The following is a 57,671-nucleotide window of genomic DNA, read 5'->3' as shown; positions in this document are numbered from 1 at the left end:
TTTGCTTACCAGTATAGAACGGGTGGCATGCAGAACATACGTCAAGATAAAGAGTTTCTTTACCAACAGCTGAACGAGTTTCGATTACGTTACCACAAGAGCAAGTAGCAACTAATTTTTCATATTTTGGGTGAATATCGGCGCGCATCGTCGATTACTCCTAAGATTCAAGAAGGCTTATGCTGTCATCGCAATTGGTCACTCTCATAAAAATGAGGAACGTGCTAAAAAGCAGACCAACACCATAACAGACCATTCTTTTGGCCCACCGAGACGGATACCGTCAGAGCTAAGCACAACAAGTTGGGCGTTATTATACGGAATAAAATAGCTGAAAGCTAATTATTCTTTGGAATTTAATGCTGACTGCTCTGCCAAACCTGCCCGCTTCTCAAGCGCATTGGCTATCACACCGCAAACCATAAGCTGAATTTGATGAAAAATCATGATGGGTAAAACAATCATACCCAATGGTTGCCCAATAAATAAAATTTGCGCCATCGGCACGCCACTGGCCAAAGTCTTTTTTGAACTACAAAAAAATGCCGCGATTTGATCTTCACGTGCAAAACCCATCCACTGAGGTACGACCCATGCCAGCCACATCACAATAGTCAATAAAACTGAACACGCCACAATTAACAGCAGCAAGGTCATACCACTCACCTGATGCCATAAACCCGCCACGACTGCCCCACTAAATGCCCCATAAACCACCATCAAAATTGAACCCTGATCAAACACCTTGACCAACTTTGGTAATTTCAACATATAAGGATAAACATAAGGACGCAGCAACTGCCCCAATATAAATGGTACCAACAGCAATAAAGTAATTTGAATAATTGAATGGGTCGGGTCAAAACCATGTTCCGACTGCCCCAGAATAAACACGCCTACTAAAATGGGGGTGATAAACATCCCAATCAAATTGGAAAATGAAGCACTGCATACAGCACTGGCAACATTGCCTTTCGCCACTGAAGTAAATGCAATGGAAGACTGTACTGTAGAAGGCAAAAAGCACATAAACAAAAAGCCCCAATACAACTCTTGTCCGAGCATTGGCACTAAAACAGGTTTGGCAAGTAATCCTAGAATGGGAAATAGCGCAAAGGTAAATGTAAACACCAAAGCATGTAACTGCCAATGCATAAAGCCCTGAATCACAGCTTCACGTGATAATTTTGCTCCGTGCAAAAAGAATAAGATAGCAATAGCGACTGTTGTAATCACAGCAAAAACATCGGCTTCCTGCCCAGAAACAGGCAGCACACTGGCTAAGATAACCATTACAAATAAGAGTATAGTAAAGCGATCCAGTGCCAATAACTTCAACATTGCAGCATCCTAATTTTTGTTTTTAAAGGGTTCATTGATATGAATAAGCCCAGCGACTTATTTACCTTTCGATAAACTTATCTTACTGGGCGATATTCAAAAAGCGAGTATTTATAGAATATGTTCAATATTTTTTAACTGAATGCTGAACAACATTCAGTTTATTGCACAATGAAGGCCAAGTTGTTGCTTTTCGCATATGCACTTAGTTATTACGTGCATTTTGATCTTGCTGAATCAGCTCAACTTTATAACCATCTGGGTCTTCAACAAACGCGATTACAGTCACACCGCCTTTCATTGGCCCTGCTTCACGTACGACATTGCCACCACGTGCTTTAATCTCTTCACAGGCTTTGTAAGCATCTTCTACCGCAATTGCGATATGACCATAAGCATTGCCTAAATCATAGCTTTGAGTATCCCAGTTATGAGTCAGCTCCAAAACTGTGTGATTTTCTTCATCGCCATAACCTACGAAGGCCAAGGTAAAACGCCCTTCTTCATAATCACGCTTACGAAGCAAGGTCATGCCCAAAACTTCTGTATAAAATTTTAACGATTGCTCTAAATTACCTACACGTAACATGGTATGCAGCATGCGCATATTATTCATCCTTCTGTTGAATCGTGTCCGAAGATGTTGCTTGATGATCACGTAATAACTTTGCCACCCACACCACTAAAATCAAAATTGGAATTCCTATTAAGGTGGTCATGAGGAAAAAGTTTGGATAACCAATATTGGTCACTATAGTACCCGAATAACCGCCTAAAATCTTAGGGGTTAGGGTCATGAGTGAGCTAAAAATCGCATATTGCACTGCCGTAAAAGACACACTGGTTAAACTGGATAAAAAGGCAATAAACGCTGCGCCGGCTAAACCTGAAGCTAAGTTATCAACAATAATTGCAAAATATAACCATAATGAGCTATACGGTTTGATCACTTTACCCTGAATTTCCACCATCTCGGTTGATGCTGTATTGACCACAGGCAAAGGCTGAATATCGACATCCAAGGTCGTGTCTGCAGCCTGCGTTGAATCAACTTTATAGCTTTGGCTGTGTTGCTGTAGCACCTGTTGCTGATCCATCAACACCACAGTCAATTGCTTTGCTGCAGAATCTGCCAAAAGCTGCCCTGTAATCGCTGCAGTAAACATACCTTGAGCATCGAGTTTGGCATCAAAGTTTTGTCCATCTAGCTGTAGCACAATTTTTTGCTGCTCGGTTAGAGCAGGCCCCACATATTGCCCACGTACCACAATGCTATTGGCCTTTTCTGCTACGGAAATTGTGTTATCTGAAGTTAGTGGTAAAAGCTGTAATTGCGCAGTTTCGGTAGCTGTCTGCTGTAAATAAGGCATCGACACTAAACGTGATGGTGTATCGCCAGTTTGATAATGTGCACGTACCTGAATTTCATGTTGGGTGGCCAACACCTGACTTGGTACAGCAACTTTCCAATAACCCACTTCATCGGCCTGAGTCTGATATTGTTGCTGCCCCACTGAAACTTGCACATCACTAAGCGCTTGCCCTGACTTCACTAGACCAATAAAAATTAGGTTGGTTGAAGAAGCCAATACTGCACCAACAAACATCAGTTTCATAATGTTCATGCGCTGTGCCAGTAAGCCCCCCAAGAAGCCGCCCAGCAGACTGAAAATCACCCCATACACTTTAACAGCTTCGGCAATTTGCTCTTTGCTAAAGTTCAGGTCTTGATAGAACACATTGGAAATTACCCCAGCGATGATGTCTGAAACCCGATAAAAACCAATCAACAACAATAAAACTAGGGCCAGTTTGACGCCATAGCGCTTAAAGAAGTCCGCAACAGGATGTACCCATGTTTCAAAGGCCATCTGTTTATTCACAGCACCACATTTGACTAAAATAGTGCCCATCAATACTGCCGCAGCGCCTGAAGCAATAAAGCGCAATGCTTCCAAACAGAATAACAAAAATGCGTCTTTCAGCTGAAATTGTTGTTTTAAGGCTTCAGTTAAATTGCCAGAAAAGACATAACACAACACAAAACTGAATACGGCGACAAAAAACACCATCACCAAACGGAAATAGTCACGACGTTGATAATGTTTATTGACCCTATTTACCTGTGGTTCACGAATGATCAAGGTGGTGACAATACCAATCAACATCACCGCAGCCATGGCCAAATAAGTCACTTTCCATGCACTGTAAATATAGTTGCCTTTAGCTGTGCCTAACGATGCAGCCAAAAACAAAGCCCCCGCACCCGCAACAATCATCCCGATGCGGTAACCTGCGTTATAGGTCGAAGCCAACACGGTTTGCATTTGGGTTTCTGCCAACTCAATACGATAGGCATCAATGACAATATCCTGCGTGGCGGCAGAAAATCCGAGTAATACTGCGCCAAATGCCATTTGGTATAAATGTGCCTGCCCCAATGCAGGGTCGGAAAATGCCATGACTGCAATTGCACAGATAATCAAACATTGTGCAATGAGCAACCATGCCCGACGACGCCCTAATTTTTTGGTTAAATACGGAACGGGTAATTCATCAATTAATGGTGCCCAAACAAATTTAAAGGAATAACCCAAGGCGGCCCAACTAAAGAAAGTCACTGCACTTTTATCAATTCCTGCCTCGCCCAACCACAACGACAGACTGGAAAAAATCAGTAAAATTGGAATACCTGCGGAGAAACCTAAAAACAGCATAATCAGCGCACGGCGGTCTAAAAATGCTGTAAATGCAGCTTTCCATCCTGTATTTTGTGCTGAAGTTTGCCCAGTACTTTGTGTGGTCATGCGATTATTATTTTCTGTTAAGTCAAATTGTTGTTATTCAATCGTGGAATAGCTTCTGTTTCAACAGTATTTATGAAATTATCCACAAGTGCCTTGTCATTTTGTAGTAAAAATGGCGGCTTAGCTTGAATTTTCTCATTAAACCTGTATACCTTTAACCCTCTAACTGCAATATTTCGTTTTGGATTTCTACAGTGACCCAAAGACTTGATCAAATCAATACATCGATAACAGCCAATACAACAACAGCAACGCAAGACGCACAACAACCGCTTCTCAGCTCTGCCTTTGAACAAAGCGAAATTCAAACAACCCTAGAGACGACTCAATTAAAAGCATCACAACTGACGCATATCCCCAATTACGACAACATTCCAGCGTCAACCCGACGCATTAAACCACTGAATAATTTTTTAGGACAAGATCGGGCACGTGCTTCAGTCGAGGCAGGTATTTCCCTGCCATATTCTGGCTATAATATTTTTGCTGTAGGCACAGCAGGATTAGGCAAGCGCACGATGGTCAAGCGTTTGTTGCAGCAACATGCCAAAAGTATGCCTACCCCAAATGACTGGGTTTATGTCAATAATTTCAAGCATCCACGTCAGCCACTGGCCTTGCAATTGCCTGCAGGTCAAGCACCTAAATTTCAAAGTTTGTTGCATCAGACTTGGCAAACCATTTTAAAACAGCTCGAGCGCCGCTTTACAGCCGAAACCTACCACAACCGTATTGAAATGATTCGTCAGCAAGCGGGCGATGAGCAGCAACAAGCCTTAATTGAACTGACCAGTGAAGGTGAAGAACTCGATTTAAAACTGATTGCGCAGGAAGATGAACATTGCTTCGTACCTGTACATCTTAAAAATGACAAAATGCAAGAAATGTCTAAGGAAGATATTAATGCTTTAGACAGCAAAACCCGTGCAGAAATTGCCTCTAATATTCGTTATATGAATAAAAAACTAGAGCGTTTGGGCTTGCATTTAGGTGATCTAGAAGATGATGCACGCGACAAAGTACAGGAATTAAACCGCGATATTGCCAAACAAGTGGTGATGCCGCGCATTGATATTATTCAAAACAAATACCCGAATGTAGAAGGCTTGACCGAGTATTTACAGTACTATGCTGAAGACATCGTAAATAATGTCGAGTTTGTTTTAGAACAGGAAGAGGATGATTTTCGTCCGGGTACCTTTAGCCGTATTCCTGCACGCTATCAAGCCAATATTATTGTGACTCACAAACCCAACAGTGGCGTACCTGTTATTTTTGAAGATTTTCCAACCCATTACAATTTATTAGGGCATGTGGAACAACTCACGCAAAATGGCACCATTACCACAGACTTTACTTTAATTCGTGCAGGAAGCTTACACAAAGCTAACGGCGGTTTTCTGATGCTCGAAGCAGAGCAATTACTTGAGCAGCCTTATGCATGGCAAGGACTAAAACGTGCTTTAAAATCAGGGCAATTAAAACTGTCCTCTTTAGAGCACATGCTGACTTTAACCGGCAGCATTTCCATTGAGCCACAAGCCATTCCACTGAATATTAAAGTTATTTTACTGGCAGAACCTGAAATTTATTATGAAATTTTAGAGCTAGAACCTGAACTGGGCAGTGTCTTTAAAATCCGTGCCGACTTTACCGATACATTACAACGTAATGACGAAAACGAGCAGGCCTATATGCAACTGATTGCCGATTATGTGCAATCTGACAAATTGTTGCCATTTGATCGTTCTGCTTTAGCGGCATTGCTGACCGACTCAAGCCGTCAGGCAGAAGACCAAAGCTCTTTATCATTACATGCCCTCACCTTGGGTGATCTAATTCGCGAGTCACATCACCATGCGGCTCAAGCGGGTGATAAAACTGTTTCCGAACAGCATATCAATACGGCGCTCGATCATCGCAAATATCGCTTAGGCTATTTGCGTGAACTCTATTGGCAGGACTTATCGCGTGGTACGCAGTTAATCGAAACACGCGGCCATCGCTTAGGGCAAATCAATGCCTTGTCGGTGATTCACTATGCCGATGTCGAATTTGGATTACCTTCTCGCTTAACTGCTTCGGTCTACCAAGGCGGTGGCGACATTTTAGACATTGAACGCAGTGTAGAGCTTGGCGGGTCATTACATGCCAAAGGCGTGTTGTTAATGGCCAGTTTCTTAAAAGCGCATTTTGGTCGTGAACAAATCTTGCACTTTTCTGCTGCCCTCGCCTTTGAACAAAGCTATGGTCAAGTCGATGGTGACAGTGCGACTGTGGCAGAACTCTCGGCTTTGATTTCAGCGATTAGCCAATTGCCAATTGATCAGTCTTGGGCAATTACAGGTTCCATGAACCAGTTGGGTCAGGTACAACCAATTGGTGGCGTGAATGCAAAAATTGAAGGCTTCTTTGATGCCTGTAAGCTACAAGGTTTAACGGGTAAGCAAGGCGTGATTATCCCACGCCAGAACATGCAGCATTTAATGCTACGTAAAGATGTCATAGAAGCCGTCGAACAAGGTCAATTCCACATTCATGCCATTGATACCATTGACCAAGCCCTAGAAATTTTAATGGCACGTCCTGTTGGCAAACTCAACAAAAAAGGACGTTATAGCAAAGGCTCAATTTATGCTGCAGTCATGGAGCAGCTTGAGTATTGGCAAGCCATTGAAGATGGCGCGGAAATTGAAGAAGAGCCGAAGAAAAAGAAAAAAACCAAAAAAGAAAAGGATAAAAAAGACAAAGAGAAAAAGGACAAGAAAAAGCCGAAAGTGGTAGTACAAGCAGATGAGCAAGCTGAAGAACCAGCTGAAACTACTGAGCTTGCAGCGACAAGTCCTACAGTTGAATAATGTGCTTATCCCTTAAAACTATAGCAATAAAAAAAGCGCTTCGGCGCTTTTTTTATTTCAACTTTTGCGTTTTCAACACTCAGGCATAAATGCCCTCAGTTTAGTCGCTTAAGCTTCAGGTGCTGGGCTGTATTGCTCAACTAAAGGCTTTAACTCACCTTTTTGGAACATGTCCAACATAATATCGCTACCACCAATCAACTCGCCGTTAATCCACAATTGTGGGAAAGTTGGCCAGTTGGCAATTTTTGGTAAAGTCGTACGAATATCCTGATTTTCTAAAATATTCACATAAGCAAAAGGACGACCAATTTGACTGAGTGCTTCTACTGCGCGCGCAGAAAAACCACATTGTGGAAATTGTGGTGTGCCTTTCATATAAAGAAGAACAGCATGTTTAGCAATTTGTTCACGAATTAATGCTTCGGTATCGCGTACTTGTTCAGTCATTGGTAAATCCTCAACTCATCTGTGTGGCATTATACCCAAAACCGAGCAAAACAGTACGTCTAAAGCAATAAATCCAACTTTATTTACAATTAGGCTTTTCATCTGTGGCAGATTTTGCTTATATAAGTTTTTTCCTCCAACCTAACAGATAAGAGTTAGTCATGAATAACATTACCCTTGCTCCTGTGCAAACTGATCAACCATCACACTTGATGCCTGTATTTGGCCGTCAGCCGATCAGCTTTGTTCGCGGTCGAGGTTCTTATCTTTATACTGAAGATGGCACAGAATATTTAGATGCCCTCACTGGTATTGCTGTATGTGGTTTAGGTCACGCGCATCCTGCTATTACAGAAGCTATTGCAGATCAGGCCGCAACTTTAATTCACACCAGTAACTTATTTGAAGTGCCTTGGCAAACTGCTGCTGCACAAAAATTGGCGCAAGTTGCTGGCATGGAAGAAGTGTTCTTTTCAAACAGTGGTGCAGAGTCTAACGAAGGTGCAATTAAAATTGCACGTAAATTCGGTCACATGCAAGGCGTTGCCAATCCTAAAATTATTGTTGCAGATCACTCTTTCCACGGTCGTACTTTGGCTACCCTGTCTGCAACTGGCAATAAAAAAGTTCAGGAAGGTTTTGCACCTTTGGTGGAAGGCTTTATTCGCGTACCTTTTGGTGATGTTGAAGCCATTGAAGAAGCTGCAATTCAGCATCCAGACATTGTGGCAATTTTGGTTGAACCGATTCAAGGCGAAGGTGGTGTTAATACAGCAACACAAGGCTTTAGCTACCTAGAAGACATCCGCCGTATTTGTAATCAGCACAATTGGTTGATGATGCTTGATGAAGTACAAACAGGTAATGGTCGCACAGGTAAATTCTTTGCCTACCAGCACACCAATATTGTGCCTGATGTATTGACTACAGCGAAAGGTTTGGGCAATGGCTTCCCAATTGGTGCAGTCATGACTCAAGGTCGTGGTGTGGGCGTTCTTACTGCTGGTAATCATGGCTCAACCTACAGTGGTACTGCGCTTGGTTCACGCGTGGTTTACACTGTTATTGACACCATTCAGAAAGAAAACTTGGTAGAAAATGCTGCACAAATGGGTGGCTATATTGTGACGCAATTGCGTCAACAACTTGCAGATCAAAATGTAACTGTGCGTGGCTTTGGTTTGATGATTGGTATTGAATTACCAAAACCATGTGCAGAATTGGTAGATATTGCCCGTGATGAGTACAAAATGATTATTAACGTCACTGCAGGTTCTGTGGTGCGTTTATTGCCAACATTAAATATTACTCAAGCTCAGGCAGATCAATTAATTGAGCGCTTGGTCAGCATGATTAAAAAATTCTTGGCATAAATTCTATGCCCTACCGAAAAAGCCGCAGTTGAAACTGCGGCTTTTTATTTATTATTTATAATTGTGTGAAACTCAAAATACTTAACCGTCATTGCCCCATCAAGATGCTTCTTGATACACACGCCCACCAGGTAATTGAGAAAAATACTGTTTTAATGCCTCTAGGCAACGATGTATTTTCATTGGAAGTTGCTCATGTTTAGAAATAATCGCATACAAGGTAAATGCAGGTAATTTCCACTCAGGCAAAACTTCAACCAAACCACCGTTCAATAATTCTTTTTGAATATCTAAATGTAAAATACGGGCTATACCATGCCCCTGCATACATAACGATTTAGACACCAAAACATTATTGGTCGATAAACGCGATCCCATTTCAATACTGACATTTTCATCACGGGTCACGTGCTGAAAACTTAAATGCTGAAAATTCTTCATGATGGTTAATGGAATTAGATCATGATTTTTTAAATCTTCAGGGCGTGAAATTGGTGCGGTCTGATTCAAATAACTTGGAGATGCCACTAAAACCTGATCTACATGTGCAATTGGAATCACATGCAAGTTTTGATCTTCAATTTTTGGGCTCATACGCAAGGCAATATCAATACGGTTATCAATTAAATCGATGTATTGATTGTCTGTTTCTAGATGGATAGATAAACCACGATGGGCTGACATCCAATGTGAAAGTGCAGGAATCACATGATTCGCGCCTAACTCAGGAGTGGTGGCAATTCGTAAATCACCGACCAGATCATCTCTTAATTCATTAATGCGGATTTTTCCGCGCTCAGCAGCAGCTAGCATTTCTTGACAGCTGTGGAAAAAAGCTTGTCCTGCTTCAGTCAAACTCAGTTTTCTAGTAGAACGATGCAGAAGTGTGACTTCCATTTCTTGTTCTAATGAACGGATTTGTTGACTGACGGCACTTGTGGTGATCCCTAGATCACGCGCTGCACCGCTAAACGAGCTTTTTTCAACAACACAAGCAAATACACCCATTGCTCGAAGTTGATCTAACATAAATTCCCTCTGAAATTATACAGGTGCTCTTATCTTTCGATAAAAGCAACCTATTGTATTATACGGTGAAATTTATGTTTTGTATTTGCAAAATTTAATTTATTGGTAAAACATTAGTCGGATTGATTGGCTTACCATCTAGGCGTACCTGAAACTCTAACATGGTACGTGTTGCACCCGAAGAGCCCATTTCTGCAATTTTTTGACCCGCTGTTACGTTTTGGCCACTATTCACGTTCATTTTACTGTTATGTGCATAAGCCGTGATATAACCATCAATGTGCTTGATTAAAATTAAATTACCATATTCTTTCAAGCCATCGGCTGCATACACCACTTGACCATCGGCAGCGGCATAAATTGGATCGCCTACATTGCCACCATAACGTGTACCCTTAACATTACTTGCTAAATTAAAATGCTCAATTACCGCACCTTGCGATGGTTTTACCCAACGCAGGCTACTACTGCGTACAGGAGTTGCTGGTGATGATGAGCTCGTAGTCGTTGTTGTGGACGAAATCACAGGTGCTGGAGTTGGCGTAGTTGGTAAAGTTACAGTCTGACGCTGAATTGGCGCAGCCTGCGTTACAGGGCGTGTGGTTGTGGTACGTGGTGCATTACCGCTTTTCAGGCGAATAGACTGCCCTACATAAATACGATACGGCGGTGCAATATCATTCATTTCTGCAATGCTGAGGTAGCTCAATCCATAACGTGCCGCAATACCACTTAAAGTATCACCCGAACGTACGGTATAAAAATTCGGTGCCGTTGCATAACGTGCAGAATTATTTACTTGAGGTTTAGAAGCACAGCCACTTAACAATACGGTAGAAACAACAGCAGTGGATAACACAAGGGTTTTCAACACGGCGGTTGGTGTGGCAAATAAACGATATTGAAACACCACGGGCATTCTCTTCCTCTCTACAAATTCTATATATGTTCCATTTCGCTAAGAGTAGCAAAAAAGTCCTTGAAATGAGGCTTAACAGCCACTTTTTCACAAAGTTATAACATTACTTTGTCAATTTTTTGGCAATTGACTGTGCAAGCTTTGTAAAACCTCATAATTGGTCGCATCCATTTGAATTGGTGTGACGCTAACATAGCCATTCGCCACAGCAAAAAAATCGGACTCGATCTCGGTTAAACCTTTTTTCGGTGCAGCAACCGCTTCCCCCGACAAACCAATCCAATATACCTGACGTCCACGCGGATCGACCTGACTGGTGATAGGCTTGGACTGGGTGCGTTGCCCTTGATAGGTGATTTTTGTGCCTTGCAGTACAGGTACATCTGGAATATTCACATTAAAAATATGGCGGGCTGGCAAACTTGGTAAACCTTGGGCAATAAAATCATGTACCCATTGTGCAGCTTGCATATAATCTTGCGGATGCTGATAAGAACGCACATTGTGCCCTGCCAGTGATACAGCAATGGCTGGTTGTTTCATCAAGCGACCTTCAAATGCAGCCCCAACAGTACCTGAATACAGCACATCATCACCAAGATTTGCACCACTATTAATACCACTAACCACCAGATCAAATTCAAAATCGAATAATCCATTCATGGACAAATATACACAATCTGCAGGTGTACCATTAACTGCCCAAACGTCTTCAGCAATTTGCACAGGTCTTAAAGGACGATCCAAAGTCAGTGCGCTTGAAAAACCACTACGTTCACTTTCAGGGGCTACAATGACAACACGACCCAGCGGTTTTAAGGCTTGCGCTAACGCTTGAATACCAGGTGCAAATACGCCATCATCATTGGCTATTAGAATATTCACAAAAAAATCTCAGATAAAACAACAATAAAGAATCAAATAAATTTAGGAAGCGCTACATCAAATTAAGTTCAAAATCACATTGCCCATGCTTCAGCAGATTCGGCACACAACATAAACTAAAATGACTGGTCAGCACATTTCATTGAAATATACACAAGATTATATATATTTAGCGACTAACATCCATCCAAAATATATGTGACTCTCATGATTTTAGCTTTGCCATTTCGTCGTTTATTGGGTTTAGGTTTTGCTGCTGTAATGACTCAAGCTGTTGTTGCCAGTGATCTAACTGCTGAAGAAGCCAATACCATTATTAAGGAAGATGTTGCTGCAGCACAAGTCATGACTGAAATGTGCCCTGCGCTGATTGGCAAAAATGCAAAATTAGACAGTAACATTCAAGCGCTGATTCAAACCTATTTACAAGATTATTCTGATAGCAGCATGACACTTGCAAAATTACAGGCCGATGCAGAATATCAATCTGTTTTAACCGAAGCACGTCAAGCCGCTAAAGACACCAGTGCCGATGAACAAAAAGCAGTATGTCTAGAAGCTTTAGAATTAGCAATTTAAATCAGATGATTTAAATTACGATTGAATCTTTTTCTAATAAGGCAAACTTTGAAAGTTTGCCTTATTTTTTATACTGCGCACATATAACTTACAACACATCCAGACTTTCCTGATTTCAAAGCAAAGCTCCACTTTTCTACATGATTGATGTTTGAATCACACAGCTTTAATACATTTTCACTCTTTCAATTACAAAATAAATGTTTAATCTTATAAACACTTAAATGAATCACATGATTCAGCTCAAACCATATTTAAGGTAATTTATATGCAATTTTCTGCTTCATTTTCTGGCTTTAAAAAATCACGTACAGTTCAAGTTTTGGGTGCAATTGCACTGAGTTTAGGTTTGAGCCAAGCAGCAATGGCACAAGAAGAAAATATTGAAGTCACACCATTACAACAGGTGACTCAGCAAGAATTAGCGGCTATTTATGTATTATCTGAAGTTTGCCCTGCATTGGTAACAGATAAAGCCAAGTTTAATCAAGGTTATGCGCAACTTGCACAAGAATATATGCCTAAAGAAAAAGACGCTGTTACAGCATTAAATAAACTCAGCAAGCAAAAAAGCTTTCAACCTATTTTAAAAGAAGCACGTGCCGATGCCAAAGCGGCTGGAACAGCCAAAAACAAAGCAATTTGCCAAGAATTGACAGCATATAGCCGATAATACAATTTGGTTACAATACTTTTATCAATAAGCCGATTTCTCCCATAGAAGTCGGCTGAGCTTTGCCCTAAAATGCTAGCTCTTTGTGCATACATCAAGTATTGGAACCCCTTAGAATGACCCGAAAAAGCGCCCTTGCTGCATTATTACTATTACCAAGCTTTTCTTATGCAGCAACTGTCTTAGCCACACCACCAGAACTCAATAACAAATCATACGTTTTGATGGATTATGAGACGGGACAAATTTTAGCTTCAAAAAATGAAAACGAAAAACTCGCCCCTGCCTCTATGACCAAAATGATGACCAGTTTCATCATTGAACAAAAGTTATTGAAGGGTGAACTCACGGAAGATGAACAAGTCCGCATGAATGAATCTGCATGGTGTCGTGGTAGCAGCACAGAATCATGTATGTACGTTCCTTTAAATGGCACAGCCACTGTACTTGAAATGCTACGCGGTATTATTGTTCAATCAGGCAATGATGCCTCTAAAGCCATGGCCGAGCACATTGCAGGCAACGAAGGTACTTTCGTTCACATGATGAATGAAGAAGCCAAACGCATTGGCATGAGCAACACCCAGTTTATGAACTCTACAGGTATGCCTGCAGAAGGTCACTTATCTACCGCAAAAGATATGGCGACTTTGGCACAGCACATCATCCACGACAGTTCAAAGTATTATCCAATCTATTCTGAAAAAGAATTTTCTTTTAATGGGATTAAACAAGGCAACCGTAATGCCCTGTTATATACAGACCCAAGTGTAGATGGTTTAAAAACAGGCCACACCAATGAAGCAGGTTATTGTTTAACAACATCGTCTAAACGTGGTCCAATGCGTTTAATTTCGGTGATTTTTGGTGCACCAACCATGCAAGCACGTGCAACACAAACACGTGAATTATTGGCTTGGGGTTATGCAAATTACGAAACTGTACGTGTTCAACCTGCCAACCAAGTCTTGGCAAAAGCCAAAGTTTGGTACGGTAAAAGTAAAGAAGCTCAAATTGGTTTACCAGAAAACTTTAACGTGACCATGCCTAAAGGCAAAGCCAACCAAATCAAAACACAATTGGTGGTTCAGCCTAAATTGACTGCTCCTTTGAAAAAAGGTCAAGTCATTGGTAAATATGTGGCGACTTTAGACGGTAAAGTGATTGCAGAAAAACCATTGGTTGCTTTGCAAGATATTGAACAAGCAGGCTTCTTTGCACGTATGCTAGATCATATCAAGCAGTTCTTTAGCAACTTATTCTAAGATTTTCAGCTTAGACTAAAGCGAAGCACACATTGTCCGAATGTGTGCTTTTTTATTTTATACTGTGTTTAATCCTGAATTTATAAGCTATAGATGTGTCAATCATGAAAAAAAATATTCGTGCCTATTTAGACCACACTCCAAAAGTTGACGCAAGTTGTTATGTAGATGAATTATCTATTGTGATAGGTGATGTGCATCTGGCTGCCAATGTATCGGTTTGGCCTTTTGCCGTGATTCGTGGCGATGTTAATCATATTCGGATTGGTCAAAATTCCAACGTACAAGATCATGCCATGCTGCATGTTAGCCATAAAAAAGCCGACAAACCTGAAGGTTCTCCGCTAATTATTGGTGAAGATGTCACCGTTGGACATGGTGTAACCTTACACGGCTGCACCATTGGTAATCGGGTGTTATTGGGCATTAACACGATTGTTTTGGATGATGCCATTATTGAAGATGATGTGATGATTGGTGCAGGCTCTTTAGTACCTCCGCGTAAACGCTTGGAAAGTGGTTATTTGTATGTGGGTAGCCCTGTGCAAAAAGTTCGTCCTTTAACTGACAAGGAAAAGGAGTTTTTACCTTATTCTGCACGGCACTATGTGAAAGTTGCGGGGAATTATCAATAAAATGCCCCTCTACAAACACACTTTCTTGTGGGGGATTTTGCAGGTCTATGCATTGAACTGAAACATCAACCTAGATTTACAGTTTTAAAGAAATCCCCTTTCAACATAGCCACATCCCCCTAAATTTTGTAGAATATGCGTTTTACCCCATGGTGCTTTTCAATGACCGCTTGGACTGCTCACGTTACCGTCGCCACCGTTATCGAAAAAAACGGAAAATTCCTGTTTGTTGAAGAACATACAGAGGGTGTGATGCATAGCGTGTTTAATCAACCTGCAGGGCATGTTGAAGCGGGCGAAAGCTTAATTGAAGCCGCAGTACGTGAAACCATGGAAGAAACTGGGCATCAGGTCAAAATTAATGCCTTATTGGGTATTTATAGTTATACACCGCCCATGTTTCCTGACCGCACCTATTACCGTTTCTGCTTTTTAGCCGAATCGCTGCAACATGATGCGCAAGCTCAGCTCGATCCAGACATTATCGGTACTGTGTGGATGTCTGCAGATGAACTGGCTGAATCTGCACGTGCCCGTAGTCCACTGGTAATGAAAGTGGTTCAAGATGCACTCAGTGGTCAGTCTTATCCTTTATCGCTCATTTACGAGCACCAAAATTCTCCCCTAATTTCAAGTTTGGATGCCTAATCCTATGCAACAACGTGTCATCGTCGGTATGTCAGGTGGTGTAGATTCATCTGTTTCTGCTGCACTTCTACTTCAACAAGGTTATCAGGTTGAAGGTCTTTTCATGAAAAACTGGGAAGAAGATGACGGCACCGAATATTGCACCGCAATGGAAGACCTTGCCGATGCGCAAGCAGTGTGCGATAAACTAGGTATTAAGTTGCATACAGCCAACTTTGCTATGGAATATTGGGATCGTGTCTTTGAGCATTTTCTTGCCGAATATGCTGCAGGACGTACACCAAACCCAGATATTCTATGCAATAAAGAAATTAAATTCCGTGCCTTTTTAGATCACGCCATGAATTTGGGTGCAGATTTTATTGCCACTGGTCACTACGCTCGTCGTGGTGAAACGCAGTACAACTCTAAAGGCGAAGCCTACGCCCCACTATTACGTGGTTTAGATAAAAATAAAGATCAGACTTATTTTTTGCATGCGGTACATGGTCGTGAAATTAACAAAACCTTATTCCCAGTAGGTGAAATTGAAAAACCACAAGTCCGAAAAATTGCCGAAGAACTAGATTTAGTCACCGCCAAGAAAAAAGACTCGACTGGTATTTGTTTTATTGGTGAACGCCGCTTTAATGATTTCTTAAAACAATATTTACCTGCACAAGCTGGAAAAATTATTTTAGACAACGGCAAAGAGGTTGGTGAACATCACGGCTTAATGTACTATACGCTCGGTCAGCGTGGCGGGATTGGCATTGGCGGCTTAAAAGGTGTTGCTGAAGGCGCGTGGTTTGTGCTGCACAAAGATATTGAAAATAATCGCTTGGTGATTGGTCAAGGCCATGAACATCCACTTATGCAAAGCACCATTTTATGGAGCGAAGCTGTGGATTGGGTTGCTGGTGAACAGGAAATTCCTGCAACAGGTTTTCGTTGTACTTGCCGTACCCGTTACCGTCAGGATGATCAAGATTGCGTGATCTTCAATGATGCTGATTTACCTGGTGGCGTACGTGTCGAGTTTGATGAACCACAGCGTGCCGTAACTCCTGGTCAAAGTGTCGTATTCTACTCGGGCGAAGTGTGTTTAGGTGGTGGCGTCATTCATCATACCAACGCACCAAAACCAGATTTTATTTAAGGATTGTTCCGGATGACAGAGTTACCGTTTCAACAGTCTCCAACTCTGAATGTTCGCCAAAATCGTGCTTTGGCGTTAGCGGGTGTGTTCCAAGCCACTCAGCTTACGCACATGACCGCACTAACAGGCAGACAAAGTATTGGCGATAGCGGTAACTTTTATTTTGAGCAATTGATTAAAGCCAGTTTAAACATTCGTCCAAGTCATAACAAAAGCTCACAAACACTGGATTTTTTTAATCATTTGGCCGATATTTCGCTGGGTTTAAAAACACTGGAAAGCAGTATCAACCAACCATTCAATACTGCGCCAAAATCGCGTTTACCCAAGTTATCGAATGCCAAATTGCCCATGTCTTATGCTATGGCATTGCTGCAATTGGAAAAGAAAGTCTATAGCAACCCTAAATACGTTGAAATCATTGAACAATCACAGCAAAAAATTTTAAAACAACTCTCATTTTTTGATAATAACTATTTGCATCCCAGTATTATTGCCAATTTAGCACAAACCTATGTAGACACAGCAGGACAAATTAACCCGCGCATTATGGTACGTGGCAATGCAGAGGCATTTAAAGACTCTGCACATACCAATCGAATTCGTGCTTCGCTTTTTACAGGCTTACAAATGGCACACCTATGGCGTCAACTTGGTGGCAGTTCATGGGGCATGATATTTAGCAAACGTAAATTATTACGTGATATTCAAGATCTGGCGCGTTTACAGTATCAGGTGGTTTAAACCATGCTGAACACGCTTTTGTTTTAGGTTTAATTCCAAAGTTTAAGGAATCGATATGAACGCTTTAACCGCACTTTCTCCATTAGATGGGCGCTATGCAAGCAAATGTGATGCACTCCGCCCTTTCCTCTCTGAGTTTGGTTTAATCCATGCTCGTGTGACTGTTGAAGTGCGTTGGTTACAAGCGCTTGCCAATCGTCCAGAAATTACTGAAGTACCTGCGTTCAGTGCAGCAACCAATGCGGCATTAGATGCAATTGTTGCAAACTTCTCTGAAGATGATGCCAACCGCATTAAAGAAATTGAACGCACCACCAACCACGACGTAAAAGCGGTTGAATACTTCTTAAAAGAAAAAATTGCCAACATTGATGAGTTGAAAAATGCGGGGGAATTTATTCACTTTGCTTGTACTTCAGAAGACATTAACAACTTGTCACATGCTTTAATGCTTAAAAATGGCCGTGAAGTATTGATTGAAGCTATGCAGCAAATCATTGACTCAATTGTTTCATTGGCAGAAAAACATGCTGATCAACCAATGTTGTCACGTACTCACGGTCAAACTGCAAGCCCAACTACTTTGGGTAAAGAAATGGCGAACGTGGCGTATCGTCTTGCTCGTCAAATCAAACAGTTCAAACAAGTTGAGCTTTTGGGCAAAATCAATGGTGCCGTAGGTAACTACAACGCTCACCTTTCTGCTTACCCAGAAATCAACTGGCCTGCACATTCTCAAGCATTTGTAGAGTCTTTAGGCTTAACATTTAACCCATACACCACACAAATCGAGCCACACGACTACATGGCAGAATTGTTTGATGCATTACGTCGTTTCAACACCATTCTGATCGACTTTAACCGTGACGTTTGGGGTTATATCTCACTTGGCTTCTTCAAGCAAAAACTTAAAGAAGGCGAAGTGGGTTCTTCAACCATGCCACATAAAGTTAACCCAATTGACTTTGAAAACTCTGAAGGTAACTTAGGTATTGCTAACGCAGTCTTGGCGCACTTGGGCGAAAAATTACCAATTTCTCGCTGGCAGCGTGACTTAACCGACTCGACTGTTCTACGTAACATGGGTGTTGGTTTTGCACAAAGCTTGATCGCATTTGAAGCTTGCTCAAAAGGTATTGGCAAACTTGAATTGAACGCTCAACGTATTCTTGAAGATTTAGACAATGCACAAGAGGTATTGGCTGAACCAATTCAAACCGTTATGCGTCGCTATAACATCGAAAAACCATACGAAAAACTAAAAGCCCTGACTCGTGGTCAAGCCATGACACGTGACATGATGGTCGATTTTGTAAATGGTAACGAGTTAGAAGGCGTTCCTGCAGCAGACCGTGCACGTTTAGCGGAAATGACTCCTGCAACTTATATAGGTAATGCTGCTGAACAAGCTAAACAAGTTGCTGATCTTATTTCTAAAATCTAGTTTGTATAGCAATAACCCGAATACAAAAATGCGAAGCTTCGGCTTCGCATTTTTATTAGAATAAAATAAATCTCCCAAATCAAAATCCACATGGAAAATCAATTCCACATTAAACATTACTGCGCTTTAGGCTTGGTCGTACTCGCCATGTTTGCTGCCAGTATTCAACCACTGGAATTTGAGTCATATTTACTGCATCAGGCAGGCACAGTTTTTATGATGGCTGGTTTGCTGATTGCCTTTAAAAAAGTAGGACTGAGCTTTTCCAGTTTTGTGCTGTATTTAATATTTTTACTGATTCACATTGTCGGAGCACATTATCTGTATTCTTATGTGCCCTATAATAATTGGATTTTGCACAGCTTTGGCTTTAATTTAGATCAAAGCATGGGCTGGTCACGCAATATGTATGACCGCTTTGTGCATTTGACTTATGGGATTTTGCTCTACCCTGTTTTATTACGTTTGTTTGAAATCTGGTTTCCAAAAAATAAACCGATAGTTTTATATCTTTTGGTCATTCAATTTGTCATGGCAAGCAGTTTGATTTATGAATGGCTGGAATGGCTCATTGCGCTTGGCTTATCACCAGAAGATGCTGAAAATTATAACGGACAGCAAGGGGATATTTGGGATGCACACATGGATATGCTTTTAGCGACAATAGGGGCAATACTCATGGGCTGTTTCTACTTAATCAAGAAACACACCCCATAACAGAATACCCTTGCTGACTAAATCCAAATTTATTGCCAATACCACCACCAAAAACCAGCTAAACTTGCAACTGAAATCATCCAGACCAGCACTGTGAATACTGCGGGTTTACCTGAACCCCAAAACATGGTTTTGGCAAGCCATTTTTTAAACAATACACTGCTTAAAGTTAAACTTGCTAAATGCACCAACACTGCAACTAAGAATAAATTTGCAGCAAATTCATGCACCTCCTTTAAGGTATGACTTTGGGTATAATCGGTGAAAAATCCAGCCAACACAGTTAAAGGCAATGCTAACCAAATCAACAAAATACTAAATTGAAACGCACTGGAACTACCCGACTTTAAAAACTGCAGTGAAAAATACTGCTGTGGCTGTTTCCAATAGCGTTTTATAAATTGTTGGACCATGCCTAAACGTCTTGAAATCCCTGTTGGCTGTCTACTGTTCAACATACTCAACACCTGCCACACTATTCGTAAAGCTAAACTAATTCCCAAAGTGTAACCAAAAGCCATGTGCAACTGATGCCATTCTTCCACATCGCCTGTTAAATATGCTCCTGTAAAGCTCAGTAGCATCACCATATGTAAAAAACGAATCATTAAATCTGTAGATGTTGATTGCTTCGCTGGCACAATATTTGTTTGCATATTCAACCTGGCTAGGTGTTTTTTTCTTATTACCAAGATATCGCATCAAGCTGAATTGAAAATTAAGATGCTTAAATCAAAGACCTAAAAACTTTAATTTTTTATAAAATATGAATAAAAAAATTGCGCTCAATGAGCGCAATTTTTAGATCAAACTTAGAAGTTAGATGATCGCTATTACAGTTTCGGATCACGCATTTGAACTAAGCTTGAATTTGCTTTACTTAAACTTTCTATGACTTTATTCATTACAGCTGGAATCAGACTGTCTGCCATTTGTGCCGCTTGTAAACCCAGTTTTTCACCCAATGTTGGTTTTTTACGAGTTTGAATTACATAAATATCATGCTGTGGCAATAAGCTCAGTAAGTATTCATCTGAAGTTTGTAGTTTATCCACCAAGTTTAAATCTAAAGCATCCTGACCATACCAATGCTCACCTGTTGCGACTTTTTCAATATTCAGTTGTGGGCGGTACTTTTCAACAAAGTGCTTAAACAGAACATGGGTTTGCTGCAACTCTTGTTCAAATTTTGCTTTGCCTTCCGCAGTATTTTCACCAAACATGGTCACGGTGCGCTTATATTCACCTGCAGTGTACATCTCAAAATCTATATTTTTTTCTTTCAGCAAGCGATTAAAGTTCGGTACTTGTGCCACTACACCAATAGAACCCAAAATGGCAAATGGCGCTGACACAATTTCTGAACCAATGCATGCCATCATATAGCCACCACTTGCCGCAACTTTATCGACACAAATGGTTAAATGAAATCCTGCATCACGTAAACGCACCAATTGCGCAGCAGCAAGTCCATAGCCATGTACCATGCCACCAGGGCTTTCTAGGCGCACCACCACACGGTCACGACCTGCTTTTGCTGTTGCCAAAACCAAAGTGATTTCTTCACGTAATTGCTCTACTGCAGATGCAGCAGTATCGCCTTTAAAGTCAAGTACATAAATTTTTTGATTGTTCTTTTTACGGGCTCGTGCTTCACGTGCCATTTGTTGGCTAAGTTGCAATAACTCAAGTTTAGATGCCGTAGTTTGCGCAATTTTTTTTCGTTGTTCGTTAATTCGCGCATTTAAATGGCTAATACGAATTTCGGCAGGTAATTTAGGTAAATGAAATAACATAGATCCGCAATTCTCAATTTTATTTGTGCTTAGCTTAAGATGAGGGCTGAACTTAAAAATTCAATATCACCTTGTTGATTTGCTTAATTTAATCGATTTTAAATCTCATTACCGTTTAATTTGTGCAAAATCAAAATCATGCTAGGTACTAAACATTCGTCATAAAAAAACCGCAAATCGGTTTGATTTGCGGTCCTTTTATACAGATTTTAAAAATTAACCAAAACGACCTGTAATATACGCTTCTGTTAATTGATGGTCTGGCTGAGTAAATACTTTTTCAGTTGCATTCACTTCAATCAAATCACCCAAATGGAAGTATGCAGTACGGTCAGATACACGTGCTGCCTGTTGCATAGAGTGCGTTACAATTGCAATTGTATATTGAGTAGAAAGTTCAGAAATTAATTCTTCTACTTTTGCCGTTGCAATTGGGTCAAGTGCCGAACATGGTTCATCCATTAAAATTACTTCTGGACTTACCGCAATGGTACGTGCGATACAAAGACGTTGTTGCTGACCACCCGACAAACCAGTACCTGGTTGGTTCAAACGGTCTTTCACTTCATCCCACAAACCAGCTTTACGCAAACTGTTTTCTACAATTTCTTCCAAATCGTATTTATCGCGCGCTAAACCATGCAGTTTAGGGCCATAGGCTACGTTTTCAAAAATTGATTTTGGAAATGGGTTTGGCTTTTGGAACACCATACCAACTTGCGCACGTAATAATACGACGTCAAGGTTAGGATCATAAATGTCTTGGTTATCCAACATCACTTTACCCGTTACACGACAGCTATCAATGGTGTCGTTCATACGGTTTAAAGTACGCAAGAAAGTAGATTTACCGCAACCAGATGGACCAATAAATGCAATCACTTCATTTTCATAGATATTTAAATCAATACCTTTGATTGCTTCAGATTCACCATAGTACACATGCACATCATTGGTACTTAATTTCACATTTGAAGACTTAGCTTCTTTTTTGCTAGACGCTTGTGTATCAAACTGTGAAACAAACGAAGTTGATGATTGCTTCTGTTCTACATCTGGAGATGTAAATTGGCTTTGCTGTGGATTCACTTGTTTATCCTGTTCTAAGGAATTTGGTTTTTCTGTGCTTGCTACAGTATTCATATTCTGCCCTCAATTACCAGCGTACTTCAAACTTCTTACGTAACCAGATTGCAAGGCTGTTCAAGCCAATCATTAACGCAAGCAATACGATAATGGCTGCAGCGGTACGTCCTTCAAAGAAGTTACGCATTTCATTACCCTGCCATAAGAAAATTTGCACAGGTAACGCAGTAGATTGATCAAATGGAGTTGCTGGTACACTGGCAACAAAGGCACTCATACCAATTAATAACAATGGTGCAGTTTCACCTAAAGCTTGTGCGACACCAATAATTGCACCCGTTAAAATACCCGGCAATGCAAGTGGGAGTACATGGTGGAACACAGTTTGTAAACGCGATGCGCCCAAACCTAAAGCTGCCTGACGAATAGACGGTGGCACTGCTTTTAACGATGCACGTGTGGTAATAATTACGGTTGGTAAAGTCATTAAACTTAACACTAAACCACCCACCAACGGTGCAGACAATGGTAAGTGCATCCAACCAATAAAGATGGCAGCACCTAACAAACCGAACACAATAGAAGGTACAGCAGCCAAGTTGTTAATGTTCACTTCAATAATATCAGTAATGGCATTTTTTGGCGCAAATTCTTCTAAGTAAATTGCCGATGCCACACCAATTGGAATCGAAATAAAGATCACAATTAGCATCATGAATAAAGAACCCATGAATGCACCCGCCAAACCAGATGTTGCAGGAGAACTACGTGAGTCTGGGCTAACAAAAATGTTGGTATTGAATGTACTTTCAATAATGCCTTGTGACTCTAACTTGTCTGCCAATTGACGTACTTCAGGGCTTAACTGTTGCTGCTCATCTGGCAGGCTACGGTCAATATTACCTTCTAACCATACATCTACGTTAGCATCTGCAAGTACTTTAACATCTTTGGTTTGACCAATCAGTGATGGATCAGCCAACACCATGTCACGTACACGGTACGCTTCAGAACTGGTATATAAATAGCCAAGATCATCACGCTGTGCTTCTAGCGCTTTATCTTTAGCAATAATGCCGTTCACAATGAGGGCATCCCAATCTACCATGCCCATTTCAGTTTGCCACGCAATCATACGTTCTTCGTATTGGGCTGGTGACTCACCTGCAATTGCTTTCGGTTTTGGACCTACATTCACAACTGCTGGATCGAAATAAATTGGAAGGCTCATGCTGCTTTGCCAAAATGCTGGCAAGCCTTTGGCCAAAATACTGCCAAAAAGCAACACGACAAAGAATAAACCTGCGATAACTGCCGACAGCCCCATAATACGGAAAGTTTTTTCCTTACGATGGCGCTTACCCAATGAACTGGCGATAGTCTTTTTACGTTGTTCACGTAATTCGGCAGCAGCTTGTGGATCTAACTGATCCAAAGACGATGTATTTGAAGTACTCATTAGTCGTATTGCTCACGATATTTACGCACGATGTATAGTGCAACAATGTTCAAACCTAAGGTAATCACGAACAGGGTCAAGCCAAGTGCGAAAGCAACCAATGCTTGCGGACTTGCGAAATCTGTATCACCTGTTAATTGGTTGACAATCGTAATCGTAACCGTAGATACCGCCTCTAATGGGTTTGCGTGTAGTAAAGGACTATTACCTGCAGCTAACACCACAATCATGGTTTCACCAATCGCACGTGACGCAGCAAGTAAGAACGCACCAATCACCCCTGGTAATGCAGCTGGCATAACTACACGGCGAATGGTTTCAGATTTGGTTGCACCCAAGCCTAAAGAACCATCACGTAGCGCACGCGGCACTTGCGTAATAATGTCATCAGACAATGAAGATACAAATGGAATGATCATAATACCCATGACCAGACCTGCAGTTAATGCACTAGTGGCATTAATATCGAGTCCAATTAAGGCACCTGCAGTTTTTAAGAACGGACCAATGATCATCATGGCAAATACACCATATACAATCGTTGGAATACCCGCTAAAACTTCAATGGTTGGTTTTGCCCAAGCACGGAATTTAGGAGATGCATATTCTGCTAGATAAATTGCAATCATTAAGCCAATTGGTACTGCAACAAGTAAGGCAATACCACTGACCATTAAGGTACCCCACAGCAATGGCAATAAACCATAACTGCCGTCTGCACTACCCGATGTACTAAAACCTGGGTTCCAGACAGTACCAAAGAAGAAATCCAGTGGGCTAACGAAACTAAAGAATCGCATTGCTTCACTGAACATAGACATCACAATACCGACTGTAGTCAGAATCGCGACACCAGAACATAATGCCAAAGAAATGTTGATGATTTTTTCAACTTGGTTACGTGCGCGGAATTGTTGTGAAACACGTTTCTTTGCCCACACCAGACCAAATAAAGCCGCACAAATAACAACCGCAAGTTTAGCGTATGAACCAATCGTTGCTACTTTAGACAATTGCTCTGCTGCTGCAATTTCATAAGCAGCTGGTGTATCACTTACACCAAAACCAGAAGCAATCGCTTGTACACGATCAACCAAAACACTGGTACTTGCAGGATCTAGACCAGCAGCAATGTGCACAGGCACATTATTTAACACCACTTGCTCTAGAATACTTGGTTCAACCAAGTTCCAAACAATCAAAATTAAAAAAGCAGGGATACCACACCATAATGCTACCAACGCACCATAATATCCTGGGCGTGAATGTAACATTGCAGAGTTATTTCCCTTACCTGCTAGGTTACGGCTCTTGCTTAACCCGATTTGATAGGCTATGGCGATAATGGCCAATAACACACCTATGAGTAGCAGATTCATGTATTCTCCACTGTTTTTTCAATTTCGTTTTTGAAAAAACATTTCTTAGCAAAAAGCCGATGGCAGGTCATCCCTGCCATCAGCTGTTTTAACTCAAATTACTTAACCGCTTTACCAGCTTTGAAGTTAGCAAGAACTTGTGCACGCTCTTTGTCAGACATAGAAATTAAGCCTGCTTTGTCTAACTTAGAACCTTTACCAGATACTTTTTTGCTCAAGAAGTATTCAGTAAACTCTGGTAAGCCTTTGATTGATTTAAGGTGCTCACCTTTCACGTAGAAGAACAATGGACGTGATACAGGGTAAGAACCATTTAAGATTGTGTTTTCAGACGGTGCTACGTTGTTTACAGTTGCAACACGTAAACGGTCACGGTTTTGGTCATAGAAGCCTAAACCAAATACACCTACTGCGCTTGGAGAAGTTTTCAAGCGAGCCAATGTTTCTGTGTAGTCACCCGCAATTTCAATTACACGACCATCTTTACGGAAAGATGTACATGCTTTTTTCTTCGCATCTTTGTCTAAAGCTTTAATTGCTGAGTAAGCTTCACAGCCTGCATCAACCATTTTTTCTTGGAACACTTCACGTGTACCGTGGTTAGATGCTGGAATAACTAAAGTGATAGGCTCATTTGGAAGTGTTTTGTCAATTTGGTTCCAACGAGTATATGGGTTAGCAACCATTTTACCTTTAGATGGTAATTCAGCTGCAATTGCTGCAAACACGTGGTAAGGTTTTAATTTATAAGCTGCTTTGTTTGCATTTGATGCAAATACGATACCGTCGTAACCAATTTTAATTTCTAAAACTTGGTTAACACCAGCTTTTTTACAAGCTGCTAATTCTGAATCTTTAATTTTACGAGAAGAGTTCGCGATGTCGATTGTGTTATCACCTACACCGTTACAGAACTGCTTCAAACCACCTGAAGAACCGCCTGAACCAACAACTGGAGTTTTGAATTGTGGGAAAGTATTACCAAATTCTTCTGCTACAATACTTGCGTATGGTAGAACGGTTGAAGAACCCGCGATTTGGATGGTGTCACGAGCTGCGTTTGCAGTTGTTGTTACAGCTGCTGCAGATACGGCTAAAGCAATGGCGATGTTTGTAAAGCGCATTCTGTTCTCTCTCAATGTATGCAAGTTCGGAGTACGTCACTTGTTATTAAGTTTTGTACTTATTTCGATAACTGCATTGTGGTTTTATAATATGACAGCCATGTTACAACTTTGTTACGCTTTGGTTATATTTGCCTTTTCTGCATTGATTTATTTTAATTTCCTTAAAAATCAATATGTAATAAAATATTATTGTGCTCATTTTTTTCTTAAATTTATTTTTAAAATGTAATAATTCATGCCAATATCATCTTTTTTCATGAATTTTTCTGAAATATTTGCTGTTTTATTCATCAATTCTAATTATTTTCTATGACAAATACGCCTAAAACCATTGAAGAATCTACGATGAACTCTTTTATTACACTCAAATTAACAAAACATTTTTAGCCCCGTTCTACGCTCGCTAAACAATAGGCACAAAAAAAGCCACCGTAGTGACTTCTTTTGCTGTATTTGATCAAAATTGCTGTAATTCAGCCATTAGTCAATTGCTGGTGTATATGTACCTGCAGCAATTGCATCTTTAATACGTTCTGCTTCAGTTAAGACCAAACCAAGTAAGTTCTTCACGTTGTCTAATGTTGCAACAGGGCTTAACGTCGTCATTTTCAATGATTGGACATTGCCTACTTTGGTTACACCAATATTAGCTTCACCACGCGCAAATAATTCATCTGCCACGTTTTGGTTCAGGCTATCTAAGAACTCTGCAGGATAACCTTCAGGCACAACACGGAACAATACAGAAGCAAACTGAGGCTCAACCAATAACTCTAAACCTGCCGTTGCTTTAATATAGTCAGCAACATCACGAGTTAAGGTCACACCATGGTCAATCATTGAACCGTAGAGCTCTTCACCTAAGGCTTCAATAGTCATCCAAAGTTTCAATGCATCAAAACGACGTGTCGTTTGTAGTGACTTAGACACAAGGTTTGGTACACCGTGTTCTTCATCATACGCAGAGTTCAAATATTCTGCTTCATAGTGCATGAAACGATAGTTCGCTTCATCTTTCAGCAAGAACGCACCGCACGAAATTGTTTGGAAATAATGCTTATGGAAATCAAGTGTTACAGAATCTGACAACTCAATACCATCAAGCATGTCACGATGACTGTTAGAAAGAATTAATGCCCCACCCCAAGCCGCGTCAATATGCATCCACGCGCCATATTGATTGGTGATGTCACGAATTTTTCTGAGTGGATCAATCGCACCTGCATCGGTTGTACCCGCAGTTGCAACCACACAGGCAACAATCTTACCTTCTGCTTTTAAATGTGCCATGGTTTGCTCAAGCGCAACCACGTCCATTTGTGCATTTTCATTCACAGGTACAGTAACAACCGACTGGAAGCCCATGCCCATCATCGCCATGTTCTTTTGCACAGAGAAGTGTGCATTTTCAGAACAAATGACTTTTACGTTGCGCATTGCATCGCTTGGTACACCATCACGCTGAACAGACCACGGATTACCGTTTTCATCTTTCCAGTTTTTCGCAATACAAGCATCACGCGCTAACAACACACCCATCAAGTTAGACTGTGTACCACCTGATGTGAACACACCTGCCTGACCTGCGCCATAGCCAACTTTTTGACGTAACCAGTCAATTAGCTGTACTTCCATCAATGAACCAGCAGGGCTTTGATCCCATGAGTCCATAGATTGGTTGGTTGCGTTAATTAACACTTCTGCAATTTGGCTTGCCACCATGGTTGGGCAATGCAAATGCGCCAAAGAATGTGGATGATGAACTTTTAAACTTTTATTTAAGAAAAGCTCTACCATGCGTTCCAATGACTTTTGTACACCTAAACCCTGTTTAGACGGCTGGAAAGCAATCGCTTCACGCAATTCTTTAATGCTACCGCCCGTGTACATTTTGTCATTTTGCAACCATGCTGCGACTGCTTGAGTCGCTTGCTCCATTGCTGCACTGTAGTCAGCAATGGATTGAGCATCATTGCAGAGTAACGCTTTACGATGTTCTGCAAAATCTACCATAAACTTATGCGCCTCGTACTGCGACTAACGCTTCAGCAATTGCTTTCTTGAAGCGAGCGATAACTTCTACACATTCTTCTTGTGTAATGATCAATGGGCAAAGTAAACGAATTACCGTACCGCCACGACCGCCTTTTTCAAGCAATAATTTGTTGTCAAAACATGCAGCTTGAACAGCAGCAGCCAATTGAGAATCTGCTGGGTAAGCACCTAAACGGTCTTTTTCTTGGCGTTCATCTACAATTTCAATACCAATCATTAAACCGCGACCACGCACATTACCAATACATGGGAATTCAACCGCTAATTTTTTCAATTCAGCTTGAAGGAACTCACCACGCTCTTGTGCGTTTTGTGCCAAGTTTTGTTCTTTAATAGTTTTAAGGACAACAAGACCTGTACCCATCGCCAATTGGTTACCACGGAAAGTACCCGTGTGCCCTGCTGGCTGCCATGCGTCAAACTTACGTTTAATAGCAAGTACAGCTAATGGCAAGCCACCACCAACAGCTTTAGACATAACAATCACGTCTGGCTCAATACCTGCATGTTCAAATGCAAACATTTTGCCTGAACGTGCAAAGCCCGCTTGTACTTCGTCTAGAATTAAAACGATGTTGTGCTTTTCAGTCACTTCACGGATTTTCTTCAACCATTTTACTGGTGCAGTCACAACACCGCCTTCACCCTGAATTGCTTCAAGAATTACAGCTGCAGGCTTAGTGACACCGCTTTCTACATCTTCAATAAAGTTTTCAAAATAATACGTTAACGCATCTACACCCGCTTCGCCACCAATGCCAAGTGGGCAACGGTATTCATGCGGATACGGCATAAATTGAACACCAGGCATTAAACCATTTACTGCATTTTTTGCAGACAGGTTACCTGTCATGGCCAATGAGCCATGTGTCATACCATGATAGCCACCTGAGAAACTAATAACTGAGCTACGACCTGTGTAGGTTTTTGCCAGTTTAATTGCAGCCTCAGTGCCATCTGCACCTGTAGGACCACAGAATTGTAAGCAATACTCTTCTTGGCCGCCAGGCATGTGTGAAAGCAACGCTTCAGTAAAAGCATCTTTCAAAGGTGTCGTTAAATCTAGGGTGTGTAATGGCAAACCACTCGCTAAAGTGTCTTGGATGCTTTGAACCACCGCAGGATGGTTATGACCCAATGCCAAGGTCCCTGCCCCAGCCAAACAATCTAGGTACTCAGTACCTTCAACATCGGTAACCCAACAACCCAGTGCTTTCGCTATCGCTAACGGTAATTTACGAGGATAACTACGCACATTCGATTCCATCTGACTTTGGCGAGTCAAGTAGTATTCGTTTGTGGAATGGTTGGCAGGGTTTACAGAAGTAACGCTCATATCGAATTACCATCTCTGATATGGGTTGAAAGAAATAAGTCTGGTGACTTGCGGTCCTTTGACTCGGTGCTTTTTTGATCTAGCGAGATAGAGTTTTGTTCTTCAAGACTAGGAAGCGGGATAATACCTAATTTTTCTAGAAAATAAACAGGTTTAACCCAAATATTGCCTAATTTCATCGAAAAAACATATCTTGCAGATGATTCGATTGAATTATCATCTTACATTGTGACAAAGGAAAGAAAATTTAACTCTTTCCTATTCCTTTATACTTTCTTTTGAGCAATCTCTCAAGCTGTGCAGCATTTATTTTCAAAATAGTATAGATCATTATTTTTATTGAATTTTATAAATCTGAATTTACTGCAATTTTATAGTGAAATTTTACAAAGCCACCACAATTTCGACTAAAAATCCTCACAAAGCAAAGTTACTATTTAAAGCAGACAAATCATCTCCAAAATTTCCGATAATTTGAACAATAGGTCAGAATATGCGTTTACTTTCTCTCGCTGCTACGCTCTTGGCTGCTGGTGCTGCCAGTACGGTATTTGCTCAGCAAAATGAATCACTGAATTACAATATCGTCAATGTACAAGCTGAAGCTTCACGCGAAGTTTCAAATGATCAAATGCATGCAGTACTGTACATTGAAAAAAGTCACAAACAACCTGCAGAGTTGGCTTCGCAAATCAATCAGTTAATGAGCCAAGCTATTGCAACTGCACGTAAATATCCACAAGTGAAGGTAGAAACAGGTTCACAAACCACTTATCCAATTTACGACAATGACAGCCGTAAGTTAAAAGAATGGCGTGGTCGTGCCGAAGTGCGCGTGCAAAGCACCGACTTTAAAGCCGCAAGCCAATTGGTGAGTGAGCTACAACAAAACTTCCAAACCCAATCAATTAATTTTAGCGTGTCGGATGCGCAGCGTAAAAAAGTTGAAAATGAGTTGATGGTCGAAGCTTCTAAAAACTTCCAGCAACGTGCGCAAATGCTCAGTCAGGCTTGGAATAAATCGGGCTATAACTTAGTAAATTTAAACCTGAATACCAATTCTTATTTCCCGCAGCCTGTTATGCGCGCGAGTATGGCTAAATTTGCAGTCGCGGAATCGGCAGTAGCTGATCAAGATATGGCGGCGGGTGAATCTAAAATTACCGTTAATGCAAATGGAACGATTCAGTTTAAATAAAAATCTGAATTTACCTAAAACTGCTCTTCAAGATTCATTCACTTGAATCATCTGAGCATATAAAAAATCCCGCACGGCGAACCAAGCGGGATTTTTTATAATTTAAACTTAATTCAAAGCTTAAAACGTGAGCAAAATTTAGTAGATTGCCATGTGATTGCGGTGAATCATCTCCAGTGAACGTGCTTCACCTAAGACTTGATGCACTTTGTCGGATGCCAAACCTTTGACTAAGTCTGCAGAGCGTGAACTGAAGTTTACACGTCCAACTGCCACACGATGGCCTTGCGTATCTACACATTCCACCACATCACCACGGTCAAAATGCCCTTCTACGGCTTTTACACCCACAGGCAATAAACTGCGATGATTTTCTTTAATGGCTTTGACTGCACCATCATCAATGACCAAACGTCCTGCTGTTTGTAAATGTGCTGCCAACCATTGTTGATGTGCGGCAATACGGTCATTATCGGTAATAAATAAAGTACCCAACAATTCGCCCGCCATTAAACGCGCAAGTACGTTGTCACTTTCACCACTGGCAATCAACGTCGGACAGCCCGATTTAGCCGCTAAACGTGCCGCACGAACTTTAGTCAGCATACCGCCACGCCCAAACTTACCGCCACCACCTGCCATATCGAACAAGCTTTCATCCAAAGCACGTACGGTATGGAATAGTTTTGCATTTGGGTTAGAACGTGGGTCAGAGTCAAACATGCCTTGCTGATCAGTCAAAATGATCAGTAAGTCTGCATGCACTTGCCCTGCTACCATTGCAGCTAAGGTGTCGTTATCACCAAAACGAATTTCATCGGTAGAGACTGTGTCATTTTCATTAATGACAGGAATCACACGCCATTCAATCAGGTTCTGCAAAGCATCACATGAGTTTAAATAACGACGACGATCTGCCAGATCATCATGCGTTAAAAGTACTTGTGCCGTTTGAATTTGGTGTTTTTCCAACACACTTGACCAAGTCTGAATTAACCCCATTTGACCAATGGCAGCACATGCCTGAAGACTGGGTAGATCAGTGGGTCGATGTTCTAGTTTCATTCGCACCATACCTTCAGCCACAGCTCCCGATGACACCAAAATAATTTCGTGTCCTGCATTGTGTAGATCTGCAATTTGTCCCGCCCAATGCGAGATTGCATCTAAATCTAAACCTTGCCCATTGGCTGTGAGTAAAGATGATCCGATTTTAACAACGATTCGTTTACAACCCTTGAGCTGACGTTGCCCATCTACCACTTCTATCATCTTGTCCTCAGTCACTTTTTGTAGCGCTTAGCGTACGTAGTACACTTCTACATCGCCATCTTCACCATCATCGTCTTCATCATCATCGCCCAACATACCTGCAAGACGTTGCTGACGGCGCATCTCACGATACGCTTCTTTCGCGGCAATGGTTTGTTCTCGTGTTTCAGCTTCTAGCTGATCACGGAATGCTTTCATTTCTGCAGCATAGTCAGGATCTTCAACTTCACGTTCGCGTTGTTGCTCAATTTGATCCATCAGGTAATAAACCACTTGCTGAGTACCTTCAGACATTAAGCCTGAAGTTTTAAATACAGGGCCGTCCCACTGCAATTCTTCCAGAATGTGTTTACACCACTCTTCGCGTGAATCTTCAGGAATTTGATCCAGTTTATTTAACACCAACACCATTGGCAATTTAGCCAAAGTTGGAGAGAATTTTTTCAATTCTTCCATAATGGCTTTGGCATTATACGCTGGGTCAGAGCCATCAATAGGCTGAACATCTACAATGTGTAGCAAAATACGGGTACGTGCCAAGTGTTTCAAAAAACGAATACCAAGGCCTGCACCTTCAGCCGCACCTTCAATTAGCCCTGGAATATCGGCCATCACAAAAGAACGATGACGGTCTGCATCTACCACACCCAAGTTTGGCACCATGGTGGTAAATGGATAGTCGGCTACTTTTGGTTTTGCCGCAGAAACAGCACGAATGAACGTTGACTTACCCGCATTTGGCATACCCAATAAGCCAACATCCGCAAGTACTTTTAACTCCAGACGAATTTCACGGAACTCACCTTTGGTACCATGCGTAAATTTACGCGGGGTACGGTTGGTCGATGATTTAAAGTGCGTATTCCCTAAACCACCATCTCCACCTTGTGCAACCAATACTTTCTGACCGCTTTCGACTAAATCTGCAATGATGTCGCCAGAGTCGGTATCTACAATGGTCGTTCCCACTGGTACTGTCAATACAACAGATTCACCGCCACGACCAGCACAGTTTGCGCCAGAACCATTTTTACCACGTTCAGCGCGAAATTTACGGGTATAACGATAATCTACAAGGGTGCTTGCGTTGTCGTCGGCTTGCACATAAATACTGCCGCCACGTCCACCATCACCACCATCTGGTCCACCAAATGGTACGAATTTTTCTCGGCGAAAACTGGCTACGCCATTGCCACCGTCGCCAGCCTCTACGGTAATGACTGCTTCATCAACAAAGCGCATCTTGCCAATCCTCTAAAACTTTAAAAGCCGTATATTCTGCCATATTTTAGAAAATTTCTCGAATTATATTTATGCAATCGTATCAACTCAGGCTTTTTATATCAGGAACGTCAAAATCACTGATTTATTTTAACAATCATGTGATCGTTTTTTCTTATTTCTCCTTCTTAGGTTAAATTCTTATAGTGCATCCGCCCTTTTTGTTTTACTTGCATTTATGTCTGACTCTGCAACCACAACAACTGCTTTATCTCCTCAATTTATTTTACTGATGGCAACAGCATGTGGTTTATGTGCAGGCTCTGCTTATTTTAACCAACCGCTGATTTATTCAATTGAAAAAAGTTTAGGCATCAGCACCAGCCAAGCAGGTTTTGCAGTAGTACTTGCACAAATCGGCTATGGTTTAGGATTAATGTTACTTGTGCCTTTGGGCGATTTACTCAATAAAAGAAAATTGATTGTGAGTTTGATGGTCTTTGCAGCACTCTCACAAATTTTACTGTCCTTTAGCAGCAATTTAACCATGCTGTATTTCTTTACGGTATGTGCCACATTTGGTGCGATTTCCGCACAGGTTTTAATTCCTTTTGCATCAAGCATTAGTCCACCCGAATCGAGTGCTGCCATTGTAGGCAAACTGATGAGTGGTTTGGTGATGGGTATTATTTTATCGCGCACCTTTGCTGGTTTTGTTTCGACCTTTTGGTCTTGGGAAGGTGTTTATTTAAGTAGCGGCATAATCACCCTACTGTTTGCAGGGCTGATGTGGAAAAAGCTACCTTCTACAACTGCCAATAAAAATTTGACCGTGGTAGCTATTTATCGTTCTCTAATACAATTGGCCACCACCCAGCCACATTTAATTCGCAGAGCCTGCGCAGGTGCTTTGGGTTTCGCTATTTTGTCCTTGGTTTTTACTTCCATGACTTTTGTTTTAGCCAATCCGCCTTATCATTTTAGTGATTTTCAAATTGGGCTTTTTGGCTTATTGGGTGTGATTGGTATTTTTTCTTCGAGCTGGTCAGGTAAAACGGTAGGCAAAGGACATGAAAATTTTGTCGCTATGCTCTGTATCAGTTTGATGTTGTTTTCTTGCATTCCACTCTTTTTTGCACAGCAGAATATTATGGCTTATGCAGTGGGCGTATTGATGAGTTATTTTGGCCTCACTGCATTTCACGTACTGAATCAGAACTTGGTGTATCGAATTGATGCTACCGCACGCTCACGTATTAATGCCGTATATATGACCATTTATTTTTCTGGTGCAGCACTTGGTTCTCTGACGGCGGTCTACGCATGGCAGCACTGGGGTTGGATGGGCTGTGTCGCGAGTATTTTAATATTTGCCGTAGGTATTTTATTGATTGATCGTTATGATTTTAGACAGCAAGAAAGATAATTATTCTGACAGAGTCTGATTGATATTTTTTTCTAAATAATCAATCAACTGATTAACTTTTTCTGCAATTTGTGAACCTTCAAACGTAAGTTGATACTCCACTTTAGGTGGTACGGTTGGATAGACAGTGCGTAAAATCAAACCATCTTGTTCTAAAATTTTCAGGGTTTGTGCCAACATTTTTTCACTCACCCCTTCAATGCGCTGTCTTAACTCACTAAAGCGATGTAAACCCTCACTCAAACAATGCAGCACCAACATCGACCATTTATTGGCAAGGTGTTCTAACAAAATACGAGATGGACAATCTTTGGCAAGGACTTGTCCGAGTACATGACTGCTGGCATATTGCATAACGTGATCCTTGTGTAGATTGACCTTAAAAGTTGAATTAAAAATCAAGCTTACTTTTAAACATAGACTTTATTTTTGTAAGTTTAGAATAACTTATTTTGCTAAAACTTCAAATATCTATCATACGCTTTAAGCATAGAAAAAATGTATAAAAAAAGAGCCTTAAAAAGGCTCTTTTTCAAATTCTGATGTTACAAATTATGCATTTGTTTCAGCAGGAATTTTTGGATAACTTACGCCGCCCATTTGCTCAGCGATACGTAATACTTGACAGCTATAACCCACTTCGTTGTCATACCAAACGTAAGCAGTTAAACGGTTGCCAGAAGTAATGGTTGCTTGCGCGTCAAATACACCCGCAGTACGTGAACCAATGAAGTCGCTTGAAACCACTTCAGTCGAGTTGGTATAACCAATCTGACCTTGAAGGTTAGAGTGAATTGAAATTTGACGAATATATTCGTTCACTTCTTCACGATCTACTTCTTTCTCAAGCGTTAAGTTCAAGATAGCAAGTGATACGTTTGGCGTTGGAACACGTACAGAGTTACCTGTTAATTTACCTTGCAATGCAGGCAATGCTTTCGCAACTGCTTTTGCTGCACCAGTTTCAGTAATAACCATGTTCAAAGTTGCCGCACGACCACGACGATCTGCCTTGTGGTAGTTATCAATCAAGTTTTGGTCATTGGTAAATGAGTGCACAGTTTCAACGTGACCATTCACAACAGTGTATTTGTCATGCAACACTTTTAAAGTTGGTGTGATTGCATTCGTTGTACAGCTTGCTGCAGAAATAATGGTATCTTCATCAAGAATGTCAGCTTGGTTTACGCCGTAAACCACGTTCTTCATGTCGCCTTTACCTGGTGCAGTTAAAATTACGCGTGCAGCACCTGGGCATTGAAGGTGTTGAGCAAGACCTTCTGCATCACGCCATTTACCTGTGTTGTCAATGACTAAAGCATTGTTGATGCCGTAAGCTGTGTAATCTACTTCAGATGGGTTAGATGCATAGATCACTTTGATGAAGTTACCATTTGCGATAATGGCTTCATTTTCTTCATCTACAGAAATAGTGCCTGCAAACGGACCGTGAATAGAGTCACGACGTAGCAAAGATGCACGTTTTTCTAAATCACCGTCAGATGATTTACGTACCACAATAGCTTTAAGGTTTAAGCCACGACCAAGACCTGATTGACCAATGATTAAACGTGCAAGAATACGACCGATACGACCAAAACCGTAAAGAACAACATCTTTGCTTTCTACTGTTGTTGGGTTACCTGCTAAAGATTTCACAGCGTCTGCAACAAATGCATCTACATCGCCGCCTTTTTCTTTATATTCAACAGCAAGTTTACCCAAGTCAACTTCTGCTGAACCAATGTTCTCTACTTTGGTTAAAGCTTCAAGAATTGGGAATGTGTGAACAACTGAAAGTTCTACATCCATCATACGAGTACGACGGTGTGCTTTCAAAATTTGGATCACAGAACGGTTAACTAAAGAACGACCAAATACTGAAACCATGATATTTTTTTCACGGTACAACTGACCGAGTAAAGCAATCATACGTTCCGCGATTTCTTCACGGTTTTTCCAGCGACCTTGGTGCTCTGCGTGTAGGGCGATGATAGTCTCTTTGCTCACAGATACGTCCTCTAATTAATTGTATATCTAGGCATGAATTTCAAAACCCGATAATTGTAATGGAATTGTCGTCAAGATTGAATCAAAAGCTGGCATTGACCCGACTATTTTCTTATATATTCACTATAAATTCATAAAATAGTTGTAATTATTTTTGTGATTTTACTTTTTTCATTCAATGTTCAATTTTTCAGGCCAAAAACTTGGCAGGTATATTTAAGCTTCATCTGCTTTTTCTATACCTTAAATTCAAAAAAGATCATTTTTTCAAACTAAGATGTATCGGCAAACCTTTAAACCATCTTCTTTGTATTTCTACAGAAGTATGCCAATAGATTTTTAAGATATTTATCGCTCTGATTGCTGCTCTATCTTCTGCTGTAAATCTTGCTGATTCTGTTTTTGCTTTCTTAAATGCAAACAACCTTCCATTACCAGCAACGCCACCGCCAACCAAATTGGAATATAGGTCAGCCATTCCCCTGCTTCTATTCGCTCACCCAATAACATTGAGGCAAAAGCCAACAGCACAGGTTCTAAATAACTCAATAAGCCAAAAATCACAAAAGGCAAATAACGACTGGCCAAAATATAACTACCCAGCCCTAATGCACTTAAAAAACCCAGTCCCAATACCGCCCAAATTAAATGGGGAAAATTTGCAATGACTTGCAAACTGTCACTATAGACAAAGGCCAAATACAGCGAAATAGGAATCACGAGCAGCAAATCCCACCAAAAACCACCCAAGTGATCGGTTTGAAAGACACGACGTAAAAAGAAATATAAAGGATAGGCAAAAGCGACATATAAGGTTTCCCACGCCACACTGCCAATCCGCCAAATTTCGTGACTGACACCCAACACCGCCAAGGCAACTGCTGCCATTTGCCAAGTTGATAATTTTTCTTTATAGAGCACGCAACCGACCAAGACCATCACCAAGGGTAATAAGAAATACCCGAGAGATACTTGTAGACCTCGCCCGTTAATAGGTCCCCATAGAAATAGCCATAATTGCGTGGTGCATAAAAAAGAACTGGCAAGCAACCACAACAGTAAAAGCGGTTGTTGTTTAATGCGTGAAAAAATAGCGAAAATATGCTTAAAATCTCCCGACCACCACATAAATACGGTCAGGAATGGCAAGGTTGCCAACATACGCCACGCAAACGTTTCTTCGCTGTCTAAAGGCTTTAAGAGTTGGGTATAAAAGTACAACAGTCCAAAAGTGACCGATGCCAAAACCGATAATGCTACGCCTTTATACATCTACCCACTCCTGCCCAAGTGTGCATTATACCGATATTGTAATGACAGCATATTGACTGCTTAAAATTTTGCAAAGAAGTGCATCATTTTTCTACATTTTTAATAGAATTATTTTACTACATGTTCAAATCTAAGATTTTTTTCACACATAAAAAACCACGCAGTCTGTGCGTGGTCCATCCATCTTTAAATTATTAAGCTCGCTATTTAACTGAGCAGGTTATCATGCTTTTAGCTATGGCTTAGCTCTTCTATTTCACTTTATTCTTCAGCTGACTTTTTCTTTGGTGTATGTTGGGTATAAATCACATCCCCCAAATCATAGCCTAATGATTTAGCATAATTCAGATATTCCGTAACCACAGCCTGATCGGGCTGCGCGGTGCGCGACAGTACCCATAAATATTTACGGCGTGGCTCACCTACCAATACCGTTTGGTAATCTTCATCAAGTTTTAATACCCAATAATCACCGCGTCCTACAGGTAACCAGCGTACAACTTCAGGTAAAAAGCTGACTTTAAGTTTGCTGTTAAAAGGCGCATTTTGCACAAAAGCTTCACCCAATGCGCGCATTTGTTTGCCATCTTTTCCAGTACAACGGTTATCGACCTGCACATTGCCATTTTCATTTAAGGTATAGGCTGCGGTTACATTGGAAGCACATTTATTCTGAAAATAGAGAGGTTTTCTCGCCACTTCATACCAAACGCCCAAATACTTATCTAACTCAACTTTTTCAACCGTTTTCATCGGCTCATTGGTTTTGGAATAGGCCAAAGTGGCTGCACCTAAACCTATTAGTACCGCTCCACCTAGGGCAATTTTGGCGAGTCGTGCACCTGCAAACGGGAGTTTTTTAGCAGTCATACAATACCTCTAAGCTCTAATTTTAAAGTCAATTTCATTTATCTTCTTCAAAATAACCGCAAGCTTTTCAATTTACTGTATGGATATGTAAATATTGAAACTCAAATTCACATGCACGTAGTTGGACGCATAAAGCATTTACAATAATAAGGTAAAGCTGAAGATTTAGCCCGATTGCAGCATTTGTGCTTTTAAACGCAGAATTTCATCTCTTAAACGTGCCGCCTGTTCAAATTGCAATTCTTTAGAGGCTTTTAGCATCTCTTTTTCAAGCTTAGCAATGTGTTTTGCATACAGTTTAGGATCGGCCAAAATATGCTGTTCATCGGCACTCAAAGCACGGGTTTGTGCATTGATTTTTTCATCGACCTGTTCATCATTCAGCACTTCGCCCGTATCAATTTCTTTAATGACCTGACGCACGGCACTGCGAGGTGTAATACCGTGTAAGGTATTAAATTCAATCTGTTTAGCACGACGACGGTCTGTTTCATCTATGGCTTTTTGCATAGAGTCCGTAATGCGGTCTGCATATAAAATTGCTTTGCCTTTTAAGTTACGTGCTGCACGTCCAATAGTTTGAATCAATGAACGTTCCGAGCGTAAAAAACCTTCTTTATCGGCATCTAAAATAGCCACTAAAGAGACTTCTGGCATATCCAGACCTTCACGCAACAAGTTAATGCCAACCAGTACATCATGCACACCTGTACGCAATTCGTGAATAATTTTAACCCGCTCCACGGTATCAATATCTGAGTGTAAATAAGCCACTTGAATACCGTATTCTTTTAAATATGAGGTTAAATCTTCAGCCATGCGTTTGGTTAAAGTCGTGACCAACACCCGCTCATTCAGTTCTTTGCGTATATTAATTTCTGAAAGCACATCATCCACTTGCGTCAGCACAGGACGAATTTCTATTTCAGGGTCAATCAACCCTGTTGGACGCACCACTTGCTCTACAATTTGCTGTGATTTTTCCAATTCATATTGTGCAGGTGTGGCACTCACATAAATTGTGGATGGCACGATGCGCTCCCATTCTTCAAATTTCATGGGACGGTTGTCCAACGCACTTGGCAAACGGAAACCATAATTCACCAAGTTTTCTTTACGGGAGCGGTCACCTTTATACATTGCGCCTATTTGTGGCACAGTCACGTGTGACTCATCAATAATTAGCAAAGCATCATCAGGTACATAATCAAACAAAGTTGGTGGAGCTTCGCCTGCGGGACGGCCAGACAAATGTCGTGAATAGTTTTCAATGCCATTGGTATAACCCAATTGTTGCATCATCTCTAAATCATAACGGGTACGCTGTTCTATACGCTGCGCTTCCAGCAATTTGTCGTGTTCACGGAAAAACACCAAACGCTCTTTCAACTCTTCTTTAATGGTACCAATCGCGCGTTCCAAATTATCTTTAGGCGTTACATAGTGACTTTTAGGATATATCGTCACCCGTGGTACTTTGCGTACCAATTTGCCTGTGAGTGGATCAAACCAGCGAATCGAATCAACTTCATCATCAAACAATTCTATGCGAATAGCATGCTGATCAGATTCAGCTGGGAAAATATCTAAAATTTCACCCCGAATACGGTAAGTACCACGCAAAAACTCCAGCTCATTGCGCGTGTATTGCATTTCGACCAAACGACGAATCAAATCATCCCGATTCACCCGATCTCCCTGCACCACATGCAGTAACATACTCATATAGGCATTCGGATCGCCCAAACCATAAATAGCAGAAACAGACGCCACAATAATCGCATCACGACGTTCTAATAATGCACGTGTCGCAGAGAGTCGCATTTGGTCAATGTGATCGTTAATCGCGGAATCTTTTTCAATAAAAGTATCTGAAGATGGCACATACGCTTCAGGCTGATAATAGTCATAATAACTGACAAAATATTCAACCGCATTGTTCGGGAAAAATGCTTTAAATTCGCCATATAACTGCGCTGCCAAGGTTTTGTTATGCGCCATCACAATGGTTGGGCGCTGTGTTCTGGCAATCACATTGGCCATGGTATAGGTCTTACCTGAACCAGTCACCCCCAGTAATAGCTGATCGTGATAGCCCTGTTCTATCCCTTGAACCAATTTTTCAATGGCTTGTGGTTGGTCACCCGCAGGTTGATAGTTGGTGACTAAATCGAAAGGTTGCTTATCACTCACAAATGCAGCTCTTTTGTTTGATGCGAACCTGACATTTTAGCAGACTTGCCTGCTGTCGGGGCAGCCGAATATGTAGGCAGGATGTTGCGCATCTGCATGCAAAGCTCCAATTGCTGTTTCCGCTCTGAGATGTGCTACGACTAATTTAGTGCTAAGCGCTGCTTTAAGGCTTGACCCATAGGCTATTCAAAGGCAACATGAAATTTCAGGACGACAACCATAAAAGCACACACTCATGACTTACCAATATCACGACGAATCAATTATCAAAAGCCTCCCTGAAGATACTGTTTTCGTATTTGGCAGTAACATGGCAGGACAACATGCGGGTGGTGCAGCACGAACTGCCAAAGAATTTTTTGGTGCGGTAGATGGTGTGGGACGCGGTTGGGCAGGACAAAGTTTTGCCATTCCTACCATGAATGAACATTTACAACAAATGCCACTTTCACAGATTCAGCACTATGTAGATGACTTTAAAACCTATGCCAAAAATCATCCTAAAATGAAGTATTTTTTAACTTCAATTGGCTGTGGTATTGCAGGTTATACCGTTGAAGAAATTGCTCCTATGTTTAAAGGCATTGCGCACAATGTGATTTTCCCTGCGTCATTTCGTCCTTTTGTTGAAAAAGCACTACCTAGACTGACACAAAAACTGTTACATACCATTTACCGTGATTCTGTGATTTTCACCCCTGCCACCGATGAATTAATTGAAGTCTTGGCTTTGAGTGAAAATGAAAAAGCCTTAGCCAAAATTATACTGAATACACAAATGTACCCAACCGACAGCAATGGTCGTGATCGGGTCTTTGAAATTCAGGATATTTTGCACAACTTAAATGGTAAGGTATTTGAATTCCAGAGCAATTCTGAAGGGCCTATGCTATTTGGTGCCGCCATTTTAGCCTTATTGGAGCTGTATAATATCAATGAGCAAGACTTTAGCGATGTTTGGCATGGCGTACGTGAAATTGCACCACCGAAGCCTGCCAACAAAGCCCGTAAACATGTACGTTAATCTGATAATTTAAAATTTTAAGACCATAAAAAAATGCCACAACAATGTGGCATTTTTTTAGCGCTTACCCATAGAACGACGGGTTCCACGTGGTGGTGGCCACGTTTTATCGGCATATTGCTCAGGTTTAGGACGCACCGAATTATGCACTGCTTCATCATTATCTTGTGCTTTGTTCGGCATTGGGAATGGGAGATTCACCAATGGTTTTTTTGAAGTAGGCTGCTGCTTACTCATGACCATCACTCTAATAAAATTTGGCTTATTTTAAAGTTTTTTGCCGCATGATGCGAGAAACTTCCACATCACTTTCAATTTGAGCCAGTTTTTATAAGAAATTGGTCTAATTTGGTGATTTTTTATTAATTTGATGCAATTTTAAACGACGTAGCCATCGAATTTAGGCTAAGATAATATGCTTTTTATTTTTTTATCCCTATAAGAAGGAATATGCCGTGGACGTACGTCTCTCTGATCGTGTCAATGCCATCAAACCGTCCCCAACACTTGCTGTAACCAACAAAGCTGCTGAACTTAAAGCTGCGGGTCATAACGTGATTGGTTTAGGTGCAGGTGAGCCGGATTTCGATACACCACAACACATCAAAGATGCTGCAATTGCCGCAATTAATAACGGTTTTACAAAATATACCGCTGTTGACGGTACGCCAGGTCTTAAAAAAGCGATTATCGCAAAATTAAAACGTGACAATAATCTTGACTACCAAGCTAACCAAATTTTGGTGTCTTGTGGCGGTAAACAATCATTCTTTAACTTGGCTTTAGCTTTGTTAAACAAAGGTGATGAAGTCATCATCCCTGCTCCATTCTGGGTAAGCTATCCAGACATGGTGATCATTGCTGAAGGCGTGCCAGTGATTGTGAAATGTGGTGAAGAACAACGTTTCAAAATCACACCTGAACAATTAGAAGCAGCAATCACAGACAAAACTCGTTTAGTGGTGTTGAACAGCCCATCTAACCCTACAGGTATGATCTATACCAAAGCAGAATTAGAAGCTTTGGCTGCAGTATTACGTAAATATCCTGAAGTATTTATTGCTTCTGACGATATGTATGAGCCAATCCGTTGGGAAGATGAGTTCTACAACATTGCGACTGTTGCACCAGACCTTTATGACCGCACAATCGTATTAAACGGTGTGTCTAAAGCCTATGCAATGACAGGCTGGCGTATAGGCTATGCAGCGGGTCCTGCTAAATTGATTGGTGCAATGAAAAAAATCCAATCACAATCTACTTCTAACCCAACTTCTATTTCACAAGTTGCTGCAGAAGCTGCGTTGAATGGCCCACAAGACGTACTTGAGCCAATGGTTGAAGCATTCAAACGCCGTCACGACCTTGTGGTAAATGGCTTGAATGACATCAAAGGTATTTCTTGCCTACCTGCAGATGGCGCATTCTATGCATACGCAAACATCAAACCATTAATTCGTGCAAAAGGCTTAAAATCTTGCACAGAATTTTCTGCATGGTTATTGGAAGAAACTGGTGTTGCTGTTGTTCCAGGTGATGCGTTCGGTTTAGGCGGTTTCATGCGTATTTCTTATGCAACTGCAGACGAAGTGCTTGTAGATGCGCTTGCACGCATCAAAAAAGCTGCTGAATCAATTGAAGGCGTAGATGCAGCGATTGCTTCTATCGAAGCTGAAAAAGCTGCACAATAATCTAAATTTGTTTAGATGAACAAAACCCACGATTGAATCGTGGGTTTTTTATTTCTAATTTCATTTTGCAACGATCACTTTAAATGCCATGCAGAGTCTCCCTCTATTTAAAAACTTGTTAGTGAGGGGCTCAACAACCCTCCCCCTAAACTGTTACTGGCATCTATACCCCAGAAAGAGAATACTTTTATACACGCGGTTTGGCTAAAATCACCATCAAAATGCCGCAGAGTACAATCAAACTGGCAAATAGCATCAACCACGTTAATTGCTCACCCAGAAAAATTACCCCACCTAGAATCGCCAAACTGGGCACAGAAAGTTGCACGGTACTGGCAGTAATACCATCTATTTTTTTAACAATGCTGTACCACAGCACATAGGCCCCACCTGATGCAAGCGCGCCTGACAGCACAGCTAAAACTACACCATTCAAACTAATAAAACTGTCTGGTAAGTGCCACAGAAACAACATAGCCACTAACGGTAGTCCAAAAAGGAAATTGGACAAGGTAGCAGTCAAAGCATGCTGCATATTCTTGGCCAAGATGCTATAAAAACCCCATGCAATACCTGCAACAAGCATCATCAGTGCATATTTAAACGTCGGTGCATCAGCTTCAGGTAGTAATAATAAACACATACCCAACAAGGCACAGCCTAACCCTGTCCAGCGTGGCCAAGTCATGCGTTCACCCTGCCAAACGGCATAACTAATCATAGTGATTTGCACCGCACCAAACAGCAGCAATGCACCTACACCTGCATCGATATACAAATAGGCCAAAGAAAAACCGAGAATATAAATAGTCAGACTCAGCGCAGATTTCCATTGGAATTGTAAAGGATGTTGTACCTGAAAAAGGACATACAACAAGCCTAAAGCGACTGCCCCACTGCCCACACGCAGCAGACTAAAACTCATAGGATCAATTTTCTGCTCTGCCAAAGCCAAGCGACAAAGCACAGAGTTTGCAGCAAAAGCCAACATGGCAATACTTATTTTAAACCACACGGCTGAATATCCTTATCAAGCTGCACTACACGATTTTATCGTATGTTTAGTTTTGAATTGCCACTATCTACAGTTAGTAGCAATTCAAAACTGCCAACTCAATTTCAATGATTGAATTGGCAAAATTGAACGCACTAATCTGTTTATCTATACAAAGTTAAACACCCTTTTTTAATGCGGTAATCAGTTCAGATTTTGAAACTTCAGGTCGAGATGTACCTTTAAATTCGCATAAATAGCGAAAAGCAGAGTTTAACTCGACACGTAAGATTTTTTGCTCAGACAGCGACCACACCCGTGAACGGTTACTGCCCGAAAGTGCACTGCCTGCCAATTGATATAAATATAGGTCATTGTCACGTTGCAATGGTTTTTTCGTGCCGTTGTCGGGATGGTCTGACAATAACTGACAAGACGATTGTATCAGCCATTTTTCACTGAACCACAATTGCAATAAATCACCCAAATATAAATCTTGATGCGCCAAAGGCCAAACTTGAATATAGGCACCTTGAACAGGTGTTGCGTACTGTTCAGGGTTGGAAAGAATAGAAAGATAATGTTCTTGATAATAAGAAAAATTTGAAAAAATATCAGAAATGCTGAGCGTATTCATGCGCTTACTCCTATTTAGCCATTTTAGTGCTGGCAAGTTGGGTTAAATCCACACTGTTTAAGTTTATGCTTAAACACTTTGTTATGCCATTCAGACTAACAATCGTTTTTTCATGATGCAAGTTTTGTCAGGCATTTTTTGGAAAATATTATTTTTTTGCTCAAATAAAAAGCATATAAAATAAAAATGAAAGGAACATGACAGTTTTTGCTTGACCCTTGCTTAAATCTGCTTATAATCGCATGCAGATTCTCCCATAGCTCAGTCGGTAGAGCGACGGACTGTTAATCCGCAGGTCCCTGGTTCGAGCCCAGGTGGGAGAGCCAAATTCTAAAAAGCCCAAGCATGATGACTTGGGCTTTTTATTGCCTGAAATTTATTGGCTGGACTTCTTTTTAAAGCCCCAAAGCTTGAGAGATAACTGCATTTATCAACACGTCTATAAGCCTCAAAATATAAAAAGCGAAACCGAAGTTCCGCTTTTATCTGCATGCAAAGTTATCTATACAGTTTAAACAGCTTGTGCAGGCACACCACTATGAAAACGGAACAGATCATCTGGACTGAGAATTAAGTTCTTTTCAACTTCACGAATATGCTGAATTCGCCCCTGAATATCTTCTTCTGGGTTTTTCAGTTTTGCTGTTTTAGCCACGTCCAAAGCCAGTGCCAAATAATCTTCATAATGACGTGATTCAGATTTAAGTAAATAACGATAATACTTACCTAATTCTTCATCAACCAAAGGAGCAAGCGCATAAAAACGCTCACATGAACGTGCTTCTACAAATGCACCAATCACCAATACATCAATTAATGCTTCAGGCTCATAGGTTCGGATTTCTTTACGCAATCCCCCCGCATAACGCCCTGCACTTAAACCTTGCCATGCCTGCCCACGCTTTGCCATGAACTCCAGTACTTGTTCATAATGCAGCATTTCTTCACGTACCAGTTGCGCCAATTTGACCTGTAAATCGGTAAAAAAGCTGTAACGGAACATCAGGTTCATGGCTGTACCCGCTGCTTTCTTTTCACAGTTAGCATGATCCTGCATCAAAATATCTAAATTTTTTAATGCTTCATCTAGCCAAGCTTGCGGCGTTTCACAACCTAAAAATGCAATCACAGGCTGCATTAATTCATCATAATTTATGCTAGACATAACTTTTCAAATTTTATCTTTCAATCTTAAATATACAGATTCAAATTAACGCGCTGCATCAATCGCGGCTTTCATGCGTTTTACGGCTTGTTCCAAACCGACAAATACTGCATCACCAATTAAAGCATGACCAATATTTAACTCATGGATGTGCGGGATCGCAGCAATTGGGCCTACATTTTCTAAATTCAGTCCATGTCCTGCATTAATCACCAAACCACGACTGGCTGCATATTCAACACCTTGCAAAATGCGGGTTAGCTCAGCCTGTTGTGCGGCTTCACTTGCTGCATTAGCATAGGCACCTGTATGAATTTCAATCGTTGGTGCACCACATGCCACTGCTGCATCAATTTGCGCAATATCAGCATCAATAAACAGTGAAACGTCACAACCCATTGCGGTTAATTCTTGCGTCGCTGCCTTAACAGCTTCAAAATTCCCCACGACATCTAGACCGCCTTCAGTGGTCACTTCTTCACGACGTTCAGGTACCAAACACACATGCTGAGGACGAATTTCTTTGGCAAATGCGATCATTTCTTCAGTCACGGCCATTTCCAAATTCATACGGGTTTTTAGCAATGGACGCATACGACGTACATCATCATCCTGAATATGACGACGATCTTCACGCAAATGCAAAGTAATCCCCTCTGCACCCGCTTGTTCACAAATCAACGCGGCCTTTACAGGGTCTGGATAGTTCGTGCCACGCGCTTGTCTTAAAGTTGCTACATGGTCAATATTGACACCGAGTAAAGCCATAATAGATTCCTACATTACGCTTGAGTTTGAGAATTCTGAATCCACAATTGGCGACTTTTTAAAGGTCGATCACCCAACAGTGAACTAATCATTTGCCGATACAGCCTAGACAGTAATTGTAACTGCTCTGGGTTAAAATCCCTACCCTTTTCATAGTCACACATACTCAGAATCTGCGCACCGAGTAAGTTTGACCGTGAAGCTTGAGCGTTGGGAATAAAACCATCATTGAGCTGAAAATGATAATGCAGATTAGGTTGAATTGCTTCCTGATTGGCATCGACTGAGAAATCGATGGCATAACCTAATTCTTCCAATAAAGCATGTTCAAACTGACGCAAAATCTGTCTTAAAAACTGATTTGGATTTTCTTGGCTAGATAAGTGCTGCAAATACGCTAAGGTCTGATGGTATTGCACAAAAGTTTCAGGCATTTCGACTTCAACCGGACAAAGTCGCAACACAATTTCATTTAAATAAAAACCTGAAAAAAATGCATCACCAAAGAAAAAAACAGGCTGATTGACAATTTCCAGTTTGGTGAAGTTTTTAAGCTCTGATTTTCCCGATGCCTGAATACGAATCGGTTGATATTGCGGTGGTGGCATTTGTCTTAAAATACCATCAACCCGCCCATGTTTACGGGTAAACAAATGCACAATATGGCTTCGTTCACGGTATTTACGATGATGGATGAGATAACCATGCAAGATTTCATTGCGCATAATTGCGTCAATTAATCCTGTTCTTTGGCTTTTTCTGGCTGAGATTCTTCTTCGTCATCGCCATCTGGAATGACAGCACCGACAACAGCAGCAGTGCCTTTGACCACACCTTTCGTGGTTTTATAGGCAACTTTAACGGGAACTGTCACAACTTTATGAATACAACCTTGCAAGACAAACATACATGCCACAATTGCCAACACTTTCATCATCACAGTTCCCTTTTATTCAAACTTAGATATCGCTATATCCTAAGCTTTTTAATGCACGCTCATCGTCAGACCAACCGCCTTTAACTTTCACCCAAAGCGTCAGCATGATTTTTTGCTCGAACATTTTTTCCATATCGACTCGTGCATCCATACCAATTTTTTTCAGTTTCGCACCTTTTTCACCAATCACAATGGCTTTTTGACCTGGGCGATCTACAAAAATAGTGGCATCAATATAAGTACATGGTGCTTTCATACGACCTGTTTTTTCATTCAAAACAGCATCTTCTGTTTTAAATGATTCGATTTGTACAGTTAAATCGTAAGGCAGCTCTTCACCCAATTGACGCATGATTTTTTCACGAATAATTTCAGACGCCAAGAAGCGCTCAGAACGGTCTGTGATTTGATCCAACGAATACAGTGGTGGTTGGAATGGCAAATAGCGCTCAATCGTGTCACGCAAATGATCTAGGTTCGCACCACGCAGTGCCGATACAGGTACAATTTCGGCAAAGTTCATTAACTTGGCACGTTCCTGAATAATCGGCAATGCCTGATTTTTATTTTCAAAAGTATCAAGTTTGTTGATGACTAGAATCACTGGCATTTCTGCATTTTTCAGCTTTTCCAAAACCAGTTCATCATTTTGGGTCCACTTTTGTGCATCCACCACAAACAGAACTAAATTTACATCGCGCAAAGCAGAAGATGCAGCACGGTTCATCATTTTGTTGATGGCACGTACTTCTTTTTTATGCATCCCTGGTGTGTCTACAAACACAGCCTGAGATTTTTCACGGGTATCAATACCCACAATTTTATGGCGAGTGGTTTGTGGCTTACGTGAAGTAATTGAAAGCTTTTGCCCCAATAAGTGATTCATGAGGGTCGATTTACCCACATTCGGGCGACCAACAATCGCAACAAAACCACTGCGGAAATCAGATGGAATTTCAGTTCCCTGACCGCTAAAGAACTGGTTGATTAAGTCATTGGCGTCGTTATTCGACTCGTGATCAGCATCTACGTGATCGGAATGGATGGTCATTCAGACTTTTGCTCCAAGAATTTTAAAATATCTGCCGCTACTGCCTGCTCGGCAAAGCGACGGCTTGAACCTTCACCCTTCATTACGGGTAAACTATCGACTCGGCATTCCACAATAAAATGCTGATTCGGTGCATCACCCTGAATATCTACAACCTCGTAAACCGGGAGAGGTTTTTTACGTGCTTGTAAATACTCTTGTAAGCGGGATTTTGGATCTTTGAGTTGATCGGTTGGCTCAATGTGATCTAAATACGGGCTATACCATTTTAGCACAATAGATTGCAGCAAATTTAAATCGCTACTATCGACATAAATAGCACCAATAATCGCCTCTACGGTATCTGCCAGTATAGACTCACGATGATGACCGCCAGATTTCAATTCACCCGTACTGAGAATTAAATTCTGACTCAATTTTAAATCATTGGCGATTTTACCCAAGGCTTCTTGGCGTACCAAGGTTGCCCGCATACGGGTTAAACGCCCTTCATTTTCGTGAGGATAGGCCTCATATAAATAATTGGCGATAATCATGCCCAATAATGAATCGCCTAGAAATTCCAGGCGTTCGTAATTGTGTTTATGGCTGACCGAGCGATGGGTTAAAGCCAGTTTAAGCAATTCAGTTTGCTTAAACTGATAACCAATACGGCTGGCTAGGCGGGTCTCATTTAGCTTGGACTGAGCTTTGATCAAAACTTTTCTCGAATTTCATTACAATATCAATATTCAATAAGAATGGTTTTCTTATTTCATATTCTTTTTTCACTTGCAGGCCATCGACATTCGTGACTTGAGCAACATCTGCAAACTTCATATCACGAATGTTGTTCATGTTTAAACGCTTATCCATTTCACCAATAAATTTTTGTGGTGAGAGGTTTTTTGGCCCGTTCAATAACTGTTCTTCAATTTGGTTATCCAACATTCGATCATCGAAATATGGCCCCCAAACTGCGATTGCGACTTTTGCCATAAATGCAAAGCCAATAATTGCAATTAAAATTGCAATATAAGATGCCCCTTGTTGATGACGCATTTTTTATTTTCCTAATCTGCTGTATTAATCAATTTTGCCGTTACGACTAAATGACGGCAAATTAAACCCAGGCTCTTTATGCATCCACACATAGAATGCACGACCTGTTAGGTTTTCCTCTGGTACAAAGCCCCAAAAACGACTGTCAGCACTTTGATCGCGGTTATCCCCCATCGCGAAGTAATGACCTTCTGGAACTTTGACTTCCCAATATAAACCATTTTCTGCTGAATATTTACCATTGTCTACATAGTTCAGGAATGGCGCCTGACGTGCCACATTCACCCCTTCTAGCTCACGCATAGTAAAAGTGTGCTCACCCAAAGTTTCCTGATGGTAAATTGAAGTTGGTGTATCCAAACTGTCTTTGTCACGGCTAAACTGAATTGGTGTTTTACTCACTTTTTCACCATTAATACTCAGCTGACCATGATCATAGACAATGTGATCGCCCGGTAGACCTACAATACGCTTTATGTAGCTGATACTTGGTTGTGGTGGATAACGGAAAACTGCTACCTCGCCACGTTCTGGTGAACCGACATCAATAATTTTACTGTTGATGATTGGCAGGCGCACACCATATTCAAACTTATTCACCAGAATAAAATCGCCTGTTTCCAAGGTTGGCACCATCGAGTCAGACGGAATATTGAATGGCTCATATAAGAATGAACGCAATACCATCACTACCGCCAAAACAGGCCAAAAGTCATAGGCCCATGTAATAATGAAATTTTCATTGCCTCGGCCTTTGTTGGCTCTTTGCTTAAATACAAATTTATCCAACAACCACACTGCAATAAAAAACAGCGTGGCAGGAACGAGAATCAAATTAAAATCAAAATCCATGGGCTTGTTATCCTTATAATTTTAGCGATCGACTTTTAATACTGCCAAGAATGCTTCTTGTGGAATTTCAACACTTCCCACTTGCTTCATACGTTTCTTACCTTCTTTCTGTTTGGCAAGTAGTTTCTTCTTACGTGAAACGTCACCACCATAACATTTCGCAAGTACGTTTTTACGCATTGCTTTTACAGTTGAACGTGCAATGATCTGTGCGCCAATCGCAGCCTGAATAGCCACATCAAACATTTGACGTGGAATCAAGTCTTTCATTTTTTCAACCAAGGCAATGCCACGGTGACGTGCATCTTGACGGTGACAAATCATCGCCAAAGCATCTACCTTTTCACCATTAATCAGTACATCCACCTTAACCAGTGATGAACTTTCAAAACGGACAAAGTTATAATCTAAAGATGCAAAACCACGTGAACATGACTTCAATTTATCAAAGAAGTCCATCACCACTTCTGCCATTGGAATTTCAAAAGTAACAGACACTTGGTTACCCAAGAATTTCATATCTTTTTGCACACCACGACGCTCAATACATAAGGTCATGACGTTACCTAAGTATTCCTGTGGCACTAAAATATGACATTCGGCAATGGGTTCACGTAAATCTTCAACTGTTGAACCATCAGGCATTTTTGATGGGCTGTCGATATAAACCGTTTCGCCATTTTTCATTACCGCTTCATAAATTACAGTCGGTGCAGATGAAATGAGGTCTAAGTCGTACTCACGCTCTAAACGCTCTTGTACGATTTCCATGTGTAGCATACCCAAGAAGCCACAACGGAAACCAAAACCTAAGGCATCGGAACTTTCTGGTTCAAAGAACAATGCTGAGTCGTTAATTTGTAGCTTGTGCAATGCCTCACGGAAAGGTTCAAAATCGCTGGCATCAATCGGGAATAAACCTGCATAGACCTGCGGTTTCACCTTTTTAAAGCCTGGTAATGTTTCAACTTCTGGTGTGGTTGCAAGCGTGATGGTATCACCCACTGGCGCACCAAAAATGTCTTTAATCCCTGCAATTACGAAGCCCACTTCACCTGCTTCTAAAACACCTGTTTCAGTATGTTTTGGATTAAAAATACCCACAGATGTGATGATGTGTGTTTGACCTGTCGATTTCATCAACATCTTGTCACCTTTACGCACACGACCTTGCTTGATACGCACCAAAGACACAACGCCCAAGTAGTTATCAAACCATGAGTCAATAATTAAGGCTTGTAGCGGTGCTTCGCGGTCACCTTGTGGCGCAGGAATTACATTCACCAAAGTTTCTAAAACATTGTCGATGCCTAAACCTGTTTTTGCAGAACAAGTTGGTGCTTCTTGTGCTTCAATACCAATAATTTCTTCAATTTCATGAATCACACGCTCAGGCTCTGCCTGCGGTAAATCAATTTTATTGAGTACAGGTAAAACTTCTAAGCCTTGCTCAATTGCGGTATAGCAGTTTGCAACCGACTGTGCTTCTACACCTTGAGCAGCATCAACCACCAATAGTGCACCTTCACAAGCGGCTAAAGAACGTGATACTTCATAAGAAAAGTCGACGTGTCCTGGGGTATCAATGAAGTTTAACTGGTATTCCTGACCATTTGGATGGTTATAGTATAAAGTCACTGATGTGGCTTTAATGGTAATCCCACGCTCACGCTCAAGCTCCATAGAATCCAACACCTGCGCTTGCATCTCACGATCTTGTAGACCGCCACAGGTTTGAATGAAACGATCTGCCAGAGTCGATTTACCATGATCGATGTGCGCAATGATCGAAAAGTTACGGATGTTTTTAATATCAACAGATTTTTTAGCTTGCGCCATGGGTTACCTTAAAAAATAACACGCCCTGCACCTTAAAATTCATGCAGAGCAAAAGCCGAATAGAAATTGCGAAGGATTATAGCAGATGGATTTTTCAATGTATCCATAATAATGAGTTCCTTTTGCTGCCATTTAGTTTTTTATTTTATACAACAGACTTCGGCATTTTATGTGCAGATTTAAATACTTTATGAATCTTAAAGACCTCGACCTATAACGTGTTGTAACGACCAACTAGAGCACATTTAGTGCCTAACTTATCTCTCAACTTAATCATAAGCACTAAAATCTAAAGGATTAACGTCCGTAGCCAGTGGCTGATAAGCTTGCGTAAAGGTAGGTGACATACGCTTTGGACGGCCTGTGGCAATTTCTACACATGCCCATTGTGTGCTACCCATGAATACCAGGCTTTTATCTTGCGGGCGATAAAATGCATACTGACGAAATGAATACAGTGCATTCAAATCACTGAGCCACGTTCGTAAAATTAGCTCCTCACCTTCGAGAGCTGCTTTACGATATTGCGCATGGTGTTCTACAGCAACCATGGCATGTTTCAGTTTCAAATACTCTTGTACACCCAAACCTAGCTGTTCTATATGCGCCGATGCCACATCTTGCATCCATTGCACATAAACCACGTTATTTACATGGCCCAAAATATCTATATGTTCGGGTTGAACCGTGATTTTTAAATCAAATATGCTGCTCATTGCATCCTTTTACTAGAAACTGCCGTGTCTGCTTAGTTTATCAAAAATATTCAATTTGCATAAAAAAGTCGCTCTGTTTGAAGAGCGACTATTATACGACTGATCATTTATATTGAAATCAAATCAATCCTGGCAGATGCTTTAACTTATTGAATACGCATCCCAATAATGGCACGTTGCCCTTGACGAATAATCACGACCCGAGCGACTGAACCTTTTTTCAGGGTAGATACCGTTTCAACAAACTGGTTGGCATTTTGAATTGGAGTATTATTCAGTTGTACCACCACATCTCCCGGCATAATACGCGCCTGAGCTGCTGAACCACCACGACGCACTTCCTGAATGAGCACACCACCTTTAATATCTAACTGGCGTTGTTCTGCAACAGTTAAGTCACGAATAGACACACCTAAAACAGGGCCTTTAGCAGCAGTTTCAGGGTTGTTTTTTGCAGGCGTATCATCAGGTGCTGTACTGACTGTAGCGGTAATATTACGGCGTTTGTCATCACGTAATACTTCAAGCTGAATACTCTGATTTGGCACTGAACGGTTTAAATAGTTCAACAATTCTGAAGTTCGGGAAATTGGCGTACCGTTATATTTAAGAATAACATCACCCGCACGTAAGCCCGCACGTGCAGCAGGAGAATTTGGCGCAACTTGAGTAATCAATGAACCTTCTGGTTTGCTCAGTTTATAGGATTCAGCCAAATTACGGTCAATATCCTGCAAACTCACCCCTAAATAAGAGCGGGTCACTTTACCATTTCGTTTTAACTGATCGGCCACGTCCATTGCTACATCAATAGGAATAGAGAATGACAACCCCATATAACCACCCGTACCACTAAAAATACGGGAGTTCACGCCCACAACCTCACCACGCTGGTTGAACAGTGGCCCACCTGAGTTACCTGGGTTTAAAGCTACATCAGTCTGAATAAAGGGTACTGAGGTTTCACCCATCATATTCCGCATTTTTGCACTGACAATCCCTGCCGATGCAGAATAGTCAAATCCAAATGGAGAACCAATTGCAAGTACAGGCTCACCTACACGCAATTGATCGACATTGCCTGTACGCAACTCTGGGAAACTCACACCTTGCACTTTTAATAAAGCGACATCGGTACGTTCATCACTACCCACAACAGTTGCATCTAACTCACGGCGGTCATTCAGTACAATTGTGACTTTTGAAGCATCTTCAACCACGTGGTGGTTCGTTAAAAGGTATCCATCTTTACTAATAAAAAATGCACTGCCATAACCTGTTTTTTCTTGTGGCAATTGTTGTTGTGGAATAATGACTTGATTGCCAAAAAAACGGCGTAAAATTTCTGGAACTTGTTGTTGTAAGAGTTCTTCCTGACTCATTTTTTTGACAACATTGACACTCACGACAGCAGGACTCACCTGCTCAACCAAATTAGAAAAGTCTACTGGTGGTGCTGCTTGAGTCTGCACAGTTGCCATAGTAAAAACAGCCGCATATAAACCTTTTTTTAAATTGCGATTTTTCATAAATAGCATTCACTCAATAATAATTATGACTTCGAACCCATCTTATTTATCACAAAATTACTAGGTTTTGCGTAATAAAATGTTGAATCTTTTCAGTTTCAGCTTTTAGTTTATTGCAATTAAATCAGTTTAATGAGATTGAATATTTAGAAAATCTAAATCTAGTTTAAAGCCCAACATCTAAAATAAATTGGATAAAATTGTCATAAAAGTTGGAATATTCCATAAAAGTTTCCGGTTTATTCTTTTTTTTCATTATTCATGCCCACTTCGCACTTGCGTTTTTCTGCAAAAAGGGGTGTCATTATCCAACTTTTTTCAAATTAGCTGATGGACATGTCTAATTTAAACACAACACATCAATTTGATGTGATTATTGTGGGAAGTGGTGGTGCAGGTTTGAGTTTAGCGCTCTCATTACCCCAGCATTTCAAAATCGCCGTTTTGGCAAAATCTACCCTCACTGAAGCCAGCACCTTTTATGCGCAAGGTGGTGTTGCTGCAGTCCTTGATGAAACCGACTCGATCGAACAACATATAGATGACACCATGATTGCAGGTGCGCATTTATGTGAAATTGACGCCGTAAAACAAACGGTGGAAGGCGGCAAACCTTCGGTAGATTTTCTGCTCAAACATGGCGTGCAGTTTACCTTAGACGAACAAGAGCAATTGCATTTAACCCGTGAAGGCGGCCATTCTCAGCGCCGTATTATTCACGCTGCCGATGCTACAGGCCGTGCAATTTCCACGACTTTGGTGCAACGTGCTCAAGAACAGCAAAACATCACTATATTTGAAAACTATATCGCCATTGACCTGATTACCTCACAAAAGCTTGGTTTAAACGAAGCTAATCGTTCATTAGGCTTATATGCACTAGATGAAAGTACTCAAAAAGTACATACCTTCCTTGCTCCATTTACCGCTCTTGCCTGCGGCGGTGCAATGAAAGCCTACCTTTACACTTCAAACCCAGACATTGCGACGGGCGATGGTATGGCCATGGCTTTCCGTGCGGGTTGCCGTGTAGCCAATATGGAATTTAACCAATTCCATCCAACCTGTTTGTATCATCCTCAGGCGCGTTCTTTTTTAATTACTGAAGCCATGCGTGGTGAAGGTGCATATTTACGTTTACCTGATGGCGAACGCTTTATGCTGCGTTTTGATGAACGAGCAGAACTCGCTCCGCGTGATATTGTGGCACGTGCAATTGACTATGAAATCAAGCGTTTGGGTATTCGTCATGTATGGCTAGATATTACCCACAAGCCTGCAGAATTTGTCAAGGAACACTTCCCTACACTGTATGCACGTTTGCTGGAATTAGGCATTGATATCACTACAGATATGATTCCGGTTGTACCTGCTGCCCACTACACTTGTGGCGGGGTGATGGTCAATGAACATAGCCAAACCGATATTTCTGGTTTATACGCGATTGGTGAAACGTCTTATACAGGTTTGCATGGCGCTAACCGCATGGCAAGTAACTCTCTTTTAGAATGTTTTGTATATGGAATGGCAGCGGCCAAACATATTGAAGCACATCACACTACAGATTATTGCTCACCTGAAGTTCCTGCTTGGGATGATTCTCAAGTGACCAACCCTGATGAAGATGTTGTAATTTTACAAAACTGGGATGAACTTCGTGCAACCATGTGGAACTACGTCGGTATTGTACGCACCACTAAGCGTTTAGAACGTGCTTTGCACCGTATTGAAATGCTGAAACGTGAAATTACCGAGTATTATCAGGACTACCAAGTTAGTAAAAACCTGATTGAGCTGCGTAATTTGGTTCTGGTTTCTGAAATGATTGTACGCTGTGCCATGCAACGCAAAGAATCACGTGGTTTACACTTCACGCTGGATTATCCTGAGCTTGCGCCTGAATTGCGTAAAACTGTGCTAATTCCACCTAATTTCCAAGTGGAAACTCCATTGGTGAATGAGTGATCTGATTGCTTGTTACGCAACAGCATTTGCATAAAAGTATCTGTGAATAAAGTGCATTCGAATTCTAATGCAAGAAAGCACCGAATCGTATTCCATAACACGATTCGGTATTTTATCATTTTGAATATGATGACGTTAACTTACTAAACCTGTTCCTTAAAATGTGGTCAAACATAGTCAAGGACTAATTCGCACTCTGTTAATGTCTTGTTGCCAAACGTGTAACTAGAGCCTGAGTCGGTCAGTTCCGACTTATA

General features: G+C 41.1%; 53 protein-coding genes and 1 tRNA gene (1 of these 54 running past the window's edge). 17 read left to right on the top strand and 37 right to left on the bottom strand.

The features are described from left to right. The 4 genes from rpmE to HHA42_RS05785 all read right to left on the bottom strand — a co-directional run. On the bottom strand, positions 1–148 hold the 5' portion of the coding sequence (gene rpmE, locus HHA42_RS05800) for a 50S ribosomal protein L31 (protein WP_004971624.1). The gene continues 77 nt to the left of window position 1, outside the view; 148 of the gene's 225 nt are visible here — the first part of the coding sequence; it begins with the start codon at positions 146–148; the stop codon falls past the left edge of the window. Between the two features lie 194 nt (positions 149–342). Continuing rightward, a complete protein-coding gene (locus HHA42_RS05795; protein ID WP_168525737.1) occupies positions 343–1,341 on the bottom strand; it encodes a bile acid:sodium symporter family protein in 999 nt (332 codons plus the stop codon). 205 nt (positions 1,342–1,546) lie between these two features. Next, the gene (gloA, locus tag HHA42_RS05790; protein WP_168418196.1) at positions 1,547–1,948 is read right to left on the bottom strand and encodes a lactoylglutathione lyase; all 402 of its coding nucleotides are present in this window, start codon (positions 1,946–1,948) and stop codon (positions 1,547–1,549) included. 1 nt (position 1,949) lies between these two features. Next, the gene (locus tag HHA42_RS05785) at positions 1,950–4,148 is read right to left on the bottom strand and encodes an MFS transporter (protein ID WP_168525735.1); all 2,199 of its coding nucleotides are present in this window, start codon (positions 4,146–4,148) and stop codon (positions 1,950–1,952) included. A 227-nt stretch (positions 4,149–4,375) separates the two neighbouring features. Between HHA42_RS05785 and HHA42_RS05780 the strand changes: the two genes are divergently transcribed. Then, positions 4,376–7,006, top strand: coding sequence for an ATP-binding protein (locus HHA42_RS05780; RefSeq protein ID WP_286428259.1), 2,631 nt, complete (start codon positions 4,376–4,378; stop codon positions 7,004–7,006). A gap of 108 nt (positions 7,007–7,114) precedes the next feature. On the opposite strand, the gene grxD is transcribed toward HHA42_RS05780, so the two are convergent. Further along, positions 7,115–7,456, bottom strand: coding sequence for a Grx4 family monothiol glutaredoxin (gene grxD / locus HHA42_RS05775; RefSeq protein WP_019837647.1), 342 nt, complete (start codon positions 7,454–7,456; stop codon positions 7,115–7,117). Positions 7,457–7,617: 161 nt separating this feature from the next. On the opposite strand from grxD, the gene HHA42_RS05770 reads away from it, so the two are divergent. Next, the gene (locus HHA42_RS05770) at positions 7,618–8,829 is read left to right on the top strand and encodes an aspartate aminotransferase family protein (RefSeq protein ID WP_168418193.1); all 1,212 of its coding nucleotides are present in this window, start codon (positions 7,618–7,620) and stop codon (positions 8,827–8,829) included. 99 nt (positions 8,830–8,928) lie between these two features. Here HHA42_RS05770 and HHA42_RS05765 read toward each other — a convergent pair whose 3' ends face one another. The 3 genes from HHA42_RS05765 to surE all read right to left on the bottom strand — a co-directional run bounded on the left by HHA42_RS05765 (position 8,929) and on the right by surE (position 11,662). Further along, positions 8,929–9,858, bottom strand: a complete 930-nt coding sequence (locus HHA42_RS05765) for a LysR family transcriptional regulator (protein ID WP_168460049.1) — start codon at positions 9,856–9,858, stop codon at positions 8,929–8,931. A gap of 94 nt (positions 9,859–9,952) precedes the next feature. Continuing rightward, positions 9,953–10,777, bottom strand: a complete 825-nt coding sequence (locus HHA42_RS05760) for a peptidoglycan DD-metalloendopeptidase family protein (RefSeq protein ID WP_168525731.1) — start codon at positions 10,775–10,777, stop codon at positions 9,953–9,955. A gap of 111 nt (positions 10,778–10,888) precedes the next feature. After that, a complete protein-coding gene (gene surE, locus HHA42_RS05755; RefSeq protein WP_168460051.1) occupies positions 10,889–11,662 on the bottom strand; it encodes a 5'/3'-nucleotidase SurE in 774 nt (257 codons plus the stop codon). 207 nt (positions 11,663–11,869) lie between these two features. Between surE and HHA42_RS05750 the strand changes: the two genes are divergently transcribed. The 9 genes from HHA42_RS05750 (at position 11,870) to HHA42_RS05710 (ending at position 19,505) form a co-directional block, all read left to right on the top strand. Continuing rightward, on the top strand, positions 11,870–12,241 hold the full coding sequence (locus tag HHA42_RS05750) for a hypothetical protein (RefSeq protein WP_168418189.1): 372 nt from the start codon (positions 11,870–11,872) through the stop codon (positions 12,239–12,241). Positions 12,242–12,509: 268 nt separating this feature from the next. Further along, positions 12,510–12,914 (top strand): hypothetical protein, encoded by a 405-nt coding sequence (locus HHA42_RS05745; protein ID WP_168418188.1) that lies wholly within the window; start codon positions 12,510–12,512, stop codon positions 12,912–12,914. A 116-nt stretch (positions 12,915–13,030) separates the two neighbouring features. Continuing rightward, positions 13,031–14,179, top strand: coding sequence for a D-alanyl-D-alanine carboxypeptidase PBP5/6 (gene dacC / locus HHA42_RS05740; protein ID WP_168460053.1), 1,149 nt, complete (start codon positions 13,031–13,033; stop codon positions 14,177–14,179). Between the two features lie 104 nt (positions 14,180–14,283). Further along, positions 14,284–14,814 (top strand): gamma carbonic anhydrase family protein, encoded by a 531-nt coding sequence (locus HHA42_RS05735; RefSeq protein ID WP_168525729.1) that lies wholly within the window; start codon positions 14,284–14,286, stop codon positions 14,812–14,814. 162 nt (positions 14,815–14,976) lie between these two features. Beyond that, the gene (locus tag HHA42_RS05730) at positions 14,977–15,462 is read left to right on the top strand and encodes an NUDIX hydrolase (protein WP_168525727.1); all 486 of its coding nucleotides are present in this window, start codon (positions 14,977–14,979) and stop codon (positions 15,460–15,462) included. A 4-nt stretch (positions 15,463–15,466) separates the two neighbouring features. Beyond that, on the top strand, positions 15,467–16,600 hold the full coding sequence (mnmA, locus tag HHA42_RS05725) for a tRNA 2-thiouridine(34) synthase MnmA (RefSeq protein WP_168525725.1): 1,134 nt from the start codon (positions 15,467–15,469) through the stop codon (positions 16,598–16,600). Between the two features lie 12 nt (positions 16,601–16,612). Next, positions 16,613–17,344: a high frequency lysogenization protein HflD gene (hflD, locus tag HHA42_RS05720; RefSeq protein WP_168418184.1), complete on the top strand. Its 732-nt coding sequence runs from the start codon at positions 16,613–16,615 to the stop codon at positions 17,342–17,344. A 55-nt stretch (positions 17,345–17,399) separates the two neighbouring features. Further along, entirely contained in the window at positions 17,400–18,788 is a 1,389-nt protein-coding gene (purB, locus tag HHA42_RS05715) for an adenylosuccinate lyase (RefSeq protein ID WP_168525723.1), read from the top strand. Between the two features lie 90 nt (positions 18,789–18,878). Then, the gene (locus HHA42_RS05710) at positions 18,879–19,505 is read left to right on the top strand and encodes a DUF2238 domain-containing protein (RefSeq protein WP_168525721.1); all 627 of its coding nucleotides are present in this window, start codon (positions 18,879–18,881) and stop codon (positions 19,503–19,505) included. A 29-nt stretch (positions 19,506–19,534) separates the two neighbouring features. On the opposite strand, the gene HHA42_RS05705 is transcribed toward HHA42_RS05710, so the two are convergent. The 8 genes from HHA42_RS05705 to HHA42_RS05670 form a co-directional block, all read right to left on the bottom strand. After that, positions 19,535–20,161 (bottom strand): cytochrome b/b6 domain-containing protein, encoded by a 627-nt coding sequence (locus HHA42_RS05705; protein ID WP_168525719.1) that lies wholly within the window; start codon positions 20,159–20,161, stop codon positions 19,535–19,537. A gap of 177 nt (positions 20,162–20,338) precedes the next feature. After that, the gene (gene sohB, locus HHA42_RS05700) at positions 20,339–21,301 is read right to left on the bottom strand and encodes a protease SohB (protein WP_168525717.1); all 963 of its coding nucleotides are present in this window, start codon (positions 21,299–21,301) and stop codon (positions 20,339–20,341) included. Between the two features lie 216 nt (positions 21,302–21,517). Continuing rightward, positions 21,518–22,444: a phosphate ABC transporter ATP-binding protein PstB gene (gene pstB / locus HHA42_RS05695; RefSeq protein ID WP_096901086.1), complete on the bottom strand. Its 927-nt coding sequence runs from the start codon at positions 22,442–22,444 to the stop codon at positions 21,518–21,520. Between the two features lie 13 nt (positions 22,445–22,457). Next, a complete protein-coding gene (pstA, locus tag HHA42_RS05690; protein WP_168460072.1) occupies positions 22,458–23,846 on the bottom strand; it encodes a phosphate ABC transporter permease PstA in 1,389 nt (462 codons plus the stop codon). Then, positions 23,846–25,225: a phosphate ABC transporter permease subunit PstC gene (gene pstC, locus HHA42_RS05685; protein ID WP_168525715.1), complete on the bottom strand. Its 1,380-nt coding sequence runs from the start codon at positions 25,223–25,225 to the stop codon at positions 23,846–23,848. Before pstC ends, pstA begins: the two co-directional genes overlap by 1 nt. Positions 25,226–25,323: 98 nt before the next feature. Next, a complete protein-coding gene (locus HHA42_RS05680; protein WP_168418178.1) occupies positions 25,324–26,349 on the bottom strand; it encodes a substrate-binding domain-containing protein in 1,026 nt (341 codons plus the stop codon). A 483-nt stretch (positions 26,350–26,832) separates the two neighbouring features. Further along, complete coding sequence (locus tag HHA42_RS05675; protein ID WP_168525713.1) at positions 26,833–28,365, bottom strand: aspartate aminotransferase family protein; 1,533 nt, start codon at positions 28,363–28,365, stop codon at positions 26,833–26,835. 4 nt (positions 28,366–28,369) lie between these two features. Further along, complete coding sequence (locus tag HHA42_RS05670; protein WP_070153093.1) at positions 28,370–29,743, bottom strand: diaminobutyrate--2-oxoglutarate transaminase; 1,374 nt, start codon at positions 29,741–29,743, stop codon at positions 28,370–28,372. Positions 29,744–30,236: 493 nt separating this feature from the next. On the opposite strand from HHA42_RS05670, the gene HHA42_RS05665 reads away from it, so the two are divergent. Beyond that, complete coding sequence (locus HHA42_RS05665; protein WP_168460074.1) at positions 30,237–30,941, top strand: SIMPL domain-containing protein; 705 nt, start codon at positions 30,237–30,239, stop codon at positions 30,939–30,941. A 138-nt stretch (positions 30,942–31,079) separates the two neighbouring features. Here the strand turns inward: HHA42_RS05665 and proB are convergent, their stop codons facing one another. Then, a complete protein-coding gene (gene proB, locus HHA42_RS05660) occupies positions 31,080–32,213 on the bottom strand; it encodes a glutamate 5-kinase (protein WP_168418174.1) in 1,134 nt (377 codons plus the stop codon). A gap of 27 nt (positions 32,214–32,240) precedes the next feature. Next, positions 32,241–33,455, bottom strand: a complete 1,215-nt coding sequence (gene cgtA, locus HHA42_RS05655; RefSeq protein ID WP_168418173.1) for an Obg family GTPase CgtA — start codon at positions 33,453–33,455, stop codon at positions 32,241–32,243. A gap of 217 nt (positions 33,456–33,672) precedes the next feature. On the opposite strand from cgtA, the gene HHA42_RS05650 reads away from it, so the two are divergent. Continuing rightward, a complete protein-coding gene (locus HHA42_RS05650; protein ID WP_168525711.1) occupies positions 33,673–34,860 on the top strand; it encodes an MFS transporter in 1,188 nt (395 codons plus the stop codon). On the opposite strand, the gene HHA42_RS05645 is transcribed toward HHA42_RS05650, so the two are convergent. From HHA42_RS05645 to uvrB, 5 genes are all read right to left on the bottom strand, one after another. Next, positions 34,861–35,214, bottom strand: a complete 354-nt coding sequence (locus tag HHA42_RS05645; RefSeq protein WP_168418171.1) for a helix-turn-helix domain-containing protein — start codon at positions 35,212–35,214, stop codon at positions 34,861–34,863. Positions 35,215–35,412: 198 nt separating this feature from the next. Then, complete coding sequence (locus HHA42_RS05640; protein WP_168418170.1) at positions 35,413–36,870, bottom strand: glyceraldehyde-3-phosphate dehydrogenase; 1,458 nt, start codon at positions 36,868–36,870, stop codon at positions 35,413–35,415. A 348-nt stretch (positions 36,871–37,218) separates the two neighbouring features. Beyond that, the gene (gene rarD / locus HHA42_RS05635; RefSeq protein WP_168525709.1) at positions 37,219–38,142 is read right to left on the bottom strand and encodes an EamA family transporter RarD; all 924 of its coding nucleotides are present in this window, start codon (positions 38,140–38,142) and stop codon (positions 37,219–37,221) included. A gap of 261 nt (positions 38,143–38,403) precedes the next feature. Next, the gene (locus HHA42_RS05630; RefSeq protein ID WP_168525707.1) at positions 38,404–39,012 is read right to left on the bottom strand and encodes a lipocalin family protein; all 609 of its coding nucleotides are present in this window, start codon (positions 39,010–39,012) and stop codon (positions 38,404–38,406) included. A gap of 165 nt (positions 39,013–39,177) precedes the next feature. After that, the gene (uvrB, locus tag HHA42_RS05625) at positions 39,178–41,205 is read right to left on the bottom strand and encodes an excinuclease ABC subunit UvrB (RefSeq protein WP_168418168.1); all 2,028 of its coding nucleotides are present in this window, start codon (positions 41,203–41,205) and stop codon (positions 39,178–39,180) included. 235 nt (positions 41,206–41,440) lie between these two features. On the opposite strand from uvrB, the gene HHA42_RS05620 reads away from it, so the two are divergent. Then, a complete protein-coding gene (locus HHA42_RS05620; protein WP_168460082.1) occupies positions 41,441–42,229 on the top strand; it encodes a hypothetical protein in 789 nt (262 codons plus the stop codon). A 57-nt stretch (positions 42,230–42,286) separates the two neighbouring features. Here the strand turns inward: HHA42_RS05620 and HHA42_RS05615 are convergent, their stop codons facing one another. After that, a complete protein-coding gene (locus tag HHA42_RS05615) occupies positions 42,287–42,466 on the bottom strand; it encodes a hypothetical protein (RefSeq protein ID WP_168460083.1) in 180 nt (59 codons plus the stop codon). A 218-nt stretch (positions 42,467–42,684) separates the two neighbouring features. Between HHA42_RS05615 and HHA42_RS05610 the strand changes: the two genes are divergently transcribed. After that, complete coding sequence (locus HHA42_RS05610) at positions 42,685–43,920, top strand: pyridoxal phosphate-dependent aminotransferase (RefSeq protein WP_168460084.1); 1,236 nt, start codon at positions 42,685–42,687, stop codon at positions 43,918–43,920. 187 nt (positions 43,921–44,107) lie between these two features. Here the strand turns inward: HHA42_RS05610 and HHA42_RS05605 are convergent, their stop codons facing one another. Further along, positions 44,108–44,935: a DMT family transporter gene (locus HHA42_RS05605; RefSeq protein WP_168525705.1), complete on the bottom strand. Its 828-nt coding sequence runs from the start codon at positions 44,933–44,935 to the stop codon at positions 44,108–44,110. A gap of 157 nt (positions 44,936–45,092) precedes the next feature. After that, the gene (locus tag HHA42_RS05600; RefSeq protein ID WP_168418164.1) at positions 45,093–45,551 is read right to left on the bottom strand and encodes a hypothetical protein; all 459 of its coding nucleotides are present in this window, start codon (positions 45,549–45,551) and stop codon (positions 45,093–45,095) included. A 250-nt stretch (positions 45,552–45,801) separates the two neighbouring features. On the opposite strand from HHA42_RS05600, the gene HHA42_RS05595 reads away from it, so the two are divergent. Then, positions 45,802–45,877, top strand: a tRNA-Asn gene (locus tag HHA42_RS05595). A 185-nt stretch (positions 45,878–46,062) separates the two neighbouring features. Here the strand turns inward: HHA42_RS05595 and HHA42_RS05590 are convergent. From HHA42_RS05590 to HHA42_RS05540, 11 genes are all read right to left on the bottom strand, one after another. Further along, a complete protein-coding gene (locus tag HHA42_RS05590) occupies positions 46,063–46,716 on the bottom strand; it encodes a tRNA-(ms[2]io[6]A)-hydroxylase (RefSeq protein ID WP_168525703.1) in 654 nt (217 codons plus the stop codon). Positions 46,717–46,761: 45 nt separating this feature from the next. Next, positions 46,762–47,487, bottom strand: coding sequence for a pyridoxine 5'-phosphate synthase (gene pdxJ / locus HHA42_RS05585; RefSeq protein ID WP_168525749.1), 726 nt, complete (start codon positions 47,485–47,487; stop codon positions 46,762–46,764). A gap of 11 nt (positions 47,488–47,498) precedes the next feature. Next, positions 47,499–48,212: a DNA repair protein RecO gene (gene recO, locus HHA42_RS05580; protein ID WP_354667084.1), complete on the bottom strand. Its 714-nt coding sequence runs from the start codon at positions 48,210–48,212 to the stop codon at positions 47,499–47,501. Positions 48,213–48,220: 8 nt separating this feature from the next. After that, positions 48,221–48,421: an NF038104 family lipoprotein gene (locus tag HHA42_RS05575; protein ID WP_168418161.1), complete on the bottom strand. Its 201-nt coding sequence runs from the start codon at positions 48,419–48,421 to the stop codon at positions 48,221–48,223. Between the two features lie 22 nt (positions 48,422–48,443). Next, positions 48,444–49,466: a GTPase Era gene (gene era / locus HHA42_RS05570; RefSeq protein ID WP_171525572.1), complete on the bottom strand. Its 1,023-nt coding sequence runs from the start codon at positions 49,464–49,466 to the stop codon at positions 48,444–48,446. A 2-nt stretch (positions 49,467–49,468) separates the two neighbouring features. After that, a complete protein-coding gene (rnc, locus tag HHA42_RS05565; protein ID WP_168418159.1) occupies positions 49,469–50,170 on the bottom strand; it encodes a ribonuclease III in 702 nt (233 codons plus the stop codon). Further along, complete coding sequence (locus HHA42_RS05560; RefSeq protein ID WP_168460091.1) at positions 50,142–50,513, bottom strand: DUF4845 domain-containing protein; 372 nt, start codon at positions 50,511–50,513, stop codon at positions 50,142–50,144. Before HHA42_RS05560 ends, rnc begins: the two co-directional genes overlap by 29 nt. 24 nt (positions 50,514–50,537) lie before the next feature. Beyond that, positions 50,538–51,365 (bottom strand): signal peptidase I, encoded by an 828-nt coding sequence (lepB, locus tag HHA42_RS05555; RefSeq protein ID WP_168460092.1) that lies wholly within the window; start codon positions 51,363–51,365, stop codon positions 50,538–50,540. 21 nt (positions 51,366–51,386) lie between these two features. Continuing rightward, complete coding sequence (gene lepA, locus HHA42_RS05550) at positions 51,387–53,204, bottom strand: translation elongation factor 4 (RefSeq protein WP_168525699.1); 1,818 nt, start codon at positions 53,202–53,204, stop codon at positions 51,387–51,389. A gap of 269 nt (positions 53,205–53,473) precedes the next feature. Continuing rightward, complete coding sequence (locus HHA42_RS05545) at positions 53,474–53,920, bottom strand: thioesterase family protein (RefSeq protein WP_168460095.1); 447 nt, start codon at positions 53,918–53,920, stop codon at positions 53,474–53,476. Positions 53,921–54,066: 146 nt separating this feature from the next. Then, positions 54,067–55,449 carry a Do family serine endopeptidase gene (locus tag HHA42_RS05540; RefSeq protein ID WP_168460096.1) on the bottom strand — a complete coding sequence of 461 codons (1,383 nt, stop codon included), beginning with the start codon at positions 55,447–55,449 and terminating at the stop codon, positions 54,067–54,069. Between the two features lie 330 nt (positions 55,450–55,779). On the opposite strand from HHA42_RS05540, the gene nadB reads away from it, so the two are divergent. Further along, positions 55,780–57,414 (top strand): L-aspartate oxidase, encoded by a 1,635-nt coding sequence (nadB, locus tag HHA42_RS05535; protein ID WP_168460098.1) that lies wholly within the window; start codon positions 55,780–55,782, stop codon positions 57,412–57,414. The last annotated feature ends 257 nt before the right edge of the window (positions 57,415–57,671 follow it).

It is taken from the genome of Acinetobacter sp. A3 (assembly GCF_012371415.1).
Classification (GTDB): Bacteria; Pseudomonadota; Gammaproteobacteria; order Pseudomonadales; family Moraxellaceae; genus Acinetobacter.
This window is presented reverse-complemented; position numbering and strand designations above follow the sequence as displayed.

Excerpts from the sequence above, each read along its gene's own strand:
- HHA42_RS05795 (WP_168525737.1), bottom strand. The coding sequence starts at position 1,341 with ATGTTGAAGTTATTGGCACTGGATCGCTTTACTATACTCTTATTTGTA.
- gloA (WP_168418196.1), bottom strand. The coding sequence starts at position 1,948 with ATGCGCATGCTGCATACCATGTTACGTGTAGGTAATTTAGAGCAATCG.
- HHA42_RS05785 (WP_168525735.1), bottom strand. The coding sequence starts at position 4,148 with ATGACCACACAAAGTACTGGGCAAACTTCAGCACAAAATACAGGATGG.
- grxD (WP_019837647.1), bottom strand. The coding sequence starts at position 7,456 with ATGACTGAACAAGTACGCGATACCGAAGCATTAATTCGTGAACAAATT.
- HHA42_RS05770 (WP_168418193.1), top strand. The coding sequence starts at position 7,618 with ATGAATAACATTACCCTTGCTCCTGTGCAAACTGATCAACCATCACAC.
- HHA42_RS05765 (WP_168460049.1), bottom strand. The coding sequence starts at position 9,858 with ATGTTAGATCAACTTCGAGCAATGGGTGTATTTGCTTGTGTTGTTGAA.
- HHA42_RS05760 (WP_168525731.1), bottom strand. The coding sequence starts at position 10,777 with ATGCCCGTGGTGTTTCAATATCGTTTATTTGCCACACCAACCGCCGTG.
- HHA42_RS05750 (WP_168418189.1), top strand. The coding sequence starts at position 11,870 with ATGATTTTAGCTTTGCCATTTCGTCGTTTATTGGGTTTAGGTTTTGCT.
- HHA42_RS05745 (WP_168418188.1), top strand. The coding sequence starts at position 12,510 with ATGCAATTTTCTGCTTCATTTTCTGGCTTTAAAAAATCACGTACAGTT.
- dacC (WP_168460053.1), top strand. The coding sequence starts at position 13,031 with ATGACCCGAAAAAGCGCCCTTGCTGCATTATTACTATTACCAAGCTTT.
- HHA42_RS05735 (WP_168525729.1), top strand. The coding sequence starts at position 14,284 with ATGAAAAAAAATATTCGTGCCTATTTAGACCACACTCCAAAAGTTGAC.
- HHA42_RS05730 (WP_168525727.1), top strand. The coding sequence starts at position 14,977 with ATGACCGCTTGGACTGCTCACGTTACCGTCGCCACCGTTATCGAAAAA.
- mnmA (WP_168525725.1), top strand. The coding sequence starts at position 15,467 with ATGCAACAACGTGTCATCGTCGGTATGTCAGGTGGTGTAGATTCATCT.
- hflD (WP_168418184.1), top strand. The coding sequence starts at position 16,613 with ATGACAGAGTTACCGTTTCAACAGTCTCCAACTCTGAATGTTCGCCAA.
- purB (WP_168525723.1), top strand. The coding sequence starts at position 17,400 with ATGAACGCTTTAACCGCACTTTCTCCATTAGATGGGCGCTATGCAAGC.
- HHA42_RS05710 (WP_168525721.1), top strand. The coding sequence starts at position 18,879 with ATGGAAAATCAATTCCACATTAAACATTACTGCGCTTTAGGCTTGGTC.
- HHA42_RS05705 (WP_168525719.1), bottom strand. The coding sequence starts at position 20,161 with ATGCAAACAAATATTGTGCCAGCGAAGCAATCAACATCTACAGATTTA.
- sohB (WP_168525717.1), bottom strand. The coding sequence starts at position 21,301 with ATGTTATTTCATTTACCTAAATTACCTGCCGAAATTCGTATTAGCCAT.
- pstB (WP_096901086.1), bottom strand. The coding sequence starts at position 22,444 with ATGAATACTGTAGCAAGCACAGAAAAACCAAATTCCTTAGAACAGGAT.
- pstA (WP_168460072.1), bottom strand. The coding sequence starts at position 23,846 with ATGAGTACTTCAAATACATCGTCTTTGGATCAGTTAGATCCACAAGCT.
- pstC (WP_168525715.1), bottom strand. The coding sequence starts at position 25,225 with ATGAATCTGCTACTCATAGGTGTGTTATTGGCCATTATCGCCATAGCC.
- HHA42_RS05680 (WP_168418178.1), bottom strand. The coding sequence starts at position 26,349 with ATGCGCTTTACAAACATCGCCATTGCTTTAGCCGTATCTGCAGCAGCT.
- HHA42_RS05675 (WP_168525713.1), bottom strand. The coding sequence starts at position 28,365 with ATGGTAGATTTTGCAGAACATCGTAAAGCGTTACTCTGCAATGATGCT.
- HHA42_RS05670 (WP_070153093.1), bottom strand. The coding sequence starts at position 29,743 with ATGAGCGTTACTTCTGTAAACCCTGCCAACCATTCCACAAACGAATAC.
- HHA42_RS05665 (WP_168460074.1), top strand. The coding sequence starts at position 30,237 with ATGCGTTTACTTTCTCTCGCTGCTACGCTCTTGGCTGCTGGTGCTGCC.
- proB (WP_168418174.1), bottom strand. The coding sequence starts at position 32,213 with ATGATAGAAGTGGTAGATGGGCAACGTCAGCTCAAGGGTTGTAAACGA.
- cgtA (WP_168418173.1), bottom strand. The coding sequence starts at position 33,455 with ATGCGCTTTGTTGATGAAGCAGTCATTACCGTAGAGGCTGGCGACGGT.
- HHA42_RS05650 (WP_168525711.1), top strand. The coding sequence starts at position 33,673 with ATGTCTGACTCTGCAACCACAACAACTGCTTTATCTCCTCAATTTATT.
- HHA42_RS05645 (WP_168418171.1), bottom strand. The coding sequence starts at position 35,214 with ATGCAATATGCCAGCAGTCATGTACTCGGACAAGTCCTTGCCAAAGAT.
- rarD (WP_168525709.1), bottom strand. The coding sequence starts at position 38,142 with ATGTATAAAGGCGTAGCATTATCGGTTTTGGCATCGGTCACTTTTGGA.
- HHA42_RS05630 (WP_168525707.1), bottom strand. The coding sequence starts at position 39,012 with ATGACTGCTAAAAAACTCCCGTTTGCAGGTGCACGACTCGCCAAAATT.
- HHA42_RS05620 (WP_168460082.1), top strand. The coding sequence starts at position 41,441 with ATGACTTACCAATATCACGACGAATCAATTATCAAAAGCCTCCCTGAA.
- HHA42_RS05615 (WP_168460083.1), bottom strand. The coding sequence starts at position 42,466 with ATGAGTAAGCAGCAGCCTACTTCAAAAAAACCATTGGTGAATCTCCCA.
- HHA42_RS05600 (WP_168418164.1), bottom strand. The coding sequence starts at position 45,551 with ATGAATACGCTCAGCATTTCTGATATTTTTTCAAATTTTTCTTATTAT.
- HHA42_RS05590 (WP_168525703.1), bottom strand. The coding sequence starts at position 46,716 with ATGTCTAGCATAAATTATGATGAATTAATGCAGCCTGTGATTGCATTT.
- HHA42_RS05575 (WP_168418161.1), bottom strand. The coding sequence starts at position 48,421 with ATGATGAAAGTGTTGGCAATTGTGGCATGTATGTTTGTCTTGCAAGGT.
- HHA42_RS05560 (WP_168460091.1), bottom strand. The coding sequence starts at position 50,513 with ATGCGTCATCAACAAGGGGCATCTTATATTGCAATTTTAATTGCAATT.
- lepB (WP_168460092.1), bottom strand. The coding sequence starts at position 51,365 with ATGGATTTTGATTTTAATTTGATTCTCGTTCCTGCCACGCTGTTTTTT.
- lepA (WP_168525699.1), bottom strand. The coding sequence starts at position 53,204 with ATGGCGCAAGCTAAAAAATCTGTTGATATTAAAAACATCCGTAACTTT.
- HHA42_RS05545 (WP_168460095.1), bottom strand. The coding sequence starts at position 53,920 with ATGAGCAGCATATTTGATTTAAAAATCACGGTTCAACCCGAACATATA.
- HHA42_RS05540 (WP_168460096.1), bottom strand. The coding sequence starts at position 55,449 with ATGAAAAATCGCAATTTAAAAAAAGGTTTATATGCGGCTGTTTTTACT.
- nadB (WP_168460098.1), top strand. The coding sequence starts at position 55,780 with ATGGACATGTCTAATTTAAACACAACACATCAATTTGATGTGATTATT.